The 56561-nt window shown below is 46.4% G+C and carries 66 protein-coding genes and 2 riboswitches (1 of these 68 cut by a window edge); of the genes, 61 read left to right on the top strand and 5 right to left on the bottom strand.

What is annotated here, in order from left to right:
• From aspA to lysA, 23 genes are all read left to right on the top strand, one after another.
• A protein-coding gene (gene aspA, locus GNE05_RS12290) for an aspartate ammonia-lyase (protein WP_003153322.1) crosses the window boundary here: on the top strand, positions 1–981 show its 3' portion. Its footprint begins 447 nt before the window's first position; the window shows 981 of its 1428 coding nt (coding positions 448–1428); its start codon lies beyond the left edge, outside the window; it ends in the stop codon at positions 979–981.
• Between the two features lie 141 nt (positions 982–1122).
• Positions 1123–2529, top strand: coding sequence for a Na+/H+ antiporter NhaC (nhaC, locus tag GNE05_RS12285; protein ID WP_007409401.1), 1407 nt, complete (start codon positions 1123–1125; stop codon positions 2527–2529).
• Between the two features lie 12 nt (positions 2530–2541).
• Positions 2542–3855: an NAD-dependent malic enzyme gene (locus GNE05_RS12280; protein WP_063094867.1), complete on the top strand. Its 1314-nt coding sequence runs from the start codon at positions 2542–2544 to the stop codon at positions 3853–3855.
• Between the two features lie 112 nt (positions 3856–3967).
• Positions 3968–4258: a hypothetical protein gene (locus GNE05_RS12275; RefSeq protein WP_060562027.1), complete on the top strand. Its 291-nt coding sequence runs from the start codon at positions 3968–3970 to the stop codon at positions 4256–4258.
• A gap of 57 nt (positions 4259–4315) precedes the next feature.
• Entirely contained in the window at positions 4316–4585 is a 270-nt protein-coding gene (locus GNE05_RS12270; protein ID WP_032862885.1) for a hypothetical protein, read from the top strand.
• Positions 4586–4618: 33 nt separating this feature from the next.
• Complete coding sequence (gene spoIIM, locus GNE05_RS12265) at positions 4619–5263, top strand: stage II sporulation protein M (protein WP_007409404.1); 645 nt, start codon at positions 4619–4621, stop codon at positions 5261–5263.
• Positions 5264–5375: 112 nt separating this feature from the next.
• Complete coding sequence (gene fur / locus GNE05_RS12260) at positions 5376–5825, top strand: ferric iron uptake transcriptional regulator (RefSeq protein ID WP_003153330.1); 450 nt, start codon at positions 5376–5378, stop codon at positions 5823–5825.
• A gap of 115 nt (positions 5826–5940) precedes the next feature.
• Positions 5941–6168 carry a YqzK family protein gene (locus GNE05_RS12255; RefSeq protein ID WP_063094869.1) on the top strand — a complete coding sequence of 76 codons (228 nt, stop codon included), beginning with the start codon at positions 5941–5943 and terminating at the stop codon, positions 6166–6168.
• Between the two features lie 7 nt (positions 6169–6175).
• The gene (xerD, locus tag GNE05_RS12250) at positions 6176–7066 is read left to right on the top strand and encodes a site-specific tyrosine recombinase XerD (RefSeq protein ID WP_012117897.1); all 891 of its coding nucleotides are present in this window, start codon (positions 6176–6178) and stop codon (positions 7064–7066) included.
• A 167-nt stretch (positions 7067–7233) separates the two neighbouring features.
• Positions 7234–8418: a phosphopentomutase gene (gene deoB / locus GNE05_RS12245; protein WP_160182848.1), complete on the top strand. Its 1185-nt coding sequence runs from the start codon at positions 7234–7236 to the stop codon at positions 8416–8418.
• Positions 8419–8429: 11 nt separating this feature from the next.
• Positions 8430–9248: a purine-nucleoside phosphorylase gene (locus tag GNE05_RS12240; protein ID WP_007409407.1), complete on the top strand. Its 819-nt coding sequence runs from the start codon at positions 8430–8432 to the stop codon at positions 9246–9248.
• A gap of 136 nt (positions 9249–9384) precedes the next feature.
• Complete coding sequence (locus tag GNE05_RS12235; RefSeq protein WP_007409410.1) at positions 9385–10554, top strand: D-alanyl-D-alanine carboxypeptidase family protein; 1170 nt, start codon at positions 9385–9387, stop codon at positions 10552–10554.
• A 95-nt stretch (positions 10555–10649) separates the two neighbouring features.
• The gene (gene spoIIAA / locus GNE05_RS12230) at positions 10650–11003 is read left to right on the top strand and encodes an anti-sigma F factor antagonist (protein ID WP_007409411.1); all 354 of its coding nucleotides are present in this window, start codon (positions 10650–10652) and stop codon (positions 11001–11003) included.
• The gene (spoIIAB, locus tag GNE05_RS12225) at positions 11000–11440 is read left to right on the top strand and encodes an anti-sigma F factor (protein ID WP_003153347.1); all 441 of its coding nucleotides are present in this window, start codon (positions 11000–11002) and stop codon (positions 11438–11440) included. Before spoIIAA ends, spoIIAB begins: the two co-directional genes overlap by 4 nt.
• Positions 11441–11451: 11 nt before the next feature.
• Positions 11452–12219 (top strand): RNA polymerase sporulation sigma factor SigF, encoded by a 768-nt coding sequence (sigF, locus tag GNE05_RS12220; RefSeq protein ID WP_003153348.1) that lies wholly within the window; start codon positions 11452–11454, stop codon positions 12217–12219.
• A 126-nt stretch (positions 12220–12345) separates the two neighbouring features.
• Positions 12346–12966, top strand: coding sequence for a stage V sporulation protein AA (locus tag GNE05_RS12215; protein ID WP_007409412.1), 621 nt, complete (start codon positions 12346–12348; stop codon positions 12964–12966).
• Positions 12956–13381, top strand: a complete 426-nt coding sequence (locus GNE05_RS12210; protein ID WP_014418289.1) for a stage V sporulation protein AB — start codon at positions 12956–12958, stop codon at positions 13379–13381. Before GNE05_RS12215 ends, GNE05_RS12210 begins: the two co-directional genes overlap by 11 nt.
• A 12-nt stretch (positions 13382–13393) precedes the next feature.
• Positions 13394–13846 carry a stage V sporulation protein AC gene (gene spoVAC, locus GNE05_RS12205; protein ID WP_007612334.1) on the top strand — a complete coding sequence of 151 codons (453 nt, stop codon included), beginning with the start codon at positions 13394–13396 and terminating at the stop codon, positions 13844–13846.
• Between the two features lie 11 nt (positions 13847–13857).
• The gene (gene spoVAD / locus GNE05_RS12200) at positions 13858–14874 is read left to right on the top strand and encodes a stage V sporulation protein AD (protein WP_015240132.1); all 1017 of its coding nucleotides are present in this window, start codon (positions 13858–13860) and stop codon (positions 14872–14874) included.
• Positions 14875–15225 carry a stage V sporulation protein AE gene (spoVAE, locus tag GNE05_RS12195; RefSeq protein ID WP_007409415.1) on the top strand — a complete coding sequence of 117 codons (351 nt, stop codon included), beginning with the start codon at positions 14875–14877 and terminating at the stop codon, positions 15223–15225. It begins immediately after the preceding gene.
• A gap of 3 nt (positions 15226–15228) precedes the next feature.
• Positions 15229–15837: a stage V sporulation protein SpoVABEA gene (locus GNE05_RS12190; RefSeq protein ID WP_025284950.1), complete on the top strand. Its 609-nt coding sequence runs from the start codon at positions 15229–15231 to the stop codon at positions 15835–15837.
• On the top strand, positions 15791–17272 hold the full coding sequence (locus GNE05_RS12185) for a spore germination protein (protein ID WP_061862350.1): 1482 nt from the start codon (positions 15791–15793) through the stop codon (positions 17270–17272). Before GNE05_RS12190 ends, GNE05_RS12185 begins: the two co-directional genes overlap by 47 nt.
• Positions 17273–17396: 124 nt before the next feature.
• On the top strand, positions 17397–18716 hold the full coding sequence (lysA, locus tag GNE05_RS12180; RefSeq protein WP_012117893.1) for a diaminopimelate decarboxylase: 1320 nt from the start codon (positions 17397–17399) through the stop codon (positions 18714–18716).
• A 44-nt stretch (positions 18717–18760) separates the two neighbouring features.
• On the opposite strand, the gene GNE05_RS12175 is transcribed toward lysA, so the two are convergent.
• A complete protein-coding gene (locus tag GNE05_RS12175) occupies positions 18761–19660 on the bottom strand; it encodes a DUF1002 domain-containing protein (protein ID WP_022553018.1) in 900 nt (299 codons plus the stop codon).
• Between the two features lie 284 nt (positions 19661–19944).
• On the opposite strand from GNE05_RS12175, the gene GNE05_RS12170 reads away from it, so the two are divergent.
• The 9 genes from GNE05_RS12170 to ribT all read left to right on the top strand — a co-directional run bounded on the left by GNE05_RS12170 (position 19945) and on the right by ribT (position 26604).
• Complete coding sequence (locus tag GNE05_RS12170; protein ID WP_003153363.1) at positions 19945–20376, top strand: peptidylprolyl isomerase; 432 nt, start codon at positions 19945–19947, stop codon at positions 20374–20376.
• Between the two features lie 149 nt (positions 20377–20525).
• Positions 20526–21017: a CcdC protein domain-containing protein gene (locus GNE05_RS12165; protein WP_160182847.1), complete on the top strand. Its 492-nt coding sequence runs from the start codon at positions 20526–20528 to the stop codon at positions 21015–21017.
• Positions 21018–21097: 80 nt separating this feature from the next.
• The gene (gene lepB / locus GNE05_RS12160) at positions 21098–21673 is read left to right on the top strand and encodes a signal peptidase I (RefSeq protein ID WP_014721447.1); all 576 of its coding nucleotides are present in this window, start codon (positions 21098–21100) and stop codon (positions 21671–21673) included.
• Positions 21674–21919: 246 nt separating this feature from the next.
• On the top strand, positions 21920–22264 hold the full coding sequence (locus GNE05_RS12155) for a hypothetical protein (RefSeq protein WP_003153366.1): 345 nt from the start codon (positions 21920–21922) through the stop codon (positions 22262–22264).
• Positions 22265–22383: 119 nt separating this feature from the next.
• Positions 22384–22530: riboswitch (FMN riboswitch) on the top strand.
• Positions 22531–22661: 131 nt separating this feature from the next.
• Positions 22662–23777: a bifunctional diaminohydroxyphosphoribosylaminopyrimidine deaminase/5-amino-6-(5-phosphoribosylamino)uracil reductase RibD gene (gene ribD, locus GNE05_RS12150; RefSeq protein WP_015240125.1), complete on the top strand. Its 1116-nt coding sequence runs from the start codon at positions 22662–22664 to the stop codon at positions 23775–23777.
• Entirely contained in the window at positions 23758–24405 is a 648-nt protein-coding gene (gene ribE, locus GNE05_RS12145; protein WP_007409425.1) for a riboflavin synthase, read from the top strand. The genes ribD and ribE overlap by 20 nt, the downstream gene beginning before the upstream one ends.
• 14 nt (positions 24406–24419) lie before the next feature.
• Positions 24420–25616, top strand: coding sequence for a bifunctional 3,4-dihydroxy-2-butanone-4-phosphate synthase/GTP cyclohydrolase II (locus GNE05_RS12140; protein WP_003153371.1), 1197 nt, complete (start codon positions 24420–24422; stop codon positions 25614–25616).
• Positions 25617–25648: 32 nt separating this feature from the next.
• Positions 25649–26113, top strand: coding sequence for a 6,7-dimethyl-8-ribityllumazine synthase (gene ribH, locus GNE05_RS12135; protein WP_003153372.1), 465 nt, complete (start codon positions 25649–25651; stop codon positions 26111–26113).
• Positions 26114–26229: 116 nt separating this feature from the next.
• Positions 26230–26604, top strand: a complete 375-nt coding sequence (gene ribT / locus GNE05_RS12130) for a GNAT family N-acetyltransferase RibT (RefSeq protein ID WP_003153373.1) — start codon at positions 26230–26232, stop codon at positions 26602–26604.
• A 65-nt stretch (positions 26605–26669) separates the two neighbouring features.
• Here the strand turns inward: ribT and GNE05_RS12125 are convergent, their stop codons facing one another.
• Both GNE05_RS12125 and GNE05_RS12120 read right to left on the bottom strand, forming a co-directional pair.
• Entirely contained in the window at positions 26670–27191 is a 522-nt protein-coding gene (locus tag GNE05_RS12125) for a DUF309 domain-containing protein (RefSeq protein ID WP_061862346.1), read from the bottom strand.
• An 87-nt stretch (positions 27192–27278) separates the two neighbouring features.
• Complete coding sequence (locus GNE05_RS12120) at positions 27279–27368, bottom strand: YjcZ family sporulation protein (RefSeq protein ID WP_003153376.1); 90 nt, start codon at positions 27366–27368, stop codon at positions 27279–27281.
• Between the two features lie 207 nt (positions 27369–27575).
• On the opposite strand from GNE05_RS12120, the gene GNE05_RS12115 reads away from it, so the two are divergent.
• From GNE05_RS12115 to GNE05_RS12050, 14 genes are all read left to right on the top strand, one after another.
• Entirely contained in the window at positions 27576–28328 is a 753-nt protein-coding gene (locus tag GNE05_RS12115) for a segregation/condensation protein A (protein WP_160182846.1), read from the top strand.
• Entirely contained in the window at positions 28318–28911 is a 594-nt protein-coding gene (gene scpB, locus GNE05_RS12110; protein ID WP_007409428.1) for an SMC-Scp complex subunit ScpB, read from the top strand. Before GNE05_RS12115 ends, scpB begins: the two co-directional genes overlap by 11 nt.
• An 89-nt stretch (positions 28912–29000) precedes the next feature.
• Positions 29001–29486 carry a DUF3907 family protein gene (locus GNE05_RS12105; protein ID WP_003153380.1) on the top strand — a complete coding sequence of 162 codons (486 nt, stop codon included), beginning with the start codon at positions 29001–29003 and terminating at the stop codon, positions 29484–29486.
• Positions 29487–29598: 112 nt separating this feature from the next.
• A complete protein-coding gene (locus GNE05_RS12100) occupies positions 29599–30750 on the top strand; it encodes a D-alanyl-D-alanine carboxypeptidase family protein (RefSeq protein WP_160182845.1) in 1152 nt (383 codons plus the stop codon).
• Positions 30738–31328, top strand: coding sequence for a nucleoside recognition domain-containing protein (locus GNE05_RS12095; protein WP_160182844.1), 591 nt, complete (start codon positions 30738–30740; stop codon positions 31326–31328). The genes GNE05_RS12100 and GNE05_RS12095 overlap by 13 nt, the downstream gene beginning before the upstream one ends.
• A gap of 4 nt (positions 31329–31332) precedes the next feature.
• Positions 31333–31869 (top strand): spore maturation protein SpmB, encoded by a 537-nt coding sequence (gene spmB, locus GNE05_RS12090; RefSeq protein WP_025649804.1) that lies wholly within the window; start codon positions 31333–31335, stop codon positions 31867–31869.
• A 93-nt stretch (positions 31870–31962) separates the two neighbouring features.
• Positions 31963–32697, top strand: coding sequence for a 23S rRNA pseudouridine(2605) synthase RluB (gene rluB, locus GNE05_RS12085; protein ID WP_007612296.1), 735 nt, complete (start codon positions 31963–31965; stop codon positions 32695–32697).
• 84 nt (positions 32698–32781) lie between these two features.
• Complete coding sequence (gene resA, locus GNE05_RS12080; RefSeq protein WP_014418277.1) at positions 32782–33321, top strand: thiol-disulfide oxidoreductase ResA; 540 nt, start codon at positions 32782–32784, stop codon at positions 33319–33321.
• Positions 33318–34946 carry a cytochrome c biogenesis protein ResB gene (gene resB, locus GNE05_RS12075; RefSeq protein WP_003153393.1) on the top strand — a complete coding sequence of 543 codons (1629 nt, stop codon included), beginning with the start codon at positions 33318–33320 and terminating at the stop codon, positions 34944–34946. Before resA ends, resB begins: the two co-directional genes overlap by 4 nt.
• An 18-nt stretch (positions 34947–34964) precedes the next feature.
• Complete coding sequence (ccsB, locus tag GNE05_RS12070; protein WP_003153395.1) at positions 34965–36140, top strand: c-type cytochrome biogenesis protein CcsB; 1176 nt, start codon at positions 34965–34967, stop codon at positions 36138–36140.
• Positions 36141–36221: 81 nt separating this feature from the next.
• On the top strand, positions 36222–36944 hold the full coding sequence (gene resD, locus GNE05_RS12065; RefSeq protein ID WP_003153397.1) for a DNA-binding response regulator ResD: 723 nt from the start codon (positions 36222–36224) through the stop codon (positions 36942–36944).
• Positions 36941–38722 carry an ATP-binding protein gene (locus GNE05_RS12060; protein WP_007409435.1) on the top strand — a complete coding sequence of 594 codons (1782 nt, stop codon included), beginning with the start codon at positions 36941–36943 and terminating at the stop codon, positions 38720–38722. Before resD ends, GNE05_RS12060 begins: the two co-directional genes overlap by 4 nt.
• A 191-nt stretch (positions 38723–38913) precedes the next feature.
• Positions 38914–39498: an RNA polymerase sigma factor SigX gene (sigX, locus tag GNE05_RS12055; RefSeq protein ID WP_014418276.1), complete on the top strand. Its 585-nt coding sequence runs from the start codon at positions 38914–38916 to the stop codon at positions 39496–39498.
• Positions 39473–40537 carry a hypothetical protein gene (locus GNE05_RS12050; protein ID WP_017418055.1) on the top strand — a complete coding sequence of 355 codons (1065 nt, stop codon included), beginning with the start codon at positions 39473–39475 and terminating at the stop codon, positions 40535–40537. Before sigX ends, GNE05_RS12050 begins: the two co-directional genes overlap by 26 nt.
• 46 nt (positions 40538–40583) lie before the next feature.
• On the opposite strand, the gene serA is transcribed toward GNE05_RS12050, so the two are convergent.
• Entirely contained in the window at positions 40584–42161 is a 1578-nt protein-coding gene (gene serA / locus GNE05_RS12045) for a phosphoglycerate dehydrogenase (RefSeq protein ID WP_003153401.1), read from the bottom strand.
• A gap of 205 nt (positions 42162–42366) precedes the next feature.
• Positions 42367–42501, top strand: a riboswitch (FMN riboswitch).
• A 147-nt stretch (positions 42502–42648) separates the two neighbouring features.
• On the opposite strand from serA, the gene GNE05_RS12040 reads away from it, so the two are divergent.
• Positions 42649–43221 carry a riboflavin transporter FmnP gene (locus GNE05_RS12040; protein ID WP_003153402.1) on the top strand — a complete coding sequence of 191 codons (573 nt, stop codon included), beginning with the start codon at positions 42649–42651 and terminating at the stop codon, positions 43219–43221.
• 139 nt (positions 43222–43360) lie between these two features.
• Here GNE05_RS12040 and GNE05_RS12035 read toward each other — a convergent pair whose 3' ends face one another.
• The gene (locus GNE05_RS12035; protein WP_003153403.1) at positions 43361–43609 is read right to left on the bottom strand and encodes a ferredoxin; all 249 of its coding nucleotides are present in this window, start codon (positions 43607–43609) and stop codon (positions 43361–43363) included.
• A gap of 268 nt (positions 43610–43877) precedes the next feature.
• Here GNE05_RS12035 and GNE05_RS12030 point away from each other — a divergent pair, with 268 nt between their 5' ends.
• From GNE05_RS12030 to GNE05_RS11965, 14 genes are all read left to right on the top strand, one after another.
• Positions 43878–44936, top strand: a complete 1059-nt coding sequence (locus tag GNE05_RS12030) for a YpbB family protein (RefSeq protein ID WP_156734856.1) — start codon at positions 43878–43880, stop codon at positions 44934–44936.
• The gene (locus tag GNE05_RS12025) at positions 44929–46419 is read left to right on the top strand and encodes a RecQ family ATP-dependent DNA helicase (RefSeq protein ID WP_160182843.1); all 1491 of its coding nucleotides are present in this window, start codon (positions 44929–44931) and stop codon (positions 46417–46419) included. The genes GNE05_RS12030 and GNE05_RS12025 overlap by 8 nt, the downstream gene beginning before the upstream one ends.
• A 14-nt stretch (positions 46420–46433) precedes the next feature.
• Positions 46434–47021 carry a CPBP family intramembrane glutamic endopeptidase gene (locus tag GNE05_RS12020; RefSeq protein WP_025649801.1) on the top strand — a complete coding sequence of 196 codons (588 nt, stop codon included), beginning with the start codon at positions 46434–46436 and terminating at the stop codon, positions 47019–47021.
• Complete coding sequence (locus GNE05_RS12015) at positions 46999–47769, top strand: LysM peptidoglycan-binding domain-containing protein (RefSeq protein ID WP_071391679.1); 771 nt, start codon at positions 46999–47001, stop codon at positions 47767–47769. Before GNE05_RS12020 ends, GNE05_RS12015 begins: the two co-directional genes overlap by 23 nt.
• Positions 47770–47833: 64 nt before the next feature.
• A complete protein-coding gene (locus GNE05_RS12010) occupies positions 47834–48292 on the top strand; it encodes a YpbF family protein (protein ID WP_007409443.1) in 459 nt (152 codons plus the stop codon).
• Positions 48293–48378: 86 nt separating this feature from the next.
• Positions 48379–49167, top strand: coding sequence for a metallophosphoesterase (locus tag GNE05_RS12005; protein WP_003153411.1), 789 nt, complete (start codon positions 48379–48381; stop codon positions 49165–49167).
• A 151-nt stretch (positions 49168–49318) separates the two neighbouring features.
• Positions 49319–49903 (top strand): genetic competence negative regulator, encoded by a 585-nt coding sequence (locus GNE05_RS12000; protein ID WP_160182842.1) that lies wholly within the window; start codon positions 49319–49321, stop codon positions 49901–49903.
• Positions 49904–50063: 160 nt separating this feature from the next.
• On the top strand, positions 50064–51338 hold the full coding sequence (gene gudB, locus GNE05_RS11995) for an NAD-specific glutamate dehydrogenase (protein WP_003153413.1): 1275 nt from the start codon (positions 50064–50066) through the stop codon (positions 51336–51338).
• Between the two features lie 105 nt (positions 51339–51443).
• Positions 51444–52427 (top strand): YpdA family putative bacillithiol disulfide reductase, encoded by a 984-nt coding sequence (locus tag GNE05_RS11990; protein WP_014418270.1) that lies wholly within the window; start codon positions 51444–51446, stop codon positions 52425–52427.
• 96 nt (positions 52428–52523) lie between these two features.
• Complete coding sequence (gene prsW / locus GNE05_RS11985; protein WP_003153415.1) at positions 52524–53180, top strand: glutamic-type intramembrane protease PrsW; 657 nt, start codon at positions 52524–52526, stop codon at positions 53178–53180.
• Between the two features lie 130 nt (positions 53181–53310).
• Complete coding sequence (gene sleB, locus GNE05_RS11980; RefSeq protein WP_007409447.1) at positions 53311–54180, top strand: spore cortex-lytic enzyme; 870 nt, start codon at positions 53311–53313, stop codon at positions 54178–54180.
• A gap of 24 nt (positions 54181–54204) precedes the next feature.
• Complete coding sequence (gene ypeB, locus GNE05_RS11975) at positions 54205–55554, top strand: germination protein YpeB (protein ID WP_160182841.1); 1350 nt, start codon at positions 54205–54207, stop codon at positions 55552–55554.
• A gap of 87 nt (positions 55555–55641) precedes the next feature.
• Positions 55642–56298: a flagellar brake protein gene (locus GNE05_RS11970; protein WP_015388063.1), complete on the top strand. Its 657-nt coding sequence runs from the start codon at positions 55642–55644 to the stop codon at positions 56296–56298.
• A gap of 46 nt (positions 56299–56344) precedes the next feature.
• Positions 56345–56521, top strand: coding sequence for a YpfB family protein (locus tag GNE05_RS11965; protein ID WP_003153420.1), 177 nt, complete (start codon positions 56345–56347; stop codon positions 56519–56521).
• Positions 56522–56561 lie beyond the last annotated feature (40 nt).

The raw sequence follows: 56561 nt of genomic DNA, 5'->3' as shown, positions 1-56561 counted from the left end.
ACGGCAATCCATATTTCAACCTTGAAACTTTTGGATAAGCTCCTTGATACGATGGCGCATATGCTCAGTGTCTTTAAAGATAAAGCGAAACAATTTGATTCTGTCATTAAAATGGGGCGCACACACCTTCAGGACGCTGTGCCGATCCGTCTCGGACAGGAATTTGAAGCATACAGCCGCGTGCTTGAGCGTGACATAAAGCGAATTAAACAATCCCGCCAGCATCTGTATGAAGTAAACATGGGGGCAACGGCCGTAGGTACGGGACTTAACGCCGATCCGCGCTACATAGAACAGGTTGTGAAGCACCTGGCTGACATCAGCGGACTGCCGCTTGTCGGCGCCGGCCATTTGGTTGACGCCACACAAAACACTGATGCGTATACGGAAGTTTCAGCCGCGTTGAAAGTATGCATGATGAACATGTCGAAAATCGCCAACGATCTGCGCTTAATGGCTTCAGGTCCGCGCGCGGGACTTGCGGAAATTTCACTGCCCGCCCGTCAGCCGGGATCATCCATTATGCCTGGGAAAGTCAACCCTGTAATGGCAGAGCTGATCAACCAAATCGCCTTCCAGGTCATCGGGAATGACAATACGATCTGCCTCGCTTCAGAAGCGGGCCAGCTGGAGCTTAACGTAATGGAGCCGGTGCTCGTATTTAACCTGCTTCAATCCATCAGCATCATGAATAACGGGTTCCGTTCATTTACCGATCATTGTCTGGCGGGAATTGAAGCCAACGAAAAACGTCTGAAGCAATACGTGGAAAAAAGCGTCGGCGTCATTACAGCGGTCAATCCGCACCTCGGGTATGAAGCGGCTGCGCGAATTGCCCGTGAAGCAATCATGACGGGGCAATCTGTAAGAGATCTTTGCCTTCAAAATGATGTACTGACAGAAGAAGAATTGGATATCATTTTGAATCCATATGAAATGACAAAACCGGGAATTGCCGGAAAAGATCTATTAGAAAAATAAATTTTAAAGCAACAACAGCCGCCTTTTCACGTTTTTTAGTGAATAGGCGGTTGCCATACAAAGGGATGAGGCAGTATAGTATAATTTGTTATATCATTTGATGAAAGCGTTTTAGCTTTTTTCTTCTAGGGGGATTTTCTTGTGAAAGAGGCCAGATTGCCAAATTTATTGGAAATTATTATCTTATTATTCGGGTTTTTAGCACTTGTCTTATCGTTCACAGTGTTTTTAGACCTGCCGATCCAGCTAGCTCTATTAATATCCTGGTTTTTCGCTATTATTCTCGGAGTCAGGCTGGGATATTCATATAAAGACTTGCAGGCTTCGATTGTCACCGGCATATCAAACGGTCTTGAAGCGGTATTGATTCTCGTTTCGGTCGGTGCGCTCATCGGGACATGGATTGCCGGCGGCGTTGTGCCGACGTTAATTTATTATGGTTTAGAGTTTATTAATCCTCATATTTTCCTTCTGGCTACACTGGTGATTTGTTCCGTTATGTCCGTTGCGACCGGAACGTCGTGGGGAACCGTGGGAACCGCGGGGATCGCCATGATTGCCATCGGAGAGGGAATGGGTATACCGCTTCCGATCGTAGCGGGAGCCGTTTTGTCCGGCGCTTACTTCGGAGACAAGCTTTCACCGCTGTCTGACAGTACGGTGCTTGCCTCCACGCTTTCTAAGGTGGATGTGCTGTCACACGTCAGAGCGATGATGTATCTGTCAATTCCGTCCTATATTATTACGGCCATTCTGTTTACCGTAACGGGATTTATATACGGCGGAAAAAATATTGATCTCGACAAAGTGGAATTTTTAAAATCTTCATTGCAGAAAACGTTTGATATTCATATATGGATGCTCATTCCGGCTGTTGTCGTCGTTGTCCTTCTGATTTTGAAAAAGCCGTCTATGCCCGTTATTATCATCGGTGCTTTGCTTGGCGCAATCTGGGCTTCCGTCTTTCAGGGAATGAATTTTGCCAGTGCCATAGCGACTGCTTATAATGGTTTTTCTATTAAAACGGACGTCGAATTTTTAAACGGCCTGTTAAACCGCGGAGGCATTACCGGTATGCTGGATACGTTAGTCGTTATCCTGTTCGGTCTCGGTTTTGGAGGAATTCTTGAGAAGCTCGGCGTATTAAAAGTGATTGTCTCAACTTTTGAGAAAAAGCTGACCACACCGGGAAATGTGACGCTTTCGACATTGATCGTCGCCCTTTTAGGAAACATTTTCGGCTGTGCGATGTACGTGTCATTGATCCTGACGCCGAAAATCATGGAGAACAGTTATGATAAACTGAAACTTGACAGAAGAGTTTTATCCCGGAACGCAGAGGTGGGCGGAACGCTTACTTCAGGGATGGTGCCGTGGTCTGATAACGGCATCTATATGGCCGGCATTCTCGGCGTATCCACATTTTCTTATCTGCCGTTCATGTGGCTCAGTTTTGTATCTATCGGACTGGCAATATTGTACGGATACACGGGGAAATTCATTTGGTACACGAAAGAAAAATCCTTGCAATCTCAAAAATTGGGTTAGGAGGTTCATTTCATGATTACAAAGCATATGATTCGGACGTTAATGATTGAAACGCCGACTGTTCCCGGAAATCTCGGAAAAGTGGCAACCGCCATCGGAGTGATGGGCGGAGATATCGGGGAAGTTGAAACCGTTAAAGTCGGCCCGAACTACACAATGCGCAACATTACGGTGCAGGCCGAAAATGAAGAGCAGCTGCAGGAAATCATTCAAGCCATTGAAGTTCTCGGTGAAGGCATCCGTCTTCATACAGTCTCAGATGAAGTGCTCTCTGCTCATGAAGGCGGCAAAATTCAGATGAAAAGCAAAATGCCGATCCGGACATTGGCTGAGCTTGGGCGTGTTTATACGCCGGGTGTCGCCGATGTGTGCAGACTGATTGAAAACGAGCCTGAAAAAGCGTCCATCTATACGACAATCAGCAATTCTGTCGCCATTGTCACCGACGGAACGGCGATTCTCGGCCTCGGCAATATCGGCTCTGTCGCCGGAATGCCCGTAATGGAAGGGAAAGCCGCGCTTTTTGACCAGCTGGCGGGTATCAGCGGAATTCCGATTTTGCTCGATACCTCTGATCCGGAAGAAATCATTCGCACGGTAAAACATATTTCCCCGGGGTTCAGCGGAATTCTGCTTGAAGATATCGGTTCGCCCCACTGCTTTGACATTGAAGACCGCCTGAAAGAAGAACTGGACATTCCGGTTATGCACGATGACCAGCACGGCACGGCGGTCGTCACGCTCGCCGCCGCCATTTCCGCTTGTAAAAGCGCCGGTCTTGATTTAAAAGAAGCGAAGGTCGGTCAGATCGGTCTCGGCGCGGCAGGCGTCGCCATCTGCCGCATGTTTATGGCATACGGAGTCAAAGCGGTCTGCGGAACGGACAAGTCAGAAGACGCAATGAACCGCCTCGCTCAGTACGGAGGTCAGCCGCTTGGAAGCATCAAAGAATTAATGGACACGTGTGACATTGTGATCAGCACCACAGGAGTTCCGGGTCTCATTAAAAAAGAGGATGTCAGAAAAGGACACGTCATTCTGGCTTTATCTAATCCGAAGCCGGAGATTGAACCGGAAGAGGCATTACAAGCCGGAGCCGCTTATGCAGCTGACGGCCGTTCGGTCAATAATGTTCTCGGCTTCCCGGGGATTTTCCGCGGCGCGCTGAACGCCAAAAGCAAGAAAATCGACCATGAAATGCTTGTGGCGGCCGCAGAAGCCATCGCCTCTTGCACGAAACACGGCGATCTCGTGCCTCAGCCTTTGGATGCCGACGTGCATCAAGCCGTATCAGCAGCCGTAGAACGGGCCGCGGCAGGGAAATAAACAACTCTTACAGTACCGGACATGTGCCGGTGCTGTTTTTTTATCATGAATAGGAAGCGGAATTCTTAGGCAGGCTAACAGATAGCAAAAGACGGAATAAAGAGGTGTCGATGTGGATTATTTTCCGCTGATCCATACAAATATTTGGGATGCTGTGATCGGCGTGCCGGTCGTCTTATGCGTCACACAGCTGATCAAAGTGTTCTGCCGGGTTCCGGGCATATTCGTTCCCACGATTGCCCTTGCTGCCGGAAATGTTGTGTCTATCGTTTTCGGTCATCATGAACACGTGTATGCGGGGATTTTCATGGGGTTTTTTTACGGATACGCCGCAATGGGGAGCTATTCATCTGCCAAAACGTCTCTGCGCGCTTACCGGTCGAAACAAGAGCCGTATTCATGAACACATCTGGATTTTTTTGTTATGATAAAGAAAAGGGAAAAAAGGAGCGATTGGCACATGGCGAAGAGCAAAACGAAAAAAATGCGGGAGCATCTCAAAAGAAACGGGATGCGTGACGCAGTCCTGTCAAGGGGGACGGCGCCGTCTTTCAGCACCCATGAAAGAGTGACGAAAACCAAAAAAGACAGGCTTGAAAGAATAAAGCATAAAAAAAGGAACCCCTATGATCACCGGAGTGATGACGGGGTTCTTTTTTTATGCCCGAATCTCGCGCCTTTCTATGATTTCTCTGTCATGTTTTCTCTTTTCTTTCATACAATCTACTAAATCAAGTCAATAGATTAGCGGGAGGAAAGCGGTATGAGAAAACAATCGTACAAAGAACTGTTTTTTCGCCATGTAAAGGATCATCTGTCACTTTATATATTTGTGTTCGTCTTGTTTTTAATGGGGGTCATTTTCGGGGCGATCATCGTCAACAGCATGACCATCACGCAGAAAGAAGATTTGTATTACTATTTAAGCAAGTTTTTCGGACAGCTGTCTGACGGAAAACATGCCGGCGCTTCAGAAATGTTTTGGCAGGCCGTCTTTCATGATGTGAAATATTTGGGGCTGATGTGGATTCTCGGTATTTCCGTGATCGGTCTTCCGGTTATTTTCATTATGGTGTTCTTAAAAGGAATCGTCGTCGGCTTCACGGTCGGTTTTTTAGTGAATCAAATGGGGATGAACGGGTTTTTCCTGTCATTTATTTCGGTTCTGCCGCAAAACATCGTTCTCATTCCGGCGTATCTTATCATGGGGACATGCTCTATCGCTTTTTCACTGAAACTGATCCGGCAGCTGTTTGTCAAACGCAGCCTTCATGACGCGCCGATCCAATGGTTCGGACGTTACGCCTTCGTGCTGATTCTCATCGTTTTCTTCTCGGTCATCGCCTCGCTGCTCGAGGCGTACGTGTCTCCGCTGTTTATGGAAAAACTGTCATCACGCATATTTTAGAATGATTATCACAAAATAATACTTTTATTTATCAGTTTATAATAATTATAGTTGGAACTCTGCGCGTATTTTGTTATAATGAGTCATGGAATGCGGCGTAGGAGGGAAAGACATGGAAAACCGTATTGATCGAATTAAAAAGCAGCTGCACTCGTCAAGCTACAAGCTTACGCCACAGCGGGAAGCAACGGTAAGAGTGCTGCTTGAAAACGAAGAAGACCATTTAAGCGCAGAAGATGTATACCTCCTCGTAAAAGAGAAATCTCCTGAAATTGGTCTCGCTACAGTATACCGTACATTAGAATTATTAACAGAATTAAAAGTCGTTGATAAAATTAACTTCGGGGACGGCGTATCCCGCTACGACCTTCGCAAAGAAGGCGCGGCTCACTTTCATCACCATTTGGTGTGCATGGAGTGCGGAGCCGTCGATGAAATTGAAGAAGATCTGCTTGAAGACGTTGAAGAAGTGATTGAACGTGATTGGAAATTTAAAATTAAAGATCATAGATTGACTTTTCACGGAATCTGCCACCGCTGCCGCGGGGATGAAACAGAGTAAAAGCCTACGAACCTTTTCTGCCAGGAAAGGGTTTTTTGCTGTTTTTATGTATAAAAGCCTTTGAAATTGGCATAAGGTGTACTAACAGCCGCCAAAAGAAAGGGTCGATCGAAAGATGGGCAGATTCTTAAAAACAGCCGCGGATACGATCAAAGTGTTTATTCTGTTCACAGGTTTTACCGCGCTGTTCTATTATGCTATGATATGGGTGAATTCAGAGTATGAAAACTATCATCGGTACGATAAACCGGAAGGCTCCGCCGTCAAAGTAGCCAAAACGGAACATGAGGATAAAGACGGCTGGTTCGGCCGATTGATCTTTTTTTACCAAAACGGGGAGTAGATCAAGAGTGAAGGATCAAATTAAGGATTTCATCCATTATGTGAGGGTTGAAAGAGGGCTGTCCCAAAATACGATGATGTCCTATGAGCGTGATCTGAAAAGTTATTCTCTCTTCTTAACTGAAACCCTTCAGATCACTTCATGGAATGATGTGACCCGTCTTCATATTATTCAATATTTAAAGCATATAAAGGACTCCGGGAAATCCGGCAAGACGTCTGCGAGGCATTTGGCGTCAATCCGGTCTTTTCATCAATTTCTGTTAAGGGAAAAAGCCGCGGATAAAGATCCTTCGGTACATATTGAAACACAAAAAACAGAGCGGACGCTTCCAAAAGTATTGGCGCTTCACGAAGTTGAGCGGTTATTGGACACGCCTAAGCTTGACAGCCCGTTCGGTCTCAGGGATAAAGCCATGCTTGAACTGCTGTACGCGACCGGCATCAGGGTCAGCGAGATGATCGAGCTGAAATTATCCGACGTCCATTTGACGATGGGATTCGTCCGCTGCTTCGGAAAAGGGCGGAAAGAGCGGATTGTGCCGATTGGTGAAGCCGCTTCCCATGCGATAGAAGCATACATTGAAAAAGCCAGAGGGAAATTATTAAAGAAAAATGTAACCGAAGCGCTTTTTCTGAATCATCACGGCAGGCAGATCAGCCGTCAGGGATTTTGGAAAAACCTGAAAAAAATCGCACTTGAAGCGGGGATTAAAAAAGAGCTGACACCGCACACGCTCCGGCACTCCTTTGCAACGCACCTGCTCGAAAACGGGGCGGATCTGCGTGCCGTGCAGGAGATGCTCGGACATGCCGATATTTCCACGACGCAAATTTATACGCATGTGACGAAAACAAGGCTGAAGGACGTGTACAAACAGTATCATCCGCGCGCTTAGGAGCCGCTGCCAGAGGGGCCGCGGCTTTTTTGCCGGATTGGCGGAATACAGAGAAGGTTCTAATTATTTGAATCGGCATTGTCAACAAGAATGTAAACGGTTTATACTTGAGTTGTCTGACCTCTGTAAGCTACAATGGACAGATGGAAGAAAAGGAGGCTTTTATGATGTCTGAATACAAATATAACCGGGTATTTTTGATCGTAATGGATTCTGTCGGAATCGGTGAAGCGCCGGACGCCGCCGATTTTAATGATATAGGCGCAAATACGCTCGGACACATCGCAGAGCACATGAACGGCTTACATATGCCCCATATGGCGCAGCTCGGTCTCGGACTGATCGGAGACATTAAGGGCGTGGAAAAAACGGAGCACCCTCTTGCGTACTACGGAAAAATGCAGGAGGCGTCAAACGGGAAAGATACGATGACGGGGCACTGGGAGATTATGGGCCTCTACATTGAAAAACCGTTTAAAGTGTTCCCGGAAGGATTTCCGGATGAACTTCTTCAGGAACTTGAGCGGCGTTCAGGACGGAAAATCATCGGAAATAAGCCGGCTTCAGGCACGGCGATTCTGGACGAGCTCGGAAAAGAACATATGGAAACGGGTGCGCTGATCGTTTATACATCAGCAGATTCCGTACTGCAGATTGCGGCTCACGAAGATGTCGTTCCGCTTGACGAACTGTACAGCATCTGTGAAACGGCCAGAGAACTGACGCTTGATCCGAAATACATGGTCGGCCGGATTATCGCAAGACCGTTCGTCGGAGAACCGGGCAGCTTCAAACGCACGCCGAACCGTCATGATTATGCGCTCAAACCGTTCGGCCGCACGGTAATGAACGGAATGAAAGACAGCGGATTAGACGTCATTTCCATCGGCAAAATTTCTGATATTTATGACGGAGAAGGTGTTACATCTTCCCGCCGCACGGTATCTAATATGGACGGCATGGACAAAGTGATTGAAACGCTCGGTGAAGAGTTTACGGGCCTGAGCTTTGCCAATCTCGTTGATTTTGACGCGCTGTACGGACACCGCCGTGATCCGGAAGGGTACGGAAAAGCGCTCGAGGAATTCGACGCGAGGCTTCCGGAAGTGTTTGAGAAAATGAAAGAAGACGATCTGCTTATTATCACTGCGGATCACGGCAATGATCCTGTCCATCACGGCACGGATCACACGAGGGAGTATGTGCCGCTTCTTGTGTACAGCAAAAAGCACAAACACACTGAACAGCTGCCGCTTGCGGATACATTTGCCGATATCGGCGCAACCATTGCGGATAATTTCAAAACGGAAAAGCCGGAATACGGAAAAAGCTTTTTATCAAGATTACAGTAGGGGGACTTTTTTTGAAACAAAAGATCGAACGTGCTGCTGCATTTATTAAAGAACACGTGAAAGAAACACCAAAGATCGGTCTGATTTTAGGGTCAGGGCTCGGCGTATTGGCCGATGAAATTGAAGGAGCTGTCAAGCTTACATATGAAACGATCCCTGATTTTCCGGTCTCAACGGTAGAAGGCCATGCCGGCCAGCTTGTGATGGGAACGCTTGAAGGCGTGCAGGTCATCGCGATGCAGGGCCGCTTTCATTACTATGAAGGCTACTCAATGGATCAGGTCACATTTCCCGTCCGCGTGATGAAGGCACTCGGCGTTGAATCTCTCGTTGTGACGAACGCAGCCGGCGGTATCAACACTGAATTCCGCGCCGGCGATCTGATGATTATTACAGACCACATCAACTTTACGGGCACCAACCCGTTAATCGGGCCTAACGAAGCTGAATTCGGACCGAGATTCCCGGACATGTCAGAAGCCTATGACAAAGAGCTGTCAGGCTTGGCTGAAAAAACGGCCGATGAGCTGGGCATTCCTGTTCAAAAAGGGGTGTATACAGCTGTTACGGGGCCGTCTTACGAAACGCCGGCTGAGGTTCGGTTTTTAAGAACGATGGGTTCTGACGCTGTCGGCATGTCGACCGTGCCGGAAGTCATCGTCGCCAACCACGCGGGGATGCGCGTGCTCGGCATCTCATGCATTTCCAACGCGGCGGCAGGTATTCTTGACCAGCCGTTATCCCATGAAGAAGTAATGGAAATGACGGAAAAAGTAAAAGGCGGCTTTTTGAAGCTTGTAAAAGCCGTAGTCGCACGATCTCAAAAATAAGTCAGCATAAGTCAGCTGTTTCTTCGGAAGCAGCTGTTTTTTTGTGCCCTCAACACGAAACATTTTCCAGATGAGGCGTATAAAACCACCGGATTTGGAAAAAATAAAAAGGATTATGAAATGGAGGGCTTTGGAGATGAAACGTCTTATATCCACTTTGTTGATTGGCATTTTATTAACGGCATCAGCACCGTCCGCTTTTGCAAAGCCGGACGGAAAACATACATCGGAGCTCGCTCATGAAGCCAAAAGCGCCGTGCTGATTGAACGCGATACGGGAAGCATTCTTTATAACAAGAACAGCCGGGAGCGTCTGGCGCCGGCAAGCATGACAAAAATCATGACCATGCTTTTAATCATGGAAGCGCTTGACAAAGGGAAAATAAAGATGAGCGATAAAGTCAGGACGAGTGAACATGCCGCGTCCATGGGCGGATCACAGATTTTCCTTGAACCCGGAGAAGAAATGACGGTAAAAGAAATGCTCAAAGGAATTGCGATAGCTTCCGGAAATGACGCATCCGTCGCAATGGCGGAGTATATCGCCGGTTCAGAAGAGGATTTCGTCAGCCGGATGAACAAAAAAGCAAAAGAATTGGGATTGAAAGATACCTCCTTCAAAAACCCGACGGGACTGCCTGAAAAAGACCATTACAGCTCTGCTTATGACATGGCGAAAATGGCGAAGGAATTATTAAAGTATGATAAAATCACTCAATTTACGGGAACGTATGAGGATTATTTAAGAGAAAATACAGACAAAAAGTTCTGGCTCGTCAATACAAACCGGCTGATCAAATTTTATCCGGGTGTAGACGGCGTGAAGACGGGCTTTACAGGCGAAGCGAAGTATTGTTTAACCGCCACCGCTAAAAAAGGAAATATGAGGGTTATTGCTGTCGTTTTCGGAGCCAGCACTCCGAAAGAAAGAAATGCCCAAGTGACCAAAATGCTTGATTACGCCTTCAGCCAGTTTAAAACACACCCGCTGTACAAACGGGATCAAATCGTAGGAACGGTAAAAGTAAAAAAAGGAAAACAGAAACTGATCAAGCTGACCACATCTGAGCCGATTTCTCTTCTGGCCAAAAAGGGAGAGAACATGGACAAAGTAAAAAAAGAAGTGAAAATCAACGGCAATGTAACGGCTCCGGTTAAAAAAGGAGAAGTGCTCGGCAGCCTCGTTCTGAAAAAAGACGGAAAGGTGCTCGTTGAAAGCCCGGTCACGGCAAAAGACGACATGGAAAAAGCGGGTTTTCTCACTTTTCTGAAGCGGACAATGGGAGATTGGACAAAATTTAAATAATCGTGGCGAACGGGCACTAGTTTTGTCATAGTGAAGGAATTGCTTTCCCGAAAATCGAAACACTCATTATCCGATCATATCAAGGAGGAATGAGCATGAGCCTTGGAATTGACTTTCATGTCAAAGAATCCGTGCTTTGTATTCGATTAACAGGTGAACTCGACCATCATACGGCAGAATCATTAAAACAAAAGGTTACTGAATCGCTGGAGGCTGACGGCATCCGTCACATCGTGCTGAACCTTGAAGATCTTACCTTCATGGACAGCTCCGGCCTCGGCGTGATTTTAGGGCGTTATAAACAAATTAAACAGCTCGGCGGAGAAATGGTCGTGTGCGCGATTTCGCCCGCGGTGAGACGTCTGTTTGACATGTCCGGCCTGTTTAAAATCATCAGGTTCGAACAATCAGAACAAAAAGCGCTTTTAACGTTGGGGGTGGCATCATGAAAAACGAGATGCATCTTGAATTTTCAGCCCTCAGTCAGAACGAATCGTTTGCGCGCGTAACAGTTGCTTCTTTTATCGCACAGCTCGACCCGACGATGGATGAGCTGACGGAAATCAAGACCGTCGTATCAGAAGCGGTAACAAACGCGATCATCCACGGCTATGAAGAAAACTGCGACGGAAAGGTGTACATCTCCGTTACGCTGGAGGATCATGTCGTCTATCTGACCATACGTGACGAAGGCCTCGGGATCACGGATCTTGAGGAAGCGCGCCAGCCGCTCTTTACGACAAAACCCGAGCTTGAGCGCTCCGGAATGGGCTTTACCATTATGGAAAACTTCATGGATGATGTCACGATTGATTCCTCGCCGGAGATGGGAACGACGATACGCTTAACAAAACACCTATCAAAAAGCAAAGCGCTTTGTAATTAAGGAGATTTGTTATGGATGTGGAGGTTAAGAAAAACAGCAAAAACGCGCAGCTCAAGGACCATGAAGTCAAAGAATTAATCAAAAAGAGCCAAGAGGGCGACCAGCAGGCAAGAGACCTCCTCATAGAAAAAAACATGCGTCTTGTGTGGTCCGTCGTTCAAAGGTTCTTAAACAGAGGCTATGAGCCGGACGATCTGTTTCAGATCGGCTGTATCGGATTGTTAAAATCCGTTGATAAATTCGATTTGTCCTATGATGTCCGTTTTTCAACTTATGCCGTGCCGATGATTATCGGAGAAATCCAGCGCTTCATCCGCGATGACGGAACCGTCAAAGTTTCAAGATCTTTAAAAGAGCTCGGCAATAAAATACGCCGGGCGAAAGATGAACTGTCAAAAACATACGGAAGAGTGCCGACCGTCCAGGAAATCGCGGACCATTTAGAAATTGATGCGGAGGATGTGGTGCTTGCGCAGGAAGCGGTGCGGGCGCCTTCATCCATTCATGAGACCGTGTATGAAAATGACGGAGACCCGATCACCCTGCTTGATCAGATCGCCGATCATTCAGAAGAGAAGTGGTTTGACAAAATCGCCCTCAAGGAAGCGATCAGTGATTTGGAAGAACGGGAAAAACTCATTGTCTATCTGAGATATTATAAAGATCAGACACAGTCGGAAGTAGCCGAACGGCTCGGGATTTCCCAAGTCCAGGTATCGAGGCTGGAGAAAAAAATATTAAAGCAGATTAAAGTGCAGATGGATCATACGGAAAGCTGACCTTTTACGGGCCGGCTTTTTTTATTTGTGCATCGGTGGTAATTTATGGTCTTTTGCCGCTGATGAATGAGAACAAAAGTGAACCGCATACTACATATATAACCACCCGAAAGATGGTGATGCAAGATGGAAAGACGAATATTTCTCAGACTTCGCCACCGCGTGAAGGCTCATACCGGAGATATCATCACAATCGGCGACGCCGCGCAGATCGCGGGACAGCAAAAGCTGAAAAAAAAACTGTCGGCACTGCCGCTGTATAAGGTCACGAAAAAAGACAAAAATATCGTCGTGCTTGACATTATAAAAGTGCTGAAAACCATTCATACCGCTTTTCCCGCGCTTGATGTACAGACCGTCGGCGGCGCTGAAACGATAGTGGAAATCCATTACCAGAAAAAGCAGCTGTCAGCCGTTTTGTTCGTCGGTGTCTGGCTCCTGCTTTTTATCGGTTCATGTCTTGCCATTATGAATTTTCATGAAGATGTCAGTATGAGAGAAGTTCATATCGCCTTATATGAAATCATAACGGGCGAACGGAATGAATACCCGTATCTGCTTCAGATTCCGTACAGCATCGGCCTCGGTCTCGGTATGATCGTCTTTTTTAATCACATCTTCAAAAAACGCCTGAATGAAGAGCCAAGCCCGCTGGAAGTCGAGATGTTTAATTATCAGCTTGATCTCGATCATTATGTCGCAATGCACGAAAATGAAGAGACGATGAAAGATCTGCATGATCGTTAGCATTCTTTTCGTTATGTTTGTCGGGCTTGGCGGAGGGCTGACCGTGGGAGCGGGCTTTGTGGCTTTTTTAACCGTTATGGGTATCGTCCCCCGCCTTATGCAGCTGACAAAAACAATGCGCTTTGTACAGGCCTACGAAGGAGCTGTTATTTCAGGAGCTGTGTTCGGCGGCTGGGAAACCTTAAATATGAATCATTTTTTTTTATCTGAATGGCTGGCCGTTCCGGTCGGGCTTTTGGCCGGCATGTTTGTCGGCATGCTGGCCGCCGCGCTTACAGAAGTGCTGAATGTGCTTCCCATTCTTGCCAAACGGATCGGCTTCGGCAGCAAAATCATCATATTGCTGATGGCCATTGTGTTCGGCAAAATAGCCGGCTCTTTATTTCATTGGCTGTATTTTATCCATCATTCATAAGGAGGAACCGACGTGACAAACTTAAAAGAAAATTACAAAACAAAAGTGAAAGACTATCAGCCGAAACCGCCATATGTTTGGAATTGCGTCAAAGCCTTTCTGATCGGCGGTTTGATCTGTCTGATCGGGCAGGCTCTTCAAGACTTTTACATCCACTTTTTTAATTTTAATGAAAAAACAGCGGGCAACCCGACGTCCGCCACTCTTATTTTAATTTCCGCCCTTTTGACCGGATTCGGCATTTATGACAGACTCGGGCAGTTTGCCGGAGCGGGTTCAGCCGTGCCGGTGACGGGTTTTGCAAACAGTATGACAAGCGCCGCTCTCGAACACAGAAGTGAAGGACTCGTGCTTGGGGTAGCGACAAACATGTTTAAACTGGCGGGAAACGTCATTGTATTCGGCGTCGTGGCAGCCTATATCGTAGGCCTGATACGGTTTGCTTGTGAAAAACTGTTTTCGTAGGAGGAGAAAAAATGAAATTGACCGGAAAGCAAACCTGGGTGTTTGAAAACCCGTTATTTGTAAATGCGGCGGGGACGGCAGCCGGACCGAAAGAAAAAGACGGCCCGCTCGGTTCGCTGTTTGATAAGACATACGATGAAATGCATTGCAATCAGAAAAACTGGGAAATGGCGGAACGTCAGTTAATGGAAGATGCCATCAACTCCGCTTTGCAAAAACAGAATTTGAAAAAGAGCGATATTGATTTGTTACTCGCGGGGGATCTTTTAAATCAAAATGTGACCGCCAACTACGTCGCCAGACATCTGAAAATTCCGTTCCTCTGTCTGTTCGGCGCCTGTTCGACATCAATGGAAACGATTGCCGTCGCATCCGCGCTCATTGACGGCGGTTTTGCGAACCGGGCGATCGCAGCCACGAGCAGCCATAACGCGACGGCAGAACGGCAATTCCGCAATCCGACGGAGTATGGCGGGCAAAAACCGGATACCGCCACTTCAACGGTCACGGGGGGCGGGGCGGTCATCATCAGCCAAAACCCTTCTGACATCAAGATTACAAGCGCAACAGTGGGAAAAGTAAGCGACCTCGGAATAACAGATCCGTTCGATATGGGGTCCGCCATGGCGCCCGCTGCCGCCGACACAATCAAACAGCACCTGCAGGACTTAAACCGCACGGCGGATGATTATGATCTGATTTTAACGGGAGACCTTTCAGGCGTCGGCTCGCCGATCGTGAAAGATTTGCTCAAAGAAGAAGGCTATCCCGTGGGAACGAAACACGATGACTGCGGTCTTCTCATCTATACGCCGGACCAGCAGGTGTTTGCGGGAGGAAGCGGCTGCGCCTGCTCCGCGCTTGTTACGTACACACATATTTTTAATCAATTAAAAGCAGGGACTCTAAACAGGGTACTCGTTGTCGCGACAGGAGCGCTTTTAAGTCCGACAATGATCCAGCAGAAGGAAACCATTCCGACCATCGCGCACGGTGTGGTATTTGAGCGGGCGGGAGGTGCATCATAAATGGAATATCTGTTGGCTTTTGTTTGCGGGGGAATCATATGCATTATCGGTCAGCTGCTGCTTGACATTTTTAAACTGACACCCGCCCATGTAATGACAACTTTTGTCGTCATCGGCGCCTTGTTAGATGGGTTCGGAATATATGACAAATTTATCGAATTCGCGGGCGCGGGCGCGACGGTTCCCATCGTCAGCTTCGGTCACAGCTTATTGCACGGCGCCATGCATCAAGCTCACGAGCATGGATTTATCGGGATCGCCATGGGGATTTTTGAACTTACTTCCGCCGGTATATCTTCAGCGATTTTATTCGCATTTCTTGTAGCCGTTATTTTTAAACCGAAAGGATAATGCCTGATGACGAAACGGAAGGTCATTCTTGTGACAGACGGGGACGTATACGCCGCCAAAACAATTGAATATGCCGCGGAAAAAGCAGGCGGACGGTGTATTTCCCAATCAAAAGGCAATCCGTCAACGAGAAGCGGCCCCGAACTTGTTCAGCTGATTAAAGCCGCGCCGAATGACCCGGTGTTTGTCATGTTTGACGATTCAGGCCTGCAAGGGGAAGGGCCTGGCGAAACGGCGCTGAAATATGTCGCCTCACATCAGGATATTGAAGTGCTGGGGGTGATTGCGGTCGCTTCTAAGACCCATCAGGCTGAATGGACGAAAGTCGATGTCTCCATTGACCGTGATGGAGAAGTGACGGAGTTTGGCGTCGATAAAACCGGAATGAGAGAAATGGACGAGCACAGAATGAACGGAGATACGGTGTATTGTCTGGATAAATTGGACGTTCCCCTCATTGTGGGCATCGGCGACATAGGAAAGATGGGGAGAAAAGATGACATATCCAAAGGCTCGCCGATTACGATGAAGGCGGTCGAATTCATTTTAGAAAGGAGCGAAAGCCATGCCGGAAAAACCGGAAAACATGATCAAGGTGTACCGGGATCCTAGAAAAAATGAACAATTTTTTAAAGACCGCGTCGGTATGGGAACGAGCTATGATGTCGGCGTCCGCAAAGTTCGAGTATTAGACCGGGAAGTCCAGATTTACTTTGTCAACGGATTAACCGATACTTTGTTTATCATTCATTTAATGGAACAGCTCGTCGACGTCAATAATTATGACGAGAATGCGGATGAAGCGATTGACATTGTTGAAAACAGGCTTGTCAATCAGCAGGTCCAAAAAGTCAAAACGCTCGACGAAGCAACGGATCAAGTGCTTTCCGGACTTGTCGCCGTTATCGTTGAAGGCGCGGGCTTCGCTTTCGTCGTCGACGTCAGAAGTTACCCCGGACGCACACCTGAAGAACCGGATACGGAAAAGGTCGTCCGCGGGGCAAGAGACGGTTTTATCGAAAATATCGTCATTAATACAGCATTGATCAGAAGACGAATCAGGGACGAAAGGCTCCGCGTCAAAATTACGAAAGTCGGCGAGCGCTCTAAGACCGATCTTGCGATTGTGTATATAGAAGACATCGCGGACCCGGACCTTGTCAGCATCGTCGAAAACGAAGTGAATGCGATTGACATTGACGGATTGACGATGGCTGATAAAACGGTGGAAGAATTCATCGTCAAACAGGGCTACAACCCGTTTCCGATGGTCAGATACACGGAGCGGCCGGATGTGGCCGCCAATCATATTTTGGAAGGGCACGTCATCATCGTCGTTGATACGTCACCGAGCGTGATCATAACGCCGACAACGATTTTTCACCATGTTCAGCATGCGGAAGAATACAGGCAGGCGCCTTCAGTGGGAACATTTTTAAGATGGATCAGGTTCTTCGGTATTATCGCTTCAACTGTTCTGCTTCCGATCTGGTTCCTCTTTGTTCTTGAACCGTCTCTTCTGCCTGAAAGATTGGATTTTATCGGTTTAAATAAAAATACGCATATCCCGATCATTCTGCAAATCTTTTTGGCCGATTTGGGGATTGAATTTCTCAGGATGGCCGCGATCCATACGCCGACCGCTTTATCCACCGCCATGGGTCTGATTGCGGCGGTGCTGATCGGTCAAATCGCCATAGCGGTGGGGCTGTTTTCAGCAGAAGTGATTCTGTACGTATCGATCGCCGCCATCGGATCATTTACGACCCCGAGCTATGAGCTCAGCCTCGCCAATAAAATGATACGCCTCATCTTAATGGTGCTCGTGGCCATTTTCCAAGTGAAAGGCTTTGTGATAGGTTTTACATTGCTGCTGATCATAATGGCGAATATCCGCTCGTTTCATACGCCGTATTTATGGCCGTTTTTACCGTTTAACGGCAAGGCGCTGTGGCAGGTGCTCGTCCGGACGACAGTGCCGGGAGCGAAAGTCAGACCGAGCATTGTTCACCCGAAAGACCGTCAAAGACAGCCAAGCGGTTCATAATCGCATTGAAACCGACAGAAGATTATGATATTGTATGTCTTAACTTATGCGGGACTTGTATAAGGACAGCTCAAAAGAAGCTGTCCTTTTCACCCATATGCGGATCAGAAAGAGGGAATGAGCATTGTTCTTACATGGCACAAGCAGACAAAACAAACTAGGTCATTTGGAAATCGGAGGTGTGGACGCGCTGTATTTAGCGGAGCATTACGGCACGCCTCTTTATGTTTACGATGTGGCTTTAATACGTGAGCGCGCTAAAAGCTTTAAACAGGCATTCATTGACGCGGATTTAAAGGCGCAGGTCGCGTACGCGAGCAAGGCGTTTTCTTCCGTTGCGATGATACAGCTCGCTGAGCAGGAGGGGCTCTCATTGGACGTTGTATCCGGCGGAGAGCTGTTTACGGCGGTTGCGGCTGGTTTTCCGGCTGACAGGATTCATTTTCACGGCAATAACAAAAGCGAAGAAGAGTTGAAAATGGCGCTCGATCATCAAATCGGCTGCATCGTCGTTGATAATTTTTATGAAATTTCCTTACTCGCGGAACTGTGCCGCAAATCAGGGCGCACAATGGATGTGCTTCTGCGGATCACTCCGGGGGTAGAGGCGCATACGCATGATTATATTACGACGGGACAGGAAGATTCCAAATTCGGTTTTGATCTGCATAACGGGCAAATAGAAAAGGCGATTGAACAAGTATTACAGTCGGACCATATCCGCCTTCTCGGCGTTCACTGCCACATCGGATCGCAAATTTTTGATACGGCGGGCTTTGTGCTGGCCGCAGAAAAAATCTTCGCAAAACTGAATGAATGGAGAGAATCATTCGGCTTTGTCTCTGAAGTGCTGAATTTAGGGGGAGGCTTCGGCATCCGCTACACGGAGGAGGATGAACCTCTTCATCCCGCCGTTTATGTGGAAAAAATTATCGAAGCGGTAAAAGAAAACGCAGCGCTGCACGCTTTTGACATTCCGGAGATCTGGATTGAACCGGGACGCTCGCTCGTCGGAGACGCCGGAACGACGCTTTATACCATCGGTTCGCAAAAAGAAGTGCCCGGCACCCGTAAATATGCAGCGGTTGACGGGGGCATGAGCGATAATATCCGTCCTGCGCTGTATCAGGCGAAATATGAAGCCGTATCGGCAAACAGAATCGGAGAACACCACGATAAAACGGTATCCATCGCGGGCAAGTGCTGTGAAAGCGGGGATATGCTCATTTGGGATATAGACCTTCCGGAAGTGAAAGAAGGCGATCTTCTAGCCGTTTTCTGCACGGGAGCATACGGATACAGCATGGCTAACAACTACAACCGCATTCCGCGTCCCGCCGTCGTTTTTGTGGAAGACGGCGAAGCGCATCTTGTCATTAGAAGGGAAACTTATGAAGACATTGTAAAACTGGATCTGCCGTTTAAGACGGGGGTCAAACAATAAATAAAAAAGAGACCGGAACGATGGCGTCCGGTCTCTTTTTGCATTCAGCTGTTAGAACTTGATCCGCTGTCTCCTGTAAATACAGACACGATCGCATTCCAAATCGAAGCGAAGAAATCAATGACTTTTTGAACAAAGCTTTTGCCTTCATCGGATTGAATGAACTTCGTGATTTTGTCTTTTGCCTTATCGAGCTGGCTGCCGACTTGGCCCCAATCAATCTTGGCATTTTTCATTTTATTAAACAATGAAACGAGCTGGTCTTTTTGAGCGTCAGTCAGTGTAATGTTAAGGTTTGAAGCCGCATCATCGACCTTTTTCTCGATTCCTTCTTTTGTATCGGGCACACCGTTTTTCGCGAAATCATCTTTAATGTTTGCGATGAGCGCGGAGGCGTTTTTATCCCCGATTTTATCCCCGAGATCTGATGTCGTAACAAGCTCTTGGTTGGCGACTTGTTTTACATCTTCTGAAATCGCTTTGTCTGATGAGACTTCATATGCCTTGATGATTCCCGTTAATGCTGCGGTGCCTGATACCTCAAACGGCGCCGTCACGTATACTTTTGCATCTTTCACGCCTGCTGTCATCAGGGCGTTTAAGTACATTTCATCCGTGATGGAATCGATATTATGGGTCTTAACGTCAAGCCCGGACCCTTTCTTTGCCACCGTGATGGATGATGAAGAGATGGCTCTTGTGCCGATTTGGGCATTCGATATATATTTTCCCAGATATTCATGTTCTTCTTTATTCGTGACCGTCACTTTTGTCGCGTTATCAGGGACATTTAATTCGTCAAGCACTTTCTGACGGTTTTCGTTTGACAGATCCGCCCCCAGTGTGACGATGACATCTCCGACTGCGGCATCGGCCAGGCTGATTTTCGGTATTGTGCACAATACAACGGCCGCCGCCAGCAATCCAATCCACATTTTTTTCAAAGCGGTTAACCTCCTTCTTTTCACAAATGCCGTTTTGAAGCGGTTTGTGAGGGCCTGCGTGAAGCAGTTCCGATACATAGACGGCTGTGAAGCTGTTCTGGTTTCATTTTCTTTCTGCGGAAGCGGGGAGATTCGTTTTCCGGCTGAAGGTGTGGTATAATAGCCGCGAAAAGAAGAGCAGAGGCCTCTTCCTTCAAAAGAATATCAAAAAGAAAGCCGGCTTACAATTGAAATTCATATTGAAGAAGGCTTTGACAAAAAACAATACGGAAGTAGGAATGAGAATGAAAACTGGTTACATCGAAATGGAAAACGGCAGCAGAATCGAATTTGAACTTTATCCGAATGAAGCGCCTAATACAGTCGCTAACTTTGAAAACCTGGCGAATACGGGCTTTTATGACGGCGTTATTTTCCACCGCGTGATTCCGGGCTTTGTCAGCCAAGGCGGAGATCCGACTGGGACAGGCATGGGCGGAAGCGGAAAAACGATCAAATGTGAAACAGAAGGCAATCCGCATAAGCACGAAGCCGGTTCTTTATCAATGGCGCATGCCGGTAAAGACACGGGTTCAAGCCAATTCTTCATCGTACATGAGCCGCAGCCGCATTTAAACGGCGTTCATACTGTATTCGGAAAAGTGACAAGCGGTTTAGAGCATGCGAAAAACATGTCTAACGGAGACAAAATGAAAGAAATCCGTGTAGAAGGATAATGACGTAAAACCCGCCTTTTTCAGGCGGGTTTTTTTATGTATATGAAAATTCTCATGTGTAAATCATGAAAAAATACATATATGAACATCAGCGATCATTCTGGTATAGTGAAAAAGACCGATTACAACAATGAAAAGAGGTAGAAACGTTGGTTCAATTGGCAACCGTTTTATTTGTCATTATCATTCTCGCACTTATGATTTGGTTCAGGGTGAAAAAGGGAAACAGGCCGATTAAAGGCGGCGGCTTCGGCATCATTCTCCCGCTTTTGATTATCGCCGTCATTTTTACATTCAGCATCAGCCAGCTCATGAATGTCCCGGGAAAGCCGTTTCATTTTCCCGCTCTTTGGGAGCTCGCCATCGCCGGACTGTTAGGCGCGGTATTCGGTGTCATCATGCTGTCGCAAACCGCCTATGAAATCCGGGAAGACGGCTTTGTCTACTCCAAGCGGAATAAAAACTTTAAATATGTCATTATTGCGATTATTGCGATCCGCATCGTGCTCAGCCAATATTTCAAAAACATTGACGCGGCGGAATTCGCCGTTTTAACGATAGAACTTGCTTTTGTGTATTTGTGCATTTGGCGGATCGGAAGCTTCGTGAAATACCGTAAAATCAGCAAATCCGGCTTATAAAATGGAAAAAATGGATGGGGTGCGGGGCTTATTTGCCCTCTGTACAGGGATTCATGGTAAAATAAAAACGACCATGGCTAATGGGAGGAAATCACTTGAAATCAGAAAAAGAAAAAACTTCTAAAAAAAGCGCCGTACTTGATTGGGCGAAAGCCATTATCATCGCTGTCGTTCTGGCACTGCTCATCCGAAACTTTTTATTTGCCCCTTATCTCGTTGATGGAAGATCAATGGATCCGACGCTGCATGACCGCGAGAGAATCTTTGTCAATATGACGGTCAAATACATAAGCGACTTCAAACGCGGCCAGATCGTCGTTCTGAACGGAGAAAATGAACACTATGTCAAACGGATTATCGGACTTCCCGGCGACACGGTGCAAATGAAAAACGATCAGCTGTATATCAACGGCAAAAAAGTGTCCGAACCGTATTTAGCGGCAAACAAGAAAAAAGCGAAGCAAGACGGCTATGACCGGCTGACGGAAGACTTCGGCCCGGTGAAGGTGCCGGACGACAAATATTTCGTCATGGGTGATAACCGCAGAGAATCTATGGACAGCCGCAACGGCCTCGGTCTTTTTACGAAAAAACAAATAGCGGGCACATCAAAATTCGTCTTCTTCCCGTTTAACGAAATTCGAAAGACGAAATAAACCGTACAAGCAGTTTTCTTCATGAGAAAACTGCTTTTTTATATAAATTTATTTTTCCACCCTCAAAAACAGAACATAAATTCGTATATCTATTTAATAGATAGAAAGTTTTACAGATACATGAAACATCTTCCCTTTATGAAACGTTATATGAATAACTCACGCAGGGAAGAACGGGTTTCTATTCATGAAAAAAAGGAATATGACATAGTAATGAATAGATTGATACGGGCTGGAGGTAGAAAAATGGGAAGAATTAAAACAAAAGCAGCCATTTTACTTGTACTGCTGCTGTTATTGGCGGGCGGTTATATGGTCATAAACGATATTGAACTGAAAGACGTGCCGACTGCAATCGGACAAACCCTGTCCCAGGAAAAAGAAGAATATACAGTCAAAACATATAAAATTACGAAAATCGAAGGAACTGAGTACCACGGTACGGCAGCAAACGGCACAAAAATTATTTTTAACGGCGACAAGCTGAAGCAGGATCTCTCCGATGTGAAAAAGGGAGATAAAATTAAAGCGTATTTCAGCAAATCAAACCGGATTGACGGCTTATTGAAGGTCGTCAAAGTGAACGAATAAATAAAGGCGCCTTTTATGGGAAAAGGGCGCTTTTTATTTTTCTGAATAATTAGGTGCAAATTCATTGCGCCTGCCGCAAAGGATGTTATAATAGCGGATAAGGACAAAAAAATATTGATTGTATCCTTCGGGGCTGGGTGAAAATCCCGACCGGCGGTAATAAGGCGCTTTGCGCTTTACAGCCCGTGACCCGTATGCATCTGTATACGGTGGATTCAGTGAAAAGCTGAAGCCGACAGTGAAAGTCTGGATGGGAGAAGGATGAGAGAAGCTATGCAAAAAATAAACTTACTGTATAGTCTTATTTCCTATGGATTAAAACTGGCAAAGCCCCGAACTGTGTAAACATTCGGGGCTTTTTTGACGCCAAATTGCGTGGAAGAAGGGAGGGATAACGATGGAAGAATATTATATGAATACAGCAATAGAACTTGCCAGACGCGGTGAAGGACAGACACAGTCCAATCCTCTTGTCGGCGCTGTCGTCGTCAAAAACGGACAGATCGTCGGAATGGGCGCCCATTTGCAATACGGAGAAGCGCATGCCGAGGTTCACGCGATTCATATGGCCGGCAGACACGCAAAAGGCGCCGATTTGTATGTGACGCTGGAGCCTTGCAGCCATTACGGAAAAACACCGCCATGCGCCGAACTGATAATAAAGTCGGGGATAAAAAGGGTGTTTATCGCTGTGAAAGATCCGAATCCGCTTGTAGCCGGAAAAGGCATCGGAATGCTGGAAGCAGCGGGCATCGAAGTGAAAACCGGACTTCTCAGGCAGCAGGCAGAAGAGCTGAATAAAATGTTTCTTCACTTCATGCGGACCGGACTTCCGTATGTCACCTTGAAAGCGGCCGCGAGCCTTGACGGGAAAACAGCGACTGAAACCGGTGACAGCAAATGGATTACATCAGAGGCGGCAAGGCTTGATGCCCAGCAATACAGGAAATCGCATCAAAGCATTCTTGTCGGAGCAGGCACAGTCAAAGCCGATAATCCGAGCCTGACCTGCAGGCTTCCTGATGCGGTGAAGCAGCCGGTCAGAGTGATTCTCGATACAAAGCTGACCATTCCTGAAACGGCAAATGTGCTCACTGACGGCGCTGCGCCGACATGGATATTTACGGCCAAAGGTGCAGACGTGCAAAAGAAAGACCGGCTGACCGCACTCGGAATAAAAGTTATTCCGCTGGAAACAGACCGCATTCACGTCCCTGAGGTGCTCAGTATTCTCGCTGAAAACGGCATAATGTCGGTTTATGTGGAAGGCGGAGCATCCGTACACGGAAGTTTTGTCAAGGAAGGCTGTTTCCAAGAGCTTCATTTCTATTTCGCCCCTAAATTAATCGGAGGAACGCTTGCTCCCAGCTTGATCTCCGGTGAAGGTTTTCAATCAATGAAAGATGTCCCCCATTTACAATTCACACAAATCACCCAAATCGGGCCGGATATAAAACTGACGGCCATACCTAAAGATGGAAAGGATGGTGACGATGTTTACAGGAATCGTTGAAGAAACAGGCACGATCCAAGCAATCAAAAAGACAGGCCTTTCCATGGCATTAACCATCGCCGCTTCAAAAGTGACAAGTGATGTGAAACTTGGCGACAGCATTGCGGTAAACGGCATCTGCCTGACCGTAACCGGATTTTCTGACAATCAATTTACGGTTGATGTCATGCCGGAAACAGTGAAAGCCACTTCGCTGAACGGCTTGTCAAAAGGCAGTAAAGTAAACCTGGAAAGAGCGATGTCCGCCAACGGGCGGTTCGGCGGCCACTTTGTATCAGGGCACGTGGACGGAACGGCGGAAATTACGCGGATCGAGAAAAAAAGCAACGCGGTCTATTACGATTTAAAACTTTCGCCGGAACTGACAAAAACGCTCGTATTGAAAGGTTCAATTACGGTAGACGGCGTGAGCCTGACGATTTTCGGTTTATCAGACGAAAGCGTGACGGTATCCATCATTCCGCATACCATCTCAGAAACGATTTTTCAGACGAAAACAGTCGGATCGACCGTAAATATTGAGTGTGACATGATCGGCAAATACTTATACCGCTTTTTGCACAAAACAGAACAAACGAAAAGCAATCAAACTATCACGGAAGCCTTTTTAAGCGAGAACGGCTTTTAGAAAGGAAGATCGATATGTTTCATCCGATAGAAGAGGCGTTAGAGGCGCTGAAAAAAGGTGAAGTCATCATTGTTGTCGATGATGAAGACAGAGAAAACGAAGGAGATTTCGTAGCGCTGGCTGAGCATGCCACGCCGGAAGTGGTGAATTTTATGGCGACCCATGGGAGAGGCCTGATCTGCACGCCGCTGTCTGAAGACATCGCCGGCCGGCTGGATCTTCACCCGATGGTCGATCATAATACGGACTCACATGAGACCGCGTTTACGGTCAGTATTGACCACAGGCTGACAAAAACGGGCATCAGCGCGCAGGAACGATCCTTTACCATTCAGGCGCTGTTGAACGAAGAATCTGTGTCTGACGATTTTCAGCGTCCGGGCCACATTTTCCCCTTAATCGCAAAAAAAGGAGGCGTCCTGAAGCGGGCCGGCCATACGGAAGCAGCCGTTGACCTTGCAAAAGCCTGCGGATCTCAGGGAGCGGGCGTCATTTGTGAAATTATGAATGAAGACGGCACTATGGCCAGAGTGCCGGAGTTAGCCGAAATCGCCGAACGCCACCAGCTGAAAATGATTACGATAAAAGACTTAATAGAGTACCGTTACAACATTACGACCCTTGTGAACAGAGAAGTTGATATTACGCTGCCGACTGACTTCGGCACGTTTAGAGTTTACGGATATACAAACGAGGTTGACGGAAAAGAACATCTCGCCTTTGTCATGGGGGATGTCCCGTTTAACAGCGAACCCGTTCTTGTCAGAGTGCACTCAGAATGCCTGACGGGCGATGTGTTTGCATCCCATCGCTGTGATTGCGGACCTCAGCTTCATGCCGCGCTTGCGCAAATTGCTGAAGAAGGCCGCGGCGTTCTATTGTATTTGCGCCAGGAAGGCAGAGGGATCGGTTTAATCAATAAGCTGAAGGCGTACCGATTGCAGGAACAAGGGTATGACACGGTTGAAGCGAACGAAGCGCTCGGCTTTCTGCCTGATCTGCGCAACTACGGCATCGGCGCCCAGATTCTCCGCGACTTAGGGGTTCAGCATATGAAACTTTTAACCAATAACCCCCGGAAAATCGCCGGCCTCGAAGGATACGGTCTCAGCATTTCAGAACGGGTGCCGCTTCAAATGGAAGCGAGTGAGCATAACAAGCAATATTTACAGACCAAAATGAAAAAACTTGGACATCTGCTTCATTTCTAAAAACAAATCTCACAAAAAAGGATGGATAACATATGAATATCATACAAGGAAACCTAGTAGGAACAGGACTTAAAATCGGAATCGTCGTCGGCAGATTTAATGAATTTATTACGAGCAAGCTGTTAAGCGGAGCGGAAGACACGTTGCTTCGCCACGGTGTAGAATCAAACGACATTGACGTCGCTTGGGTGCCGGGAGCGTTTGAAATCCCGTTTGCGGCAAAGAAAATGGCGGAAACGAAAAAATACGATGCCGTTATTACGCTCGGCACGGTTATCAGAGGAGCGACAACGCATTATGACTATGTCTGCAATGAAGCGGCAAAAGGCATTGCCCAGGCGGGAACGGCGACGGGCGTCCCGGTTATCTTCGGCATTGTGACGACTGAAACCATTGAGCAGGCCATCGAACGAGCCGGAACAAAAGCCGGAAATAAGGGAGCGGATTGCGCAGTATCTGCCATTGAAATGGCAAATTTAAACCGTTCATTTGAATAATTTGTTGAAAAGCGTTTAAAACAGCGGCGAAAATGATATAATGTGAGGAAACGGATCGCCTTTATGTATCCGTTTGATAGGACATGAATGGACATTTTGGATATAGAGGGGTTTTTATGTTAATTCGTTATAAAAAATCGTTTGAAAAGATTGCGATGGGTCTTCTGTCATTTATGCCGAATGAAAAAGATCTCAAGCAGCTTCAGCAGACAATAAAGGACTATGAAACGGATACTGGCCGCCAGCTCTTTCTTTGGAAAGAGGATGAAGATATCGTCGGAGCGATCGGAGTCGAAAAAAAGGACTCAGAAGTTGAAATCCGGCATATCAGCGTGAATCCTTCTCACCGCCATCAAGGGATCGGAAAGCAAATGATGGACGCCTTAAAACGTCTGTTCAAAACGGAGGCACTCGTTCCGAATGAATTAACGCAAAGCTTTTTTGAACGCTGTCAACATCAAAAAGATCAGGATATCTCATATAATAACTGACAAATGCTCCCGGAATCTTCACGGTTTCGGGAGCTGTTTTGATATAGAAAAAGCAAGGCTGACCGTCAGCCTCTGCTTTTTTTTCTTCTCTCAAATTCCCGTTCGCGTTCCTTAATGACATCCGTCCTGTCCCGCAGGCGGTGTTTATGAATAAGAAAGGTATCTGATACGCCGTCTTGCCCCCATGTATAGCCCTTTCGGCGGCATTCGGCAAGACATGCTTCTTTCAGGGCTTCATCTGTAATCGGCAGCATAACACTTCTGTAAGGCAGGCCCGCTTCTATATCGTCTGACAGCGTTTCTATCAGCTCAATCAGCTTCGGATGGCTGAGACCGAGAGAACAGACCGCCTGCTTTTCAGACCGGAGAATACGTAAGCTGTTGGCAATCAGCCGTTTCGCCCCGGCTTCATTTCCCCTGCGCTGGTGATACAGAGCGACGGCAAGCTGAATCAGGCCGACCCAATGAATGCTCCGCTTTTCAGCCGGGCTTTCTTTCCAATATTCCTCTAACAGTTCATGACACTCAAAATAATCTCTTGATGCGTGAAATTCGGCCAAAAAGCCGATATAAGCTTTAGGATACAAGCCGCTTCCTCCTTTTATGCTAAAACCAGTGTACCACAGCGCTATGAAAAGGAAAAAAGAGCGGCTTGGTGTCTGAAGCCTGAGGAACTAGCAGATGTAAGATGCTCCTACGACAACGAGCAAAATAAACAGAACGACAATTAATGCAAAACCTCCGCCGAAACAAGCTCCGCTCATGTGAAATCAGCCTCCCTTTGTTTCAAGTTTACACGGCTATCATATGTGCATCCGCCTTTAAAGGTATAGGCGTATATCTTCTTTTTCAGTATTTTCTAAATAACGGAGGACGTGTATAAAAGTATTGGACGAGAGCATTTCGGTGGATTATACTAAAGGGTAGCCAGTTTTTCCGGCAATGAGAGTGATATTGAAAATGGTGAGATAATGGTAGAATATCAAGTGAAAATTGATACGTTTGAAGGCCCATTGGACCTGCTGCTTCATCTGATTAACCGTCTTGAAATCGACATATACGACATACCCGTGGCAACCATTACTGAACAATATTTATTATATGTACATACAATGCAAGAGCTTGAACTTGATGTCGCCAGTGAATATCTGGTCATGGCGGCGACGCTTCTCAGCATTAAAAGCAGAATGCTGCTTCCGAAACAAGAAGAGCTGTTTGAAGACGAAATGCTTGAAGAAGAAGACCCTCGGGACGAGCTGATTGAAAAACTGATTGAGTATAGAAAGTATAAAACCGCTGCGAAGGATTTAAAAGAGCGGGAAGAAGAAAGACAAAAGTCATTTACAAAGCCGCCGAGTGATTTAAGTGAGTATGCAAAAGAAATCAAACAGACCGAGCATAAACTGTCGGTGACCGTTTATGACATGATCGGCGCGTTTCAAAAGGTGCTTCAGCGTAAAAAAATCACGCGGCCGAAAGAAACGACCATTACAAGACAGGAAATACCGATTGAAGACAGAATGAACGAAATCGTAAAAAGCTTAAAAACGGCGGGGAGAAGAATAAACTTCACGGAGCTTTTTCCTTCTCGGCAAAAGGACCATCTCGTCGTGACGTTTTTAGCAGTCCTGGAACTGATGAAAAATCAGCAGATTATCATTGAACAGGAAGAAAACTTTTCAGATATATACATTACGGGGAGTGAATCCATTCATGGCGCTTGATATCGTGAATTGGAAAGCGATTGTGGAAGCCCTGCTGTATGCGGCGGGTGATGAAGGGCTGACCAAAAAGCAATTGGTGACGGTGCTTGAAATAGAAGAAGCGGAACTGGCCGGAATCATGGAAGAAGTGGCCGCTCAGTACAAGGAAGATGACAGGGGCATCGAGCTAACCGAATATGCGGATACGTATATGCTTGGAACGAAAAAAGAATTCGTGCCTTATTTGAAAAAACTAATTGAAGTGCCGTCAAAAGGGCTGTCACAGGCTTCTTTGGAAGTGCTGGCGATCGTTTCGTACAAGCAGCCGATCACACGGGCGGAAATTGAAGATATCCGGGGCGTGAAGTCTGAGCGGATTCTGCACAGCCTCGTGTCAAAAGCGCTGCTGTGTGAGGTGGGCCGCGCCGACGGTCCCGGCCGGGCGATTTTATACGGCACGACACCGGTATTTCTTGAACAATTCGGCTTAAAAACATTGGAGGAGCTCCCGCCGCTTCCTGAAAATGCGGAGGAAGACGTTCTCCAGGAGGAAGCCGATTTATTCTTTGAAAACTTCAACCAAACTTTTGAGGATATTAAATAATAATCGTTTTTCATCATACGATAGTAGGGAAAGGCCATTGATGAATGACGCAAATGACGAAGTAAAAGAGAGGAAGGAAACGGACGGAAATGGGAAATTCGATTGTGAGGGCCCATACTGAAGAAACTGGTGAATTTTTAGCCGAGGTTGTCACGATGGTCAGCAGCTATTTAAATCATACAACATTGCCGGAGATGCGGGCTCAAGGAGAGGCGGATGAGGCATACTGCCGCGACGTGCTCAGTGTGCTGAGGAGGATGACCGTCTTTTGCGAAGGCGCCCAGGAAGCCTGCCGCCGGCTCTTAATGCAGGAGCCGTTTCATGAGGTGAGAGCGGAAAAAACGCTGTATAAAGTGTATCATCAGTGCGTGGAAGAATTTTTCATGCCGAAAAAGGATACATGGTACGAAAACAGCCGCGCCGCTTATACAGGCCAAAGCGCGATTGAATTCTACCAGCAAGTGCCGGATTCGCTGCGGAGCCTTCTGCTTTCGCTCAGCAGTGAATTTCTGCGCATGCGGGAAGAATTGGCGCAATATGAAGCATCAGGCTCAAATATGGCATCAGTCAGATAAAAACTCTTCCTTTTGGAAGAGTTTTTTTATGTGAAAGTGATGCAATTGGTATTCATAAGTCATGGACATGCGCATAAACTTGTACAAACCCACAACAAGGACGTGAGCATTCATGCGCTTTCTCAAAAAAGCTGCCGTATTTCTTTTGACTTTTGTTATTCTTTTTTCCATTACAGACGGCAATACGGCACATGCCCAAATACATGTCAGCGCAAAAAGCGCGATTATAATCGACGGAGCATCTGGCCGGGTGTTATTCGCCAAGGATGAACATCATAAGCGGCGGATTGCAAGCATTACGAAAATCATGACGGCGGTGCTGGCGATTGAATCAGGGAAGATGGAAGAGACCGTGACGGTTTCCCCGAATGCCGTAAAAACGGAAGGCTCAGCCATTTATCTTCAGCCGGGACAAAAAGTAAAGCTGAAAGATCTCGTATACGGGCTTATGCTGAGATCAGGAAATGACGCCGCTGCGGCAATAGCGGAATATGTCGGCGGAAGCCTTGACGGTTTTGTATTTATGATGAACAAAAAAGCCGAGCAAATCGGGATGGAAAATACAAAATTTCAAAATCCGCACGGGCTGGACGACCATGAAAATTTATATTCAACGGCGTATGACATGGCGCTTTTGACTAAATACGCGATGAAAATCAAGGAATACCAAACCGTTTCAGGCACAAAAGTGTATAAGGCGGAAACGATGGACCGGGTATGGAAAAATAAAAACAAGCTTCTCACAGGGCTCTACCGTTACAGCACAGGCGGAAAAACAGGTTATACAAAAATCGCGAAACGGACGCTCGTCTCGACGGCCTCAAAAGACGGTACGGATCTCATCGCGGTCACCATAAATGATCCGGATGATTGGGATGATCATATGAATATGTTTAATTATGTCTTTGATCACTATAAAACCTATGTCGTCGCAAAAAAAGGCGGCATTCCGAAGCTGAAAAAGACGTTTTACGGAAAGCGCGCTTTTATTGCCCGGGATGTCAAATATTTGTTAAAAGAGGATGAAATCGACGATTTAAAAATCCGCACAACCTTAATAAAACCGAAAAAAGCCTGGAAAAAGGACGCCTCTCTCATTCCTGATGTCGTCGGCCGGATGACTGTTATGCATGATGGGAAAGTGATCGCCAAGATCCCAGTCTATTATGAAAATGAGCGCCATAAAAAACCGAAAAAGCATTTCATTGAGACGTTTACGAGCCTGTTTATGAGCGCGGCGGGCGGTTCGTCATGGTCAATTTAATCTGGGTATGTCTGACGGTAATCGGACTTGTCTTTGCGATGTTTAACGGTACCTTGCAGGATGTGAATGAAGCCGTTTTTAAAGGAGCGAAAGAAGCGGTTACGATCTCGTTCGGATTAATGAGCGTTCTCGTGTTCTGGCTCGGCCTGATGAAAATAGCCGAGCAGTCCGGCCTTTTGGATATATTCAGCAGAATGTGCCGCCCGTTTATTTCTAAGCTGTTTCCCGATATTCCCCCTGATCATCCGGCGATGGGATACATCTTATCAAATCTCATGGCAAACTTTTTCGGACTGGGAAATGCGGCGACACCGCTCGGCATTAAAGCCATGGAGCAGATGAAAAAGCTGAATGGAGGTAAGTCTGAGGCCAGCCGTTCCATGATTACCTTTTTGGCGGTAAATACTTCGAGTATTACATTGATACCGACAACCGTCATTGCCGTGCGCATGTCTTACTCGGCGAAATCACCGACCGATATCGTCGGGCCGACCATCCTAGCGACTTTAATTTCGGGGATCGGCGCGATTTTCATTGACCGCTACTTCTGGTACCGCCGCAAAAGAAAAGGGAGGTAAGCGAATGGAAATGGTGAATTGGCTGTCTTTAGCCATGATTCCGATTATTATCGCCGGTATATTGATATACGGCACGATCAAAAAAGTGCCGACGTATGAATCATTCGTTGAAGGCGGAAAAGAAGGAATTGAGATTGCGTTTTCCATCATTCCGTATTTGGTCGGGATGCTGGTGGCGATTACCGTATTCCGGGCCTCAGGCGCGCTGGATTTTGTCATGGGGCTGTGCAAGCCTTTCTTTACAACGATCGGCATTCCCGCAGAAGTCGTGCCGCTTGCTCTGATCCGCCCGATTTCGGGAACGGCGGCGCTCGGCATGACGACAGATCTGATCGCCGTGTACGGGCCTGATTCATTTATCGGCAGACTGGCCTCGGTCATGCAGGGATCGACTGACACGACGCTGTATGTCCTGACGGTGTATTTCGGGGCGGTCGGCATCAAAAAAATGGGGGATGCTTTAAAGGTTGGTCTTCTTGCTGATTTGATCGGGGTGGTTGCATCAATCATCATAGTTACGTTATTATTTGGAAGCGCCTGAAATCAGGCGCTTTTTATATATCAGAATAACTCTCCCTGAAAAAGCTTGTTTGTTCAAGGGGAAAAAAGTAAGATTATACTTGAGGTGAACGACATGGAAAGACTGCAAAAAGTTATTGCTCATGCCGGCGTGGCATCACGCAGAAAGGCGGAAGAGCTGATAAAAGAAGGAAAAGTAAAGGTGAATGGAAAAGTAATAACAGAGCTCGGCGTAAAAGTGACCGGTTCTGATCAGATTGAAGTAAACGGATTAAAGGTGGAGCGGGAAGAACCCGTGTACTTTCTGCTTTATAAACCGAGAGGAGTGATCTCAGCAGCTGATGACGACAAAGGGCGGAAAGTGGTGACCGACTTTTTCAAAGAAGTGCCGCAGCGCATTTATCCGATCGGCAGGCTTGATTATGATACGAGCGGACTTTTATTGCTGACAAATGACGGCGAGTTTGCCAACAAACTCATGCATCCGAAATACGAAATTGATAAGACATACGTCGCCAAAGTGAAGGGGATTCCTTCCAAGGAACTTCTGAGAAAGCTTGAGCGCGGCATTCAGCTTGAAGAAGGCAAGACGGCGCCGGCCAGAGCGAAAATGCTTTCCCTGGACAAAAGAAAGCAGACGAGCATCATTCAGCTGACGATTCATGAAGGCCGGAACAGACAGGTCCGCCGCATGTTCGAGGCGATCGGTCATGACGTGCTGAAACTAAAACGTGAAGAATACGCATTTTTAGATTTAAGAGGCCTGCGCACAGGAGACGCAAGAGAATTGTCGCCGCATGAGGTGAAAAGGCTGCGGGCTTTAGCTGAACACGGTAAAAACGCTTTCTAATTTTCACATAACCTTCAAAAATTACAAAACGTGTTGATGATATAATTGAATGGATTTGCAGGCAGGGGAGGGGAGCAGTGTACAATGAACAAAAAACGGCGGCGTTTATTCATTCGGACCGGCATCCTTCTCATCTTACTCTGCGCGCTCGGATATACCATCTATAATGCCGTATACACAAACGGTGAGCGTATATCTGAGGGGTCCAAAGCCCCGAATTTCGCGCTGAAAGATACAGAGGGCAGACTCATAGAACTGAGTCAGTTAAAAGGAAAAGGTGTTTTTCTGAATTTCTGGGGAACGTGGTGCGAGCCGTGCAAGCAGGAATTTCCCTACATGGAGAATCAATACAAGCATTTTAAAGACCTCGGTGTCGAGGTGGTTGCGGTAAATGTCGGCGAATCAAAAATTGCAGTACATAATTTTATGAAAACATACGGCGTCAATTTCCCGGTTGCGCTCGATACTGACCGGCAAGTGCTGGACGCGTACGGCGTATCACCTATTCCGACGACATTTTTGATCAATCCCGACGGAAACGTCGTGAAAGTGGTGACCGGCACGATGACAGAACGCATGGTTCATGACTATATGAATTTAATTAAGCCGGAGGCGTCTTCATGAAAAAGGTCAAATGTGAATGCGGGCACGTGAATCCAGCCGGGACGGTTTTGTGCGAGTCGTGCGGGAAGCCGCTTGATGATCAAAAATCGCCGCTTGCGGATATGCGGTACGACGGCAGCGCAAGGCGTTCGCAAACATATAACAAAACAATCGTAGATAAGGTATGGAACTTCTTTTCTTCCGTGAAAGTCGGAATATGGCTGATCGTCATTACTCTGGCGGCGTCTGCTTTCGGCACGGTTTTTCCGCAGGAAGCTTATCTGCCGCCGGGCGCCCAGCCGGATACATATTATGAACAGCAGTACGGCATAATCGGTCAACTGTATTATCTGCTGGGATTTCATCACCTGTACGGCTCATGGTGGTATATGCTCCTGATCGCATCCATTGGCATATCACTGGTCATCTGCAGCCTGGATCGGGTGATTCCTTTGTACAGGGCACTGAAAAATCAAGGAGTTCGGCGGAATCCGGTCTTTTTGAAGAGGCAGCGTCTATACAGCCGGACAGAAACCGAGCTGAGCGGGGATGCGGCTGATAGCCTCAGAACACGATTGAAAAAAAAGCATTATAGAGTGCGAGAACAAGAGGGAAGCATTCTGGCGGAAAAAGGCCGTTTTTCAAGGTGGGGGCCCTACGTCAATCATATCGGTCTGATCATTTTTCTGATCGGAGCCATGCTGAGATTTGTACCCGGTATGTATGTCGATGAAACGCTCTGGGTCCGTGAAGGCGAAACCGCCCAGATCCCCGGCACTGACGGCAAGTATTACTTAAAAAACAACCGGTTCACGATGCAGACATATAACAAAGACACTGAGAAAAAAGTATTCGCCGACGCCATTGACAGAGCCGGAAACGGCAAAGTCGCCAAATCCTTCACAACGGACGCGGTTTTGTACAAGAGGGAAGGCGACATTGTATTCGGTGAAAAGCCGAAGCTTAAAAGAGTCAAAGAAAACAATATCCGCGTCAATGAACCGCTGCGCTTTGACTCCTATTCTGTGTATCAGGTGGACTATAAAGAAAACCAGCTCGATCAGATGGTATTTCAGCTGATCGACCAAAAAACAAAACAGTCATTCGGCAAACTGAAGATCAATCTTCTTGATCCCGACACGGACTATGATCTTGGTAACGGTTACAAAGTGCAGATCGCCAGTTATCTTCCTGATTTTTATTTTAACAAGGACGGAGAACCGAGCACGAAAACGAAGGTTCCTAACAATCCGGCTTTTGTCTTTAAAATCACGGCTCCTGACAAGCCGAAAGGGGAGAAAAGTTTTGTTGCGATTCAGCAGACTGTTGAAGGTTCCGAAAGTAACAAGTACAAATTAAAATTCGACCATGTGGAAACGAAAAACATTACAGGACTCACCGTCAGAAAAGACTTAACCTTATGGGTGCTTGCCGTCGGCGGCGCGATCTTTATGATCGGCGTCATTCAAGGAATGTACTGGCAGCACAGAAGGATCTGGATCAAAACAGGTGATCATGAAGTGCTTGTGGCGGGACATACGAACAAAAACTGGTTCGGTCTGAAAAAAGATATCGAATTTGTTCTTAGCGGGACCGGGATTCAAGAGCCGGCCGATCAAAAAGAATTGGCCAAAAATCAGGCCTAGTGAAAAAGGAGTGGTGTCATGGCGGAGCTGAGCGCAAATTTTCTTTATGCTGCCTTTTTGATTTATTTAATTGCCGTCCCGGTTTTCGGCGGCGCCATCCGGGGAACAAAAGGTGCTAAGGACGGTAAGGGCCGCTGGTCGGCTATCGGAATCACGTTAACCATTTTCGGATTTCTTTGTCATCTCGGCTACTTCATTGCGAGATGGTCGGCAAGCGGACATGCGCCTGTCAGCAATATGTTTGAATTTACGACGTCATTCGGCATGATGCTTGTTCTCGCTTTTATTATTATTTACTTTATTTACAGACTGCCTTCATTAGGCATGTTCACATTGTCTATCGCGCTTTTGCTTATCGCATATGCAAGCATGTTTCCGACAGACATCACGCCGCTTATTCCGTCACTGCAGAGCAATTGGCTGTACATTCACGTCACAACGGCGGCGCTCGGGCAGGCGATTCTTGCGATCAGTTTTGTAGCCGGCGTCATTTTCCTGTTAAAGCATGTCGACCAATCCAGACCGGGCAAAAAAACGTTCTGGCTTGAAGTCATTATGTTTATACTCGTGACGACCGTGGCATTTATCGCCGTCACGTCGGCATTCCGGCTGGCGGACTACAAAGCTGAATTTAATTGGGTGGATAAAAAAGAGGCCAAAAGCGTCATGATATATGATATGCCTGCGCTTGTCGGCCCGCATGACGGAGAACTGCTTACGGAAGGCGCAATGAAGCCGCTTATTGAGCTTCCGGCCATTTTTTCAGGCAGAAAGGTCAATACGGTGATCTGGTCGTTTGGCGCAGGTCTCGTTTTATACGGTGCGCTCAGGCTGATATTCAGAAAGAGAATCAGCGCTCTTATAAGCCCGCTCGTCAAAAATGTGAATCTGGACTTGGTCGATGAAGTCGGCTACCGCGCTGTTTCTATCGGTTTTCCGGTATTCACACTCGGCGCGCTTGTGTTTGCGATGATTTGGGCGCAGCTTGCATGGACGCGTTTTTGGGGCTGGGACCCGAAAGAAGTATGGGCGCTGATCACCTTTTTATTTTACGCAGCGTATTTGCACTTGCGGCTGTCAAGAGGCTGGCATGGCGAAAAGTCCGCGTGGCTTGCCGTCATCGGCTTCGCCATTATTATGTTTAACTTAATTTTTGTGAATCTCGTGCTTGCCGGACTTCATTCGTACGCATAGATGCAAAAAGCCGATACAGTTCTCAAGCTGCCGCACAGTTTGTTAAAATGAAAGTAACAGAAGGAAAGCAGGGGGAAAACGATGGATCAAACAAATGAAACTAAAATATTAGTAGTAGATGATGAAGCCAGAATTCGACGCCTTTTAAGAATGTACCTTGAACGGGAAAACTATGTGATTGAAGAAGCGGAAAACGGCGACGAGGCCATTAAAATGGGGCTGGCATCAGATTATGATCTGGTGCTCTTGGATTTAATGATGCCGGGAACGGACGGAATAGAAGTATGCCGGCAGCTCAGAGAAAAAAAAGCGACGCCGATTATCATGCTGACGGCAAAAGGGGAAGAAGCCAACCGCGTCCAGGGGTTTGAAGCGGGTACGGACGATTATATCGTCAAGCCTTTCAGCCCGAGAGAAGTGGTGCTTCGGGTAAAGGCGCTTTTAAGAAGGGCTTCCCAAACATCTTATCTGACAGCCAATACCCCGACAAAAAATGTGCTCGTCTTTTCGCATCTATCCATTGATCACGATGCTCACAGGGTGACTGCGGACGGCACAGAGGTGAGCCTGACGCCGAAGGAATATGAACTGCTGTACTTTCTGGCGAAAACACCGGACAAAGTGTACGACAGGGAAAAGCTTTTAAAAGAAGTGTGGCAGTATGAATTTTTCGGAGATCTCAGAACGGTGGACACCCATGTCAAACGGCTCCGTGAAAAATTAAATAAAGTGTCCCCGGGAGCGGCGAAAAAAATCGTCACCGTATGGGGAGTCGGATACAAATTTGAGGTAGGCGCTGAATGAAGTTTTGGAAAAGCGTAGTAGGTAAGCTTTGGTTTACCATTCTTTCACTCGTGTTAATTGTTTTATTTATTTTAACGGTGCTGCTTCTGGAATTTATAGAAAATTACCACGTTGAAGAAGCGGAAAAAGATTTAACGCAGCTTGCCGATAAAATTGCGGTCATAATAGAAAATCATGAAGACCAGCCGCTTGCCAGATCCATCACGTGGGAACTGGCGGACAATTTAACGAGCATCGCGATCATTCAGGATGATAAGCATGTCTGGTATTCGCCCAATGACGATAATCATTTATCCTCTATTACATTAGAGCAGATCAAACATGACCGGGATCTGCACAAGGCGCTGACAGACCGCAAAAAAGTAAGCAAACGCGCGGTCCCCAACAATGCCGGTTCGGATAACGAACGGCTGATCGTCGGAGTGCCGTATGAAAAAGACGGCAAAAAAGGCATGGTCTTTTTATCCCAATCGCTGCTTGCCGTCAAAGATACGACGAAACATACAACCCGCTATATTTTTCTTGCGGCGGGCATTGCCATCGTCTTGACAACGTTTTTCGCGTTCTTTTTATCCAGCAGGGTGACATATCCCCTTCGGAAAATGCGGGAAGGCGCCCAAGACTTGGCGAAAGGAAAGTTTGATACAAAAATTCCGATTCTGACCCAAGATGAAATCGGGGAACTGGCCATTGCCTTTAATCAGATGGGACGGCAGCTCAATTTCCATATTAACGCGCTGAATCAGGAAAAAGAACAGCTGTCCAATATTTTAAGCAGTATGGCAGACGGTGTCATTACCATTAATATCGACGGCACCATTTTGGTGACCAACCCGCCGGCCGAACGTTTTCTGCAGGCATGGTATTATGAGCAGAACATGAACATTAAAGAAGGAGACAACCTTCCCCCCGAAGCAAAAGAGCTATTTCAAAATGCAGTGAACACGGAAAAAGAGCAAATGATTGAAATGACACTTCAAGGAAGGTCATGGGTTTTATTGATGTCGCCTCTTTATGCGGAATCACACGTCCGTGGCGCCGTGGCCGTGCTCCGTGATATGACCGAAGAGCGCAGGCTGGATAAATTGCGTGAAGACTTCATTGCCAATGTCAGTCATGAGCTCAGAACCCCGATTTCTATGCTGCAGGGATACAGCGAAGCAATAGTGGACGACATTGCAAGCACAGAAGAGGAGAAAAAAGAAATCGCGCAGATCATTTATGATGAATCTCTTCGCATGGGCCGGCTCGTCAATGATTTGCTGGATTTGGCCAGAATGGAATCCGGACATACGGGCCTGCACTATGAAACGGTAAACCTGCATGAATTTCTGGAGAAGATCTCCCGCAAATTTTCCGGGGTAGCGAAGGAAAAAGGCGTTTCGCTCACAGAAGACATCTCGGTGTCTCAGCCGGAGTGTGTCTTTGACGAAGATAAAATGGAACAGGTGTTTACCAACCTTATAGATAATGCGCTGCGCCACACGGAGTCAGGCGGAAGCGTTCATATCGCGGCTCAGACCGTAAAAGACGGACTGAAAATCGATATCAAAGATTCCGGCTCGGGAATACCGGAAGAGGACCTGCCTTTTATTTTTGAACGTTTTTATAAAGCGGACAAAGCAAGAACAAGAGGCAGGGCGGGAACCGGACTCGGACTCGCCATCGTAAAAAATATCGTGGAAGCCCACGGCGGTTCAATTGCGGTTCACAGCAGCATCGACAAAGGGACGACGTTTACATTTTATATTCCGACAAAAGTGCAGGATGACGTCTGAAATTGACGAACAATCTTGTTCCATACGAAACACCCGCATGTTCTGCGGGTGTTTTTTTATTTGTTTCTCCTTTAAAAATTTAAGAATATGTTAATATAAATTCCCTTCCAAATTCCAGTTTCTCGTAATATAGTTGTAATGTAACTTTTCAACGCATTTTTACGACAAAAAAGTGAACGGAGGGGTTTCCCATGGAAGAAACCTTTCAGATATTATATGATGCATACCATCAAGATTTATATCAATTTTTATTTTATATGGTAAAAGATAAGTCGCAGGCTGAAGATTTGGCGCAGGAAGTGTATATCCGCGTCTTGAATTCCTATCATACATTTGAAGGAAGAAGCAGTGAAAAAACATGGCTGTTGTCCATCGCACGCCATGTGGCGATTGACTGGTTCCGAAAGCAGCAGACGATCAGACAGCGTATTATGGGTACGTTTGATTGGGATACACAAGATGTCAGAGATCAGCATTTGCTTCCGGACGAACTCGCCGTACAGCATGAAAACGTCCGGGAAATTTATACCGCGCTTGATCATTGCACCATTGATCAAAGAGCTGTTATTATCTTGAGATTTATTCAGGGATATTCCATTCAGGAAACAGCCGCCGCTCTCCGCTTCTCGGAAAGCAAAGTCAAAACGACCCAACACAGAGGGCTCAAAATACTTCGGAAACAGATGGAGCTTTTGAGGGAGGAGCTAATGGATGATGAAGTCATATTGGAACGAAGAAAGAGTAGAGGAGTTGTTAAGACAACTTCCGGCGGTTAGAGATCATCGTTCACCCGAGGCCATTTACCGGAATATTGAAACGGGTAAACCGTACAGGAAAAAGCCGGCCCGAAGCTGGATCGGCCCCGCCGCAGCCGGCGTCTGCGCATTGTGCATCGCTCTGATTATATCTCCTCACCTGATGACAAACAAATCTTCCGGTGATCTGACCGCTGACAGCCGCCAGACTGAAAAAGCCAGTCAGTCAGCTTCTGTCAAGCCGCCGGATCAGAAGACGTTCGTCGTCTCAAACCAAAACAAAAACAATTACATTACTTTGGCATTTGCCGATTCAGAAACATCCGCCGTCATTCCGGTCAGTTTTGAAAAAAAGAAGCCGGATGAATCGGTATCAGAGGCTTTATCCGAAGCGGAAAACCTAGAAGTGCCCGAATCCTTCCTTTCTGTGCCGAACCTTTTGGACGGTGTGCAGGTAACGGCGGATAAGAAGGATTTGCTTGTGCAGGTAAACGGACGGCTTTCTATCGAATCAGTTGCCGATGCTGACTTATTGAAAAAGATGCTGAAAGAGACTTTGACATGGAGTCCTTACGAGCGGATTAAATTGAAAAAGGTTCAAAACGGAGCCGGACAGGATTTTTATAAATCTTACGGCATTTCCGCTGAGATGTCCGTACATAAACAGACAAACCGGGCGTATTTTTCTTACAGCGACAGTCTGGGACAAGAGTATCTCATCCCGTCTGAACAAACCTATTATTCAGTATATCAGGCTATTGACGGGATGAAGACAACAGACGGAGGCTCACAGACCGCGAGCATTATAGAAGCAGGTGCGATTGCATCGGTATCGGAAAGGGAAGACGGCGAGCAGCTGCGGATTCAATTGTCCGAAAAACATAAGGTTGAAGATTCGCTGGAAGGGATTTTAATGATCGAAGGGCTTCTGTTAACCGCGAAGGAATTCGGTTATTCTGAGGTGCTGTTCACACATGCGCATACAAAGAAAATCGGTAATTATGATGTGACAAAACCTATCGCTGTGCCTGCCGCGCCTAATCCGCTTCCAAGCCATTAAACGTAAAAAAACCCAAAACATATGAATGTTTTGGGTTTTTTGTTGGTTACGGAAGGTCAATCAGTTTAACGGAAACAATATCCTGAACTGAAGTCAGCTCATTGACGACTTTATCATCTAAATGTTTATCAAAAGAAAGCATCATAATGGCTTCTCCGCCTTTTTCTTTACGGCCTACCTGCATGGTAGCGATATTGATATCGTTATCGCCGAGGATGCGTCCGACGCGTCCGATTACACCAGTCGTATCCTGGTGCTGGATATAAACGAGGTGGCCGGCAGGATTTAAGTCAATATTAAAGCCGTTCAGTTCAACGATTCGTTCACCGAAGTGAGGGATATACGTAGCCGTTAACGTAAATGTGCTCCGGTCTCCGGTTACTTTTACGCTGATGCAGTTATCATATCCTGATTCATTGGAGGAAATCTTCTCGCTGAAGCTGATTCCGCGTTCTTTTGCTACACCGCCGGCGTTCACTTCATTGACCGTTGAGTCTACACGCGGTTTTAAGAAACCGGACAGCAGGCTTTTTGTAATAAATGATGTTTCAAGTTTGGCGATGGTGCCTTCATATTGAATCGCAACATCTTTGACGGGTTCCTTCATACATTGTGACACGAGACTTCCGATTTTATCGGCAATTTGGTGATAAGGCTGGATTTTTTTGAATTCATCTTTCGTCATCGCAGGCAGATTGATCGCTGACATGACAGGCAGACCTTTTGCAAACTGCAGCACTTCTTCAGAAACCTGTGCCGCGACATTCAGCTGTGCTTCTTTCGTTGAAGCGCCTAAGTGAGGTGTGGCGATCACAAGCGGATGGTCGGGAAGCTTTGATTCAACTGGCGGTTCCACTTCAAACACGTCAAGGGCAGCGCCTGCGACATGGCCGCTTTCCAGCGCTTCCAAAAGCGCCGCTTCATCAATAATGCCGCCTCTTGCGCAGTTGATAAGACGGACGCCTTTTTTCGTTTTGGCAATGGTTTCTCTGTTAAGCAGTCCCTTTGTTTCCTTTGTTAAAGGCGTGTGGACGGTAATGATATCCGCGCTTTCAAGCACTTCTTCGAATGTCCGGCTGTTTACGCCGATTTTGCCGGCTCTCTCTTCGGTTAAGAAAGGATCGAATACATGAACCGTCATACCGAACGCTCTGGCGCGCTGGGCAATCTCACTTCCGATCCGGCCCAGACCGACAATGCCTAAAGTCTTTCCGTAGAGCTCCGCTCCGACAAAAGCCGTCCGGTTCCATTCTCTTGATTTTACTGAGATATTGGCTTGCGGGATGTGTCTCATTAATGAAGAAATCATCGCGAATGTATGCTCTGCCGTTGAAATGGTATTTCCATTCGGCGCGTTTATCACGATAACTCCATGTTTTGTGGCCTCATCAATATCGATGTTGTCTACGCCGACACCGGCTCTGCCGACGATTTTTAAAGAAGTCATCTTTTTAAACAATTCTTCGGTTACTTTTGTGGCACTGCGGACTAACAGGGCATCAAAGGTATGTAATTCATCTTCTGCATCCGCGACGTTTTTTTGAACAATTTCTATAAAGTCTGATTCCATCAGCGGCTTTAAGCCGTCATTGCTCATCTTATCTGAGACCAAAACTCGAAACATTGTTAGATTTCCTCCTAGTTTAGCTGACTAAATATCTGATAATTTATCATATTCTTAATAGAGTGTCAATGTGTATTGACGCAGTAAAGGAGAAAAGGAAGCCGATAATTCAGTTAAAATGGGCCTCATCAATATTTTATATAAAATTGAGCAGTTCTCTATACAATTACAATTTGATCATATATAATGTGAATAAATTCATAAGATCAATCTTCGGGGCAGGGTGAAATTCCCTACCGGCGGTGATGAGCATCACGCTCTAAGCCCGCGAGCTGCTTCGGCGGCAGGATCCGGTGAGATTCCGGAGCCGACAGTATAGTCTGGATGGGAGAAGATGGAGGTTCAGCAGACGTTTTGATGCTTATATCAAACGTTTCTTTGCCAAGCCTTAGTAAGCTCCCGCTTTTTAACAAAAGCGGTTTTTTTATTGGGGCGCAAAAGAACCTTTCCTCTTTTCGAGAGATTTGATCGAAAAGGAGAGAGCATTGTGAAAGTAAAAAAATTAGTTGTCATCAGTATGCTTAGCAGTATTGCGTTTGTGCTTATGCTGTTAAATTTCCCGTTTCCGGGGCTGCCGGATTACTTGAAAATTGATTTCAGTGACGTTCCTGCAATTATCGCCATTTTGGTTTACGGGCCTGCGGCGGGGATTGCGGTTGAAGCGATTAAAAATATTCTGCAGTATATCATTCAAGGAAGCATGGCCGGCGTGCCTGTCGGGCAGGCAGCCAATTTTATCGCGGGAACGCTGTTTATTCTGCCGACGGCGTTTATGTTTAAAAAGCTCAATTCTGCAAAAGGGCTTGCAGTGAGCCTGCTGGCCGGAACCGCGGCGATGACCGTGCTGATGAGTATTTTGAACTATATTCTTATCCTGCCCGCGTATACTTGGTTTTTACATTCACCAGCATTGTCAAACAGCCAGTTGAAAACGGCGGTTGTCGCAGGAATTCTGCCGTTTAACATTGTAAAAGGCATTATCATCACCATCGTCTTTACGTTCATCTTTACGAAGCTGAAACCTTGGATTGAACAAAAACGCAGCATCCAAACACAATAAAGGCTTAAAGCGTCCGCTCTGTGAAGAACAGCCGGACGCTTTTTTTGTTTGTGCTGATCTGCAAAAAAATAAGACTCCGGCCGATAACAGCCGGAGTCTTATTCAGGACGAAAAAGCTCCTCTCACGGGGAGGGCTTTTTTATTCGTATTTCAGCGGATCGCCTTCGAACGGTTCATCCGCAACTTTGATTGAATCAGTAGGGCATCCTTCAAATGCGTCAATCATATCTTCTTCCAGAACTTCCGGAACTTCGACGACACCTTTATTTTCGTCAAGCGTAACGAACGCAATGCCTTCATCATCATAATCATAAATGTCTGGTGCCGCAGCTCCGCAGGCGCCGCATGCAATACACGTATCTTTATCTACAATTGTGTACTTTGCCATGAATAAAACCTCCCAGATTGTTCGTGTTGGAACAAATGGTTTACCTTATATATTTTTAAATATAACACCTATTCCTCTTACTTATTGTAATGATGTTAGTGTCAAATTTCAACAGAAAAATGATTGAGAATGCTTATCACATAAGGGATTCTCTTTAGCACTTCCCCCTAAAAGATGACTTTAAACGTCAAATTTATATGAAAATCTGTTAAAATAAAAAGAACCAAAAAACGAAACTTGTCACAAAAGAAATGTAGGTGTGTTTAGATTGGCGATAAACTACTTTGATACCGTGGTTCTCGACTGTCTGGACAAAATAGACGGCGAACGGACTCCGAGTGCTGTGTTTCATTTATTAAAAGGAAAAAAGTCGTCTCAAACCATTCAGGATGCCGGCTTATTTCAGATCGCTAAATATTTCGGCATGGCTTCACAGTGTGAACGCGGCGATATTGCGGCTTCTTTGCATAAACTCACCGAGAACTCATACATTACAGCCGGAAAAGAAGAGGGAACGTGGAAAGTGACTGCGCGCGGCGTTCAAAGGCTTGAACGGGCGTTTGCCGAGCGGCCTTGGCCGAAGCACTGCCACGGCGCAAATTATCAAACGCCTGCCGTCATCCTGTGGAGGCGGCTTTCCCTGCTCATTCAAGTCCTGTCAAACAAAGAGCATCAATGCAGTCAATATATCCCGGTTACCAACGATGTGCAGACGCTGAGATGGGTCAAACGGTTCATGCGGAAAAACAGAGATGCTAAAGAGCTTTCCGTCCAAATGCATGACGCGCTGTTTCAGCTTCTGCATGGCGTAAGTGAACGGCAGGCGCTTATTTTTGTCTATTCTTTAACTTCATTCAACAGAATCGGCAAAACGAATAAGCAGCTCGCTCTCCAGCTGAACGAAGATGAATGGTATGTGTCCGTCCAGTTTTGGGGAGCGGTACATTATGTTATTCAATCGCTTCCGCAATGTGCATATCCCGCTCTGCGCGAGCTGTTGTCCGATCTGCAGGCGGAAAGCGCGCTTACACAGTCTGCCAGAAAAACCTTCGAGCTGTTGGAAAAAGGGTTTCCGATTGAACGGATCGCCGCGGTCAGAAATTTAAAAACCGCCACAATCGAAGACCATATCGTAGAAATATCATTGCATCAGCCTGCATTTTTTATAGAACAGTATCTTTCTGAAGAGGAACAGCGTATGATAACGGCATTTGCAAAACAGCATCAAACGAATAAAATTAAACGGATTCGCGAAGGAATGCAGATGCGCTTCAGCTATTTCCAGATCAGGCTGGCGCTGGCAAAGACGGTGAATCAGCATGACTGAGCTGCATAAAGCTTTATCCAGGTATTTTGGTTTGCATTCCTTTAAAAAAGGGCAGGAAGAGATTATGACTAGCGTTCTCCAAAAAAAGGATACGATCGCCATGCTTCCGACCGGCGGGGGGAAATCATTATGCTATCAGCTTCCGGGTTACATGATGGACGGGCTGGTGCTGATTATTTCACCGCTTCTTTCATTAATGGAAGATCAGGTGCAGCAGCTGAAAGCAAAAGGAGAAAAGCGGGTTGCGGCATTAAACAGCATGCTGAATTCCGCAGAGCGGCATTTTATTCTCAGCAACATCAGCCGGTATAAATTTCTCTATATGTCTCCTGAAGCCCTTTCTTCACCTTATGTACTGAACCGTTTGAAAAACGTTCCGGTCAGTTTATTTGTTATTGATGAGGCTCATTGCATATCAGAATGGGGACATGATTTCAGGCCTGATTATTCGAAGCTCGGGCCTTTCAGACAGGCACTCGGAAAGCCGCCTGTATTGGCGCTGACCGCAACAGCGACAAAAGAAACGCTCAGAGACGTGACGGATGTGCTCGGACTTGAGCATGCTGTGCGTCATCTTTATTCAGTCAACCGGCCGAATATTCTCCTGGCGGCAGAACATTTGGCTGATAATGCCGAAAAAATAAGCAGGCTCACGGAGCTTGCCGAAAAGCTTGAAGGGCCGGGTATCATATATTGTCCGACCAGAAAATGGGCGGAAGAGCTTGCGGCTGAGCTGAATGAAAAAACGGGAAAGCGGACGGATTATTATCACGGCGGAATGGATACAGGGGACAGAATCTTGATCCAGCAGCAATTTATCCATAACCAGCTTGATTGCATCTGCTGTACCAATGCGTTCGGCATGGGTGTGGATAAGTCAGATATCCGCTTTGTCATTCACTTTTATCCTCCCCAAACGGCCGAGGCCTTTATGCAGGAAATCGGCAGAGCGGGACGCGACGGCAGCCCGAGTGTCAGTATTTTGCTGAGGGCGCCCGGCGATACCGAGCTTCAGCAGCAGATTATTCAGACAGAAAGCCTGTCTGATTATGATCTGGAAGGCATTCTGGCCGTCATACGGGATGCCGGTACGGGTGATGAGCGAAAGCTTCGGGACGTTCTGATCAATAAGGGCGTTCAGGAAACACAGGCGCGAACGGCCGTCCACCTGTATCTGCAAGGAAAAACCACAAAAGAGCAGCTGCAGGAAGAACTGACATACCGCGTGGAAAAGAAGCTGCGTAAAATGAACCGTTTTTCGGCGTTATTAGAGCGGAAAGAATGTATAAGAGAAGCGCTGCTGTCTTATTTTGATGAATCGTATGAGCCTGAAGGTCAAACCGGACAATGCTGCAGCAGCTGCGGACTTGATCTGGCTCCGTACGAGCAAAAAGGAGAACGGAAAAACATGGAACGGTTTGAAGATTGGAAGCTGGAATTAGGCCGGATTTTCGGTTCAGAGTCTGCGGGTGAGTTCAGCTGAGACGGCAAAGCGAATTGATCCAGCAGCTCTCAGACCGGGAGATTGTGATACAGCTGTATGCCACCCAATTGCTCATATTGGCGGTTTCAGCTGTTATCGGCTTTTTCTTTTTCACCGACATTCACGATTTTTTAAAGCTGTGGCATATACGTGACGATAATATCATATGGTACGGTGTAACTCTTGCCGTCCTTGTCATTTTTGCCGATCTGGCGGTGATGAAATGGTGTCCTTCGCATTTATATGATGACGGCGGCATTAATGTATTGCTTTTTAAGAACAGGCCGGTTCTGCACATTTTATTTTTGACGCTTCTCATTTCGTTCAGCGAAGAGATTTTGTTCAGAGGCGTTCTGCAGACACATATCGGCTTATGGGCCGCCAGCTTCATTTTTACCGTGCTTCATTTCAGATACATGGCGAAGTGGCTTCTGTTTATGATGGTTGCGGGCATCAGTCTTTTGCTGGGGCTTATCTATGAATGGACCGGCAATTTATTCGTTCCGGTTACAGCGCATTTTATTATTGATGCGGTATTTGCCTGTCAGATCCGTTTTCAATATGTTAGGAGGGGTTTCTATGACGGAAATGTCAAGAGTTGAAAGAAGAAAAGCTCAGCTGCGTGCCGAGCAGCAGGTTGCCGCGGCCGCGGATGAACAAATTGAATATCTTGAAGACAGCCTCCCGACAAGACAATCTGTAAAAGAGGAGCGTAAAAAAAAGGAAGAGCAGGTGAAGGAAAAAACCAAAACAAAAACGCCGCTGTTCACTTTTCTGACCGTCCTGTTCATTATCGTAACAATCGGTGTCTTTTTCGGTCTTCTTTATATGACGAACAGCAGCAGATTTGACCCGAAGGACTATGAAGATGTCTTCATTGACCACAGTGAAAGCGCGCCTGCCGTTATTCCGAAAGGCGCTCAGAAAGAAACGTCAGAAACCGCTCTTTTAGAACAACCGAAAAAAAAGTCTGACGACAAAGATAAGAAAGAAGCGGCTGCATCTGAAAAAACAAAAGAAAAACCAAGTGAAAAAACACCTGAAAAAACGGAAACACCCTCAGAAAAACAAGTAAAGCCGACAGACACCGAATACGCGGAGACAAAACAGCAGTCTCCGCCGGCTGTCCGTGAAAAAGCGGCTCCGGCTGCCGCGAGTGATCAAGCCGGGACTGTCCCGAAAAAAGTGCGGACCGTACAGCATACTGTACAGCCGAAAGAAACGCTTTACCGCATTTCAATGAAATATTATAAAAGCCGGGCGGGCGAAGAGAAAATCCGCAGCTACAACGGATTAAACGGAAACGACGTGTACACCGGCCAGGTTCTGAACATTCCGCTGTCTGATTAATATGCATGTTTTCACCGTGTTTTTCATATAGTGTACCAATGAAAACGGACAAGGTGTGAAGCGCATGGATTCTTTATGGAAGCAATTAGACCGATTTGCTGACGGACCGACGAAACAAATGCTTCAGGCGCTGGTGAAACGGAAATTAAAATACGAAAATTATGCCGCACAATGCCGAAGATGGCAGTGGGCGTCCCTCGTTTGTTTTTCCCTGATGTGTATACTGCTGATGTTTAAAAGCTTTAATGCCCCCCAAGCCTCTCCGCAGCTGATTCTGCAGGAAATATTAGGCCATACGGTTTATTTGTGCTGGATTATGGCTTCCGCTTTTGCGTATTGCACTTCTTATTATTTTAAAAAAAAGGAAGAAAAAGCTGAGGGTGAATTTCATAAACTGAGATGTGAAATTATCCAAAAAAGCACGGATTTATGGCCCCAGCCTGAAAAATGGAGGGCGAGAGAATCTGTTTTTCACTTGATGAAACATCGGTATGATATCAATCTTTATTTTGAAAGCAAATAAAATGAGGCGTTTTCCGGAAAGGATAGAAACGTCTTTTTTTGTTTGTCCGTCTAATGTAAGACAATGACAGAATGGAGAGTGCGTTTATGAAGCTTACAGCGGGAATTCTCGGCTCATTGGCGGGAGCGGCTGCGGTTATGGCGGCCGTCATGTACAAAACGGCAAACGGCAGCCATCTGAAAACACATACATTTACGCTTGATAAAATGAAAGGGATGAAGCCGCTCACCATCTTCTTTATATCTGACGTGCACCGCCGTTTAATTGATGAAAAGCTTCTCCGCGAAGCGGCAGTTTATAAGCCGGATGCCGTTTTGCTCGGCGGTGATTTGGCGGAGGGCGGAGTTCCTTACGCCAGAATTGAAGAAAACATCAAACGTCTGACGGCTCTCGCGCCTGTCATTTATGTGTGGGGAAATAATGATTACGAGGTCAGCCAGCAAAAATTGCTCTCACTTTTACGGGCATACAAAGTGATCCCGCTGAGAAATGAATCGGTTCAGTTTGCTTATAAAGGGGAAACCGTTACGATCTGCGGGGTGGATGATATCAGGATGATGATGGATGATTACGAAGCTGCAATCAGATATACGGATGCTGATAAAGTAAACCTCCTGCTTTGCCATAACCCCGACATCCATGAGCAGATGAGGGAGTCTGACGGGATTGACGCTGTGTTCAGCGGCCATACGCATGGCGGCCAAATCCGTTTCGGCCGGTTCGGGCCGTACGAATTGGGCGGGACGGGAACGGTAAAAAAAGCGCATTATCTGATCAGCAACGGCTACGGGACGACAAAAGTTCCGCTGAGGCTCGGGGCGAAGCCGGAGACGCATATGATTACGCTGTGCGGACCGGATGAGCCGTTTTCCTGAAACAAATCCGGCCGCGGTGATAAAAAACGGCATTCTGCTTGTCTTCCCGCTGTACACGGTGTAAACTGATAACAAATTAAGAACCTATGACTCATTTATTCATATACTGTGTTATATGATTTGTGTGCAAGAAGAGGCAGGAGGGAACATTATGCGGCTTGAGCGTCTGAACTATAATAAGATTAAAATCTTTTTAACCCTCGACGATCTGACTGATCGGGGACTGACAAAAGAAGACCTCTGGAAGGACTCGTTTAAAGTCCACCAGTTATTTAAAGATATGATGAATGAAGCAAATACAGAGCTCGGCTTTGAAGCGAATGGTCCGATCGCGGTGGAAGTATATTCTCTTCAGGCACAAGGTATGGTTGTGATTGTAACGAAAAATCATGACGCGGCCGCAGAAGATGACGAATATGACGATGATTATATCGAGATGCAGGTCAAACTTGACGAAAGCCCGGATATTATTTATCAGTTCCATTCGTTTGAAGATATCATTCAGCTAGCCGGAAGCCTTCACCGAATCGGGATTACCGGCGGCACCGTCTACCACTATGAGAACCAATACTATGTAAGCCTTGAAGACCTCGGCTCCCGTTCCGCCGAAGGTGTCATCGCGGTGCTGGCTGAATACGGACACCCGGCGACGATTACGATTTACAGGCTCCATGAGTACGGAAAACTCATCATGGACGGCAATGCTGTGGAGACCATCCAGAAACATTTTTCATAAAAAAGATTTGAAACGGCAGCTGTTTTCAGCGGCCGTCTTTTTTTAAGCGAAATAATGGAAAAATCATTGTCTTTCTTCTATGCACGGAGATATTGAAGGTGTATACTAGTCACTGAAAGGGAGCATGAGAGAAACAGAAGATTTTAGGAGGTTAACTCAAATGGCAGCCGATCGATTCACCGGTCATAATGAAGAAGACAAACATGATGTATTAAAATCAACCCAAACCGTAATACATAAAGCTCTGGAAAAATTGGGGTATCCAGAAGAAGTGTATGAACTGCTGAAAGAGCCGCTCAGATTATTAACGGTTAAAATTCCTGTTCGGATGGATGACGGGTCTGTGAAAATATTTACAGGCTATCGTGCGCAGCACAATGATTCCGTAGGTCCGACAAAAGGCGGCATTCGTTTTCACCCGAATGTAACTGAAAAAGAGGTGAAAGCACTTTCCATCTGGATGAGTTTAAAATGCGGAATTATTGATCTTCCTTATGGCGGTGGTAAAGGCGGAATTGTTTGTGATCCGAGAAATATGTCATTCAGAGAGCTTGAAAGGCTGAGCAGGGGATATGTCAGAGCAATCAGTCAGATTGTCGGACCGACTAAAGACGTCCCGGCACCTGACGTATTTACAAACTCGCAGATTATGGCTTGGATGATGGATGAATATTCAAGAATTGATGAATTTAACTCACCCGGCTTTATTACGGGAAAACCGCTTGTACTCGGCGGGTCCCACGGCAGGGAATCAGCTACGGCAAAAGGCGTTACCATCTGTATAAAAGAAGCGGCCAAGAAAAAAGGTCTCGATATTCAGAACGCGCGCGTCGTCGTACAAGGTTTCGGAAATGCGGGCAGCTATCTGGCCAAGTTTATGCATGACGCCGGCGCGAAAGTTGTCGGAATTTCTGACGCGTACGGAGGCCTTTACGATCCGGACGGTCTTGATATTGATTATCTGCTTGACCGCAGAGACAGCTTCGGAACGGTGACGAAGCTTTTCAATGACACCATTACGAATCAGGAGCTGCTTGAGCTGGACTGTGATATACTTGTCCCGGCGGCGATCGAAAACCAAATTACAGAAGAAAACGCTGACCGCATCAAAGCGAAAATCGTTGTAGAAGCGGCAAACGGACCGACGACACTGGAAGGAACGAAAATCCTGACAGACAAAGGAACGCTGCTGGTTCCCGATGTTCTGGCGAGCGCCGGCGGTGTAACGGTTTCTTATTTCGAATGGGTTCAAAACAACCAAGGCTTCTACTGGAGTGAAGAAGAAGTCGAGGAAAAACTGGAAAATATGATGATAAAATCGTTTAATAATATTTATGAAATGTCCCAAAACCGCCGGATTGACATGAGGCTTGCGGCTTACATGGTCGGCGTGCGGAAAATGGCTGAGGCTTCGCGTTTCAGAGGCTGGATATAAACCAATCGTTTGCATAAACAAAAAAAATCTCCTATGATAATATAGGAGATTTTTTATATGAGTGGAAACTTATGATGGAAATGCCAATCGCAGGAGTTGAAGGACATGACAGAAGAAAAAGCAATTATAATAGGCGGAGGTCCTTGCGGATTATCGGCGGCTATACATCTGAAGCAAATTGGCGTGAACGCGCTTGTGATCGAAAAAGGGAATGTCGTAAACAGCATTTATAACTATCCGACCCACCAAACTTTTTTCAGTTCAAGTGAAAAATTGGAGATCGGCGATGTTGCCTTTATTACGGAAAACAGAAAACCGGTCCGAATACAGGCTCTCTCTTACTACAGAGAGGTCGTCAGAAGAAAAGAGCTGCGCGTAAACGCCTTTGAAACAGTGGAGCGCGTAACGAAACAGGAAGACGGCCGTTTTCTTGTAGAAACATCAAAAGACCGCTACCTCACTCCGTTTTGTATCATTGCGACAGGATATTATGATCATCCGAATTATATGAACATCCCGGGTGAAGGGCTTCCTAAGGTATTTCATTACTTTAAAGAAGGCCATCCTTATTTTGATAAAGATGTTGCTGTGATCGGCGGGAAAAACTCAAGTGTTGACGCGGCTTTGGAACTGGTGAAGTCCGGTGCGCGCGTCACTGTGCTCTACAGAGGACATGAGTACTCCCCGAGCATCAAGCCGTGGATTCTGCCTGAGTTTGAGGCCCTTGTCAGAAACGGCACAATCCGGATGGAATTCGGCGCTTGTCTTGAAGAAGTGACGGAAGATGAAATCATTTTCCGCTCCGGCCGAAATGAGACGGTCCGGCTGAAAAACGATTTCGTATTTGCCATGACGGGATACCATCCCGATCACGGTTTCCTCGAAAAAATCGGTGTGCGGATTGATGCTGAATCAGGCCGGCCGTTTTTCCGGGAAGAAACGATGGAAACAAATGTTGACGGTGTTTTTATCGCCGGAGTCATTGCGGCTGGAAATAACGCCAATGAAATTTTTATCGAGAACGGCCGTTTTCACGGCGGCTTGATCGCAAACGAAATATCAAAACGGCTGGGTAGAGAGAGCATATGATCATTCATATGCTCTTTTTTAAAAAAATTGAAAGATGTAAAAATATGAACAACATGGTACCATAGATATAGGAATATAAAGGAAAGAGGTTGCCTGATGTTTGCAATCATCTCTGCAGGAATTGCTCCCGGCATTGCGCTGTTAAGCTATTTTTATTTAAAAGATCAGTATGACAATGAACCCGTACATATGGTGCTGAGGTCTTTTTTTCTCGGGGTTGTCCTTGTGTTTCCGACCATGTTTATCCAATATGTTCTTGAAAAAGAGCATGTGGGGGGAGGAAGCTTTTTCGTTTCGTTTTTGTCTTCGGGATTTCTGGAAGAATCGGTGAAATGGTTCGTTCTGATGATCAGTGTGTATCCGCATGCTCATTTTGATGAGCATTATGACGGAATCGTTTACGGGGCCAGTGTGTCTTTAGGATTTGCCACGCTTGAAAATATTCTGTATCTATTCGGCCACGGCGTTGAGCATGCTTTCATCAGGGCGCTTCTGCCGGTCTCCTGCCATGCGCTGATCGGAGTGATTATGGGATTTTATCTCGGAAAAGCCCGCTTTTCGCAGAAAAAAGCCCGTGTCAAATGGCTTGTGATTTCGCTGGCCGTGCCTTCATGTCTGCACGGTTCTTACGATTTTATTCTTACCGCCCTCAATCATTGGGTATATTATATGCTGCCGTTTATGCTGTTTTTATGGTGGTTCGGGCTGCGAAAGGCAAAAAAAGCACGCTCCGTCAATATGATCCAAGTGTGAAGAAACCGCGCGTCGCGTGCGGTTTCTTTTTTATGCCTTGACAGGGGATAAGAAGGAAACGTGCATAAAAATAACCTCGTGACAGACAATACGGGTACACTTTAAATTTTGCAGTAGGAGGCTTGAAGAGATGAAGTGCAAAGGAGCCTTTATGGCATGTCTCATTCTATTTTCTTTCGCCGCCGCTTTCTTCGATCATCATGAAACGGTTCATGCGTTTTCAAATCAAGTGATTCAAAGAGGCGCGACGGGTGATGATGTTATAGAATTGCAGGCCCGTCTTCAATATAACGGATTTTATAACGGGAAAATCGATGGTGTTTACGGCTGGACCACATACTGGGCCGTGAGAAATTTTCAGGAGAAATTCGGCATGAAGCCGGTTGACGGCCTCGTCGGCGCGAAAACCAAACAGGTGCTGATTTCAAAATCAAAATATTACCGTGAATATGTAATGGAGCAGATCCAAAAAGGGAATACGTTCACTCATTATGGCAACGTCCCATTGGAAAACCAAACAAAACCGAGAGCCGGAACGCAGAAGCCGGCGGGAACGAATAAGCCTGCTCAAAAGCCGCAAAACAATACAGGCGGTCAGTCAAATCAAAAGCAAAATACGACAGCGGCCAATATGCCTGGCGGTTTCTCAAACAACGACATCAATCTTTTGGCACAGGCTGTGTACGGGGAAGCGCGCGGTGAGCCGTTTGAAGGGCAGGTTGCCATCGCCGCGGTTATTTTAAACCGTATTAAAAGCCCGTTATTTCCGAATACGGTGGCCGGCGTCATTTTCGAACCGCTCGCGTTTACCGCTGTTGCCGACGGCCAAATATATATGCAGCCGAATGAAAGAGCAAAAGAAGCGGTTCTTGATGCAATCAACGGCTGGGACCCTTCTGAAAACGCGATTTATTATTTCAATCCTGATACGGCGACAAGCAAATGGATTTGGGGACGTCCGCAGATAAAAAGAATCGGAAAACACATTTTCTGTGAGTAAAAGTACGAAAAATGAGGTGTTAACATGATTAGAGGAATCATTATCGCTGTTCTCGGTGTCGCGATCGCCGCAACCGGATATTGGGGATATAAAGAGCATCAGGAAAAAGATGCGGTCCTTCTGCACGCGGAAAATAATTATCAGAGGGCTTTTCATGAACTGACGTACCATGTTGATCAGCTTCACGACAAAATCGGGACGACGCTTGCAATGAACAGTAAAAAATCTCTGTCTCCGGCGCTCATTGATGTATGGAGAATTACATCTGAAGCACATAACAATGTGAGCCAGCTGCCCCTGACTCTCATGCCTTTTAATAAGACGGAGGAGTTTTTATCCAATATAGGAGATTTCAGCTATAAAACATCCGTCCGGGATTTAGACCAAAAACCGCTTGATAAGAAAGAATATACAACACTGAACAGCCTGTACAAACAGGCCGAGAACATTCAAAACCAGCTCCGCAACGTTCAGCATCTCGTCATGAGCAAAAATTTACGGTGGATGGATGTTGAAATGGCGCTCGCCTCTGACAAAAAACAAAGCGATAATACGATCGTCGACAGCTTTAAAACAGTCGAAAAAAATGTAGGCGCTTTTTCTGAAGACAGTACCAGCCCTACGTTTACAAGCGCAAATACAGAACGAAAAGGTTTTACGCATCTGAAAGGAAAACAAATTACGGAAAAAGAAGCGGTAAAAATCGCGGAACGGTTTGCGCCTGATCATAATTATTCCATTAAAGTGGTCAAAAGCGGCCGGAAGACGAATCGGGATGTATACAGTATCCGCATGAATGACGCGGATCACAAATCTTTTATCTATATGGATATTACCCAAAAAGGGGGACATCCTGTCTATTTGATTCAAAAACGGGGCGTGAAGAAACAAAAGATCAGCCTCAATGAAGCATCTAACCGGGCCGTCGCGTTTTTAAAGAAAAACGGATATGAAACAAAAGGCCTCGAAATTGATGAAAGCGCGCAATATAATAACATCGGCGTCTTTTCTTTTATTCCCGTGGAGAAAAACGTCCGCATTTATCCGGAAGCCATCCGAATGAAAGTGGCGCTGGATGATGGTGAAGTCGTCGGTTTTTCCGCGCGTGATTACCTGGCGGCGCACCGCACGAGAACGATTCCGGCTCCCGCTTTGTCAGCTGATGAAGCGAAAGCGAAGCTGAATAAAAATGTTGAAGTGAGGGAGACCCGGCAGGCGCTGATCACGAATGAACTCGGTCAGGAAGTGCTTTGCTACGAAATGCTCGGGACGATCGGGAAAGACACGTATCAAATGTTCATTAATGCGGACGACGGAAAAGAGGAAAAAATAGAAAAATTAAAAAGTGCAGAACCTATATATAAAGACCTATAAAAATAAAGGAGGAAAGGACTAAAAGTCTTTTCCTTTTTTTCATTACATGCTTTAATAAAAGCATAAATAATGAAAGAGTGAAGGCCCATGATAGCTGTCGGAGATTATATTTGGATTGAATACATAGAGAACAATGAGCCCAAAAAAGCGAGGAGCAAAGCAGTAAGCGTTGAAAACGGCGAACTCCATATCTCATATCCCGTCGATCTGGATTCGGGACGGACGGTCTTTTTGCATAAAGGATTGGAAATAACAGCGGAATTTATGGGGAATGGCCAAGTACCGTATCAATTTAAAAGCATAATCAAAGGAAAGAAAAAAGAACCCATCCCGATGATCGGATTGGACATCCCCCCTCAGGAGGAAATGAAGCGGATTCAAAGACGCCGATACGTCCGTGCAGACGCAGTATTGGATGTATCCGTCAAAATGGAAGCGAAAAAAACCGCTTTCCAAACGGTTTCCTCTAATATCAGCGCCGGCGGAATCGCTGTTGTGATGCCTGAGCATATTTCCGCGGAACCAGGTGAAAAGCTGTATGTCTCATTTTCGCTTCCCGGCAAGGAAAATGAGGCGGATATAACGGCCGAGGCTCTTACCCAGCGGATTTTTTATGATGAAAAGGCGGATAAACAAAAAATGACGCTTGAATTTACAGAAATCGGCCCCGCAGCGCAGCAGCTTTTACTCCAATATTGTATGCGCGCGCAGCTGCAGCAGAGAAGAAACAGTCTGTCGGAATAAACAGCAGCGCACTTTTCCATACTAATCCTAATGGAGGTGCGCGTGTATGAAAACGTTTGAACGTCTGCTGGTCAAATTGGTCTGCATTCAGCTTATCATTTTGGGCGCGGTGCAGTTTTTGCTTCATTATCAGCCTATTGAACCTTATATTTCGAAAGCTGTGAAATATGAGGGAGTTGATAAAATGGAGAAAAAAGAATGGATTGAAACGGTAAAGCGGTAAATCAGCTCAATTTTTTCGCCCCTTTTCCGGCAGTTCATGA

The organism is Bacillus sp. AM1(2019), from assembly GCF_009906915.1.
Taxonomy (GTDB): domain Bacteria; phylum Bacillota; class Bacilli; order Bacillales; family Bacillaceae; genus Bacillus; species Bacillus velezensis.
The sequence above is the reverse complement of the archived record's forward strand: the minus strand, read 5'-3'. Positions and strand labels throughout refer to the sequence as shown.

Excerpts from the sequence above, each read along its gene's own strand:
- GNE05_RS12185 (WP_061862350.1), top strand. The coding sequence starts at position 15,791 with ATGCCGGAAAAACCGGAAAACATGATCAAGGTGTACCGGGATCCTAGA.
- GNE05_RS12270 (WP_032862885.1), top strand. The coding sequence starts at position 4,316 with ATGGCGAAGAGCAAAACGAAAAAAATGCGGGAGCATCTCAAAAGAAAC.
- GNE05_RS12280 (WP_063094867.1), top strand. The coding sequence starts at position 2,542 with ATGATTACAAAGCATATGATTCGGACGTTAATGATTGAAACGCCGACT.
- sigX (WP_014418276.1), top strand. The coding sequence starts at position 38,914 with ATGGAAGAAACCTTTCAGATATTATATGATGCATACCATCAAGATTTA.
- GNE05_RS12105 (WP_003153380.1), top strand. The coding sequence starts at position 29,001 with ATGGGAAATTCGATTGTGAGGGCCCATACTGAAGAAACTGGTGAATTT.
- serA (WP_003153401.1), bottom strand. The coding sequence starts at position 42,161 with ATGTTTCGAGTTTTGGTCTCAGATAAGATGAGCAATGACGGCTTAAAG.
- ribH (WP_003153372.1), top strand. The coding sequence starts at position 25,649 with ATGAATATCATACAAGGAAACCTAGTAGGAACAGGACTTAAAATCGGA.
- ypeB (WP_160182841.1), top strand. The coding sequence starts at position 54,205 with ATGATTAGAGGAATCATTATCGCTGTTCTCGGTGTCGCGATCGCCGCA.
- scpB (WP_007409428.1), top strand. The coding sequence starts at position 28,318 with ATGGCGCTTGATATCGTGAATTGGAAAGCGATTGTGGAAGCCCTGCTG.
- GNE05_RS12170 (WP_003153363.1), top strand. The coding sequence starts at position 19,945 with ATGAAAACTGGTTACATCGAAATGGAAAACGGCAGCAGAATCGAATTT.
- GNE05_RS12235 (WP_007409410.1), top strand. The coding sequence starts at position 9,385 with ATGAAACGTCTTATATCCACTTTGTTGATTGGCATTTTATTAACGGCA.
- spoIIAB (WP_003153347.1), top strand. The coding sequence starts at position 11,000 with ATGAAAAACGAGATGCATCTTGAATTTTCAGCCCTCAGTCAGAACGAA.
- fur (WP_003153330.1), top strand. The coding sequence starts at position 5,376 with ATGGAAAACCGTATTGATCGAATTAAAAAGCAGCTGCACTCGTCAAGC.
- GNE05_RS12215 (WP_007409412.1), top strand. The coding sequence starts at position 12,346 with ATGGAAAGACGAATATTTCTCAGACTTCGCCACCGCGTGAAGGCTCAT.
- resD (WP_003153397.1), top strand. The coding sequence starts at position 36,222 with ATGGATCAAACAAATGAAACTAAAATATTAGTAGTAGATGATGAAGCC.
- GNE05_RS12210 (WP_014418289.1), top strand. The coding sequence starts at position 12,956 with ATGATCGTTAGCATTCTTTTCGTTATGTTTGTCGGGCTTGGCGGAGGG.
- spoVAE (WP_007409415.1), top strand. The coding sequence starts at position 14,875 with ATGGAATATCTGTTGGCTTTTGTTTGCGGGGGAATCATATGCATTATC.
- GNE05_RS12025 (WP_160182843.1), top strand. The coding sequence starts at position 44,929 with ATGACTGAGCTGCATAAAGCTTTATCCAGGTATTTTGGTTTGCATTCC.
- prsW (WP_003153415.1), top strand. The coding sequence starts at position 52,524 with ATGTTTGCAATCATCTCTGCAGGAATTGCTCCCGGCATTGCGCTGTTA.
- GNE05_RS12035 (WP_003153403.1), bottom strand. The coding sequence starts at position 43,609 with ATGGCAAAGTACACAATTGTAGATAAAGATACGTGTATTGCATGCGGC.
- resA (WP_014418277.1), top strand. The coding sequence starts at position 32,782 with ATGAACAAAAAACGGCGGCGTTTATTCATTCGGACCGGCATCCTTCTC.
- GNE05_RS12120 (WP_003153376.1), bottom strand. The coding sequence starts at position 27,368 with ATGAGCGGAGCTTGTTTCGGCGGAGGTTTTGCATTAATTGTCGTTCTG.
- GNE05_RS12140 (WP_003153371.1), top strand. The coding sequence starts at position 24,420 with ATGTTTCATCCGATAGAAGAGGCGTTAGAGGCGCTGAAAAAAGGTGAA.
- ribT (WP_003153373.1), top strand. The coding sequence starts at position 26,230 with ATGTTAATTCGTTATAAAAAATCGTTTGAAAAGATTGCGATGGGTCTT.
- GNE05_RS12005 (WP_003153411.1), top strand. The coding sequence starts at position 48,379 with ATGAAGCTTACAGCGGGAATTCTCGGCTCATTGGCGGGAGCGGCTGCG.
- spmB (WP_025649804.1), top strand. The coding sequence starts at position 31,333 with ATGGAAATGGTGAATTGGCTGTCTTTAGCCATGATTCCGATTATTATC.
- resB (WP_003153393.1), top strand. The coding sequence starts at position 33,318 with ATGAAAAAGGTCAAATGTGAATGCGGGCACGTGAATCCAGCCGGGACG.
- spoIIAA (WP_007409411.1), top strand. The coding sequence starts at position 10,650 with ATGAGCCTTGGAATTGACTTTCATGTCAAAGAATCCGTGCTTTGTATT.
- GNE05_RS11970 (WP_015388063.1), top strand. The coding sequence starts at position 55,642 with ATGATAGCTGTCGGAGATTATATTTGGATTGAATACATAGAGAACAAT.
- GNE05_RS12155 (WP_003153366.1), top strand. The coding sequence starts at position 21,920 with ATGGGAAGAATTAAAACAAAAGCAGCCATTTTACTTGTACTGCTGCTG.
- GNE05_RS12100 (WP_160182845.1), top strand. The coding sequence starts at position 29,599 with ATGCGCTTTCTCAAAAAAGCTGCCGTATTTCTTTTGACTTTTGTTATT.
- gudB (WP_003153413.1), top strand. The coding sequence starts at position 50,064 with ATGGCAGCCGATCGATTCACCGGTCATAATGAAGAAGACAAACATGAT.
- GNE05_RS12095 (WP_160182844.1), top strand. The coding sequence starts at position 30,738 with ATGGTCAATTTAATCTGGGTATGTCTGACGGTAATCGGACTTGTCTTT.
- deoB (WP_160182848.1), top strand. The coding sequence starts at position 7,234 with ATGTCTGAATACAAATATAACCGGGTATTTTTGATCGTAATGGATTCT.
- GNE05_RS11990 (WP_014418270.1), top strand. The coding sequence starts at position 51,444 with ATGACAGAAGAAAAAGCAATTATAATAGGCGGAGGTCCTTGCGGATTA.
- spoVAD (WP_015240132.1), top strand. The coding sequence starts at position 13,858 with ATGAAATTGACCGGAAAGCAAACCTGGGTGTTTGAAAACCCGTTATTT.
- sigF (WP_003153348.1), top strand. The coding sequence starts at position 11,452 with ATGGATGTGGAGGTTAAGAAAAACAGCAAAAACGCGCAGCTCAAGGAC.
- GNE05_RS12015 (WP_071391679.1), top strand. The coding sequence starts at position 46,999 with ATGACGGAAATGTCAAGAGTTGAAAGAAGAAAAGCTCAGCTGCGTGCC.
- ribD (WP_015240125.1), top strand. The coding sequence starts at position 22,662 with ATGGAAGAATATTATATGAATACAGCAATAGAACTTGCCAGACGCGGT.
- spoIIM (WP_007409404.1), top strand. The coding sequence starts at position 4,619 with ATGAGAAAACAATCGTACAAAGAACTGTTTTTTCGCCATGTAAAGGAT.
- lepB (WP_014721447.1), top strand. The coding sequence starts at position 21,098 with ATGGGAGGAAATCACTTGAAATCAGAAAAAGAAAAAACTTCTAAAAAA.
- ribE (WP_007409425.1), top strand. The coding sequence starts at position 23,758 with ATGTTTACAGGAATCGTTGAAGAAACAGGCACGATCCAAGCAATCAAA.
- GNE05_RS12060 (WP_007409435.1), top strand. The coding sequence starts at position 36,941 with ATGAAGTTTTGGAAAAGCGTAGTAGGTAAGCTTTGGTTTACCATTCTT.
- sleB (WP_007409447.1), top strand. The coding sequence starts at position 53,311 with ATGAAGTGCAAAGGAGCCTTTATGGCATGTCTCATTCTATTTTCTTTC.
- GNE05_RS12115 (WP_160182846.1), top strand. The coding sequence starts at position 27,576 with ATGGTAGAATATCAAGTGAAAATTGATACGTTTGAAGGCCCATTGGAC.
- rluB (WP_007612296.1), top strand. The coding sequence starts at position 31,963 with ATGGAAAGACTGCAAAAAGTTATTGCTCATGCCGGCGTGGCATCACGC.
- ccsB (WP_003153395.1), top strand. The coding sequence starts at position 34,965 with ATGGCGGAGCTGAGCGCAAATTTTCTTTATGCTGCCTTTTTGATTTAT.
- GNE05_RS11965 (WP_003153420.1), top strand. The coding sequence starts at position 56,345 with ATGAAAACGTTTGAACGTCTGCTGGTCAAATTGGTCTGCATTCAGCTT.
- GNE05_RS12255 (WP_063094869.1), top strand. The coding sequence starts at position 5,941 with ATGGGCAGATTCTTAAAAACAGCCGCGGATACGATCAAAGTGTTTATT.
- GNE05_RS12010 (WP_007409443.1), top strand. The coding sequence starts at position 47,834 with ATGGATTCTTTATGGAAGCAATTAGACCGATTTGCTGACGGACCGACG.
- GNE05_RS12000 (WP_160182842.1), top strand. The coding sequence starts at position 49,319 with ATGCGGCTTGAGCGTCTGAACTATAATAAGATTAAAATCTTTTTAACC.